Annotated in this window: 40 protein-coding genes, 2 tRNA genes and 1 pseudogene; 21 read left to right on the top strand and 22 right to left on the bottom strand. The window is 67.8% G+C overall.

Features of this window, described 5'->3' with window-relative positions:
* Positions 1-84: 84 nt before the first annotated feature.
* The 8 genes and pseudogenes from R8Z57_RS01345 to R8Z57_RS01310 all read right to left on the bottom strand — a co-directional run bounded on the left by R8Z57_RS01345 (position 85) and on the right by R8Z57_RS01310 (position 8,895).
* Positions 85-354, bottom strand: a complete 270-nt coding sequence (locus R8Z57_RS01345; RefSeq protein ID WP_318351958.1) for a hypothetical protein — start codon at positions 352-354, stop codon at positions 85-87.
* A gap of 65 nt (positions 355-419) precedes the next feature.
* Positions 420-1,346: a helix-turn-helix domain-containing protein gene (locus tag R8Z57_RS01340; RefSeq protein WP_318351957.1), complete on the bottom strand. Its 927-nt coding sequence runs from the start codon at positions 1,344-1,346 to the stop codon at positions 420-422.
* Between the two features lie 102 nt (positions 1,347-1,448).
* On the bottom strand, positions 1,449-1,793 hold the full coding sequence (locus R8Z57_RS01335; RefSeq protein ID WP_318352704.1) for an ATP-dependent DNA ligase: 345 nt from the start codon (positions 1,791-1,793) through the stop codon (positions 1,449-1,451).
* Between the two features lie 234 nt (positions 1,794-2,027).
* Positions 2,028-3,614 carry an alkyl/aryl-sulfatase gene (locus R8Z57_RS01330; RefSeq protein WP_318351956.1) on the bottom strand — a complete coding sequence of 529 codons (1,587 nt, stop codon included), beginning with the start codon at positions 3,612-3,614 and terminating at the stop codon, positions 2,028-2,030.
* The gene (locus R8Z57_RS01325) at positions 3,611-3,859 is read right to left on the bottom strand and encodes a hypothetical protein (protein ID WP_318351955.1); all 249 of its coding nucleotides are present in this window, start codon (positions 3,857-3,859) and stop codon (positions 3,611-3,613) included. Before R8Z57_RS01325 ends, R8Z57_RS01330 begins: the two co-directional genes overlap by 4 nt.
* A gap of 225 nt (positions 3,860-4,084) precedes the next feature.
* Complete coding sequence (locus R8Z57_RS01320) at positions 4,085-6,199, bottom strand: hypothetical protein (protein ID WP_318351954.1); 2,115 nt, start codon at positions 6,197-6,199, stop codon at positions 4,085-4,087.
* On the bottom strand, positions 6,196-7,212 hold the full coding sequence (locus tag R8Z57_RS01315) for a hypothetical protein (RefSeq protein ID WP_318351953.1): 1,017 nt from the start codon (positions 7,210-7,212) through the stop codon (positions 6,196-6,198). Before R8Z57_RS01315 ends, R8Z57_RS01320 begins: the two co-directional genes overlap by 4 nt.
* 513 nt (positions 7,213-7,725) lie before the next feature.
* Positions 7,726-8,895, bottom strand: a pseudogene (locus tag R8Z57_RS01310) (IS3 family transposase).
* A 488-nt stretch (positions 8,896-9,383) separates the two neighbouring features.
* On the opposite strand from R8Z57_RS01310, the gene R8Z57_RS01305 reads away from it, so the two are divergent.
* From R8Z57_RS01305 to R8Z57_RS01260, 10 genes are all read left to right on the top strand, one after another.
* A complete protein-coding gene (locus R8Z57_RS01305) occupies positions 9,384-10,208 on the top strand; it encodes a Dam family site-specific DNA-(adenine-N6)-methyltransferase (protein ID WP_318351952.1) in 825 nt (274 codons plus the stop codon).
* 2 nt (positions 10,209-10,210) lie between these two features.
* Entirely contained in the window at positions 10,211-11,158 is a 948-nt protein-coding gene (locus tag R8Z57_RS01300) for a ParB/RepB/Spo0J family partition protein (RefSeq protein WP_318351951.1), read from the top strand.
* 2 nt (positions 11,159-11,160) lie between these two features.
* On the top strand, positions 11,161-11,982 hold the full coding sequence (locus tag R8Z57_RS01295; RefSeq protein ID WP_318351950.1) for a hypothetical protein: 822 nt from the start codon (positions 11,161-11,163) through the stop codon (positions 11,980-11,982).
* Between the two features lie 339 nt (positions 11,983-12,321).
* On the top strand, positions 12,322-14,271 hold the full coding sequence (locus R8Z57_RS01290; protein ID WP_318351949.1) for a class I SAM-dependent DNA methyltransferase: 1,950 nt from the start codon (positions 12,322-12,324) through the stop codon (positions 14,269-14,271).
* Complete coding sequence (locus R8Z57_RS01285) at positions 14,268-15,476, top strand: hypothetical protein (protein ID WP_318351948.1); 1,209 nt, start codon at positions 14,268-14,270, stop codon at positions 15,474-15,476. The genes R8Z57_RS01290 and R8Z57_RS01285 overlap by 4 nt, the downstream gene beginning before the upstream one ends.
* A gap of 29 nt (positions 15,477-15,505) precedes the next feature.
* Positions 15,506-18,598, top strand: coding sequence for a type I restriction endonuclease subunit R (locus tag R8Z57_RS01280; protein WP_318351947.1), 3,093 nt, complete (start codon positions 15,506-15,508; stop codon positions 18,596-18,598).
* The gene (locus R8Z57_RS01275; protein ID WP_318351946.1) at positions 18,595-19,620 is read left to right on the top strand and encodes a restriction endonuclease; all 1,026 of its coding nucleotides are present in this window, start codon (positions 18,595-18,597) and stop codon (positions 19,618-19,620) included. Before R8Z57_RS01280 ends, R8Z57_RS01275 begins: the two co-directional genes overlap by 4 nt.
* Before the next feature lie 2 nt (positions 19,621-19,622).
* Positions 19,623-20,519 (top strand): HNH endonuclease, encoded by an 897-nt coding sequence (locus R8Z57_RS01270; RefSeq protein WP_318351945.1) that lies wholly within the window; start codon positions 19,623-19,625, stop codon positions 20,517-20,519.
* 324 nt (positions 20,520-20,843) lie between these two features.
* Positions 20,844-21,806 carry a phage integrase central domain-containing protein gene (locus tag R8Z57_RS01265; protein WP_318351944.1) on the top strand — a complete coding sequence of 321 codons (963 nt, stop codon included), beginning with the start codon at positions 20,844-20,846 and terminating at the stop codon, positions 21,804-21,806.
* Complete coding sequence (locus tag R8Z57_RS01260) at positions 21,689-21,973, top strand: tyrosine-type recombinase/integrase (protein ID WP_318352703.1); 285 nt, start codon at positions 21,689-21,691, stop codon at positions 21,971-21,973. Before R8Z57_RS01265 ends, R8Z57_RS01260 begins: the two co-directional genes overlap by 118 nt.
* Before the next feature lie 208 nt (positions 21,974-22,181).
* On the opposite strand, the gene R8Z57_RS01255 is transcribed toward R8Z57_RS01260, so the two are convergent.
* The 8 genes from R8Z57_RS01255 to R8Z57_RS01220 form a co-directional block, all read right to left on the bottom strand.
* Positions 22,182-22,253 (bottom strand) — tRNA-Arg (locus R8Z57_RS01255).
* 55 nt (positions 22,254-22,308) lie between these two features.
* Positions 22,309-23,268, bottom strand: a complete 960-nt coding sequence (locus R8Z57_RS01250; protein ID WP_318351943.1) for an NAD(P)-dependent alcohol dehydrogenase — start codon at positions 23,266-23,268, stop codon at positions 22,309-22,311.
* A gap of 118 nt (positions 23,269-23,386) precedes the next feature.
* Positions 23,387-23,668, bottom strand: coding sequence for a Fe-S cluster assembly protein HesB (locus R8Z57_RS01245; RefSeq protein WP_318351942.1), 282 nt, complete (start codon positions 23,666-23,668; stop codon positions 23,387-23,389).
* A gap of 151 nt (positions 23,669-23,819) precedes the next feature.
* Positions 23,820-25,568, bottom strand: a complete 1,749-nt coding sequence (locus tag R8Z57_RS01240; RefSeq protein ID WP_318351941.1) for a carbohydrate-binding domain-containing protein — start codon at positions 25,566-25,568, stop codon at positions 23,820-23,822.
* Positions 25,550-26,395: a polyphosphate polymerase domain-containing protein gene (locus R8Z57_RS01235; RefSeq protein WP_318351940.1), complete on the bottom strand. Its 846-nt coding sequence runs from the start codon at positions 26,393-26,395 to the stop codon at positions 25,550-25,552. Before R8Z57_RS01235 ends, R8Z57_RS01240 begins: the two co-directional genes overlap by 19 nt.
* Positions 26,392-27,015, bottom strand: a complete 624-nt coding sequence (locus R8Z57_RS01230; protein WP_318351939.1) for a DUF4956 domain-containing protein — start codon at positions 27,013-27,015, stop codon at positions 26,392-26,394. Before R8Z57_RS01230 ends, R8Z57_RS01235 begins: the two co-directional genes overlap by 4 nt.
* Complete coding sequence (locus tag R8Z57_RS01225) at positions 27,012-28,163, bottom strand: glycosyltransferase family 2 protein (protein ID WP_318351938.1); 1,152 nt, start codon at positions 28,161-28,163, stop codon at positions 27,012-27,014. Before R8Z57_RS01225 ends, R8Z57_RS01230 begins: the two co-directional genes overlap by 4 nt.
* A 4-nt stretch (positions 28,164-28,167) precedes the next feature.
* Positions 28,168-29,145 carry a phosphodiester glycosidase family protein gene (locus R8Z57_RS01220; RefSeq protein ID WP_318351937.1) on the bottom strand — a complete coding sequence of 326 codons (978 nt, stop codon included), beginning with the start codon at positions 29,143-29,145 and terminating at the stop codon, positions 28,168-28,170.
* Between the two features lie 279 nt (positions 29,146-29,424).
* Here R8Z57_RS01220 and R8Z57_RS01215 point away from each other — a divergent pair, with 279 nt between their 5' ends.
* Both R8Z57_RS01215 and pntB read left to right on the top strand, forming a co-directional pair.
* On the top strand, positions 29,425-30,972 hold the full coding sequence (locus R8Z57_RS01215; RefSeq protein WP_318351936.1) for a Re/Si-specific NAD(P)(+) transhydrogenase subunit alpha: 1,548 nt from the start codon (positions 29,425-29,427) through the stop codon (positions 30,970-30,972).
* The gene (gene pntB / locus R8Z57_RS01210) at positions 30,969-32,384 is read left to right on the top strand and encodes a Re/Si-specific NAD(P)(+) transhydrogenase subunit beta (RefSeq protein WP_318351935.1); all 1,416 of its coding nucleotides are present in this window, start codon (positions 30,969-30,971) and stop codon (positions 32,382-32,384) included. The genes R8Z57_RS01215 and pntB overlap by 4 nt, the downstream gene beginning before the upstream one ends.
* Before the next feature lie 40 nt (positions 32,385-32,424).
* Here pntB and R8Z57_RS01205 read toward each other — a convergent pair whose 3' ends face one another.
* Positions 32,425-32,778: an Lsr2 family protein gene (locus R8Z57_RS01205; RefSeq protein WP_318351934.1), complete on the bottom strand. Its 354-nt coding sequence runs from the start codon at positions 32,776-32,778 to the stop codon at positions 32,425-32,427.
* Between the two features lie 225 nt (positions 32,779-33,003).
* Complete coding sequence (locus tag R8Z57_RS01200; RefSeq protein ID WP_318351933.1) at positions 33,004-33,918, bottom strand: LuxR C-terminal-related transcriptional regulator; 915 nt, start codon at positions 33,916-33,918, stop codon at positions 33,004-33,006.
* Between the two features lie 140 nt (positions 33,919-34,058).
* Here R8Z57_RS01200 and R8Z57_RS01195 point away from each other — a divergent pair, with 140 nt between their 5' ends.
* Both R8Z57_RS01195 and R8Z57_RS01190 read left to right on the top strand, forming a co-directional pair.
* Positions 34,059-34,409 carry a DUF485 domain-containing protein gene (locus tag R8Z57_RS01195; RefSeq protein ID WP_318351932.1) on the top strand — a complete coding sequence of 117 codons (351 nt, stop codon included), beginning with the start codon at positions 34,059-34,061 and terminating at the stop codon, positions 34,407-34,409.
* Positions 34,406-36,025 (top strand): sodium:solute symporter family transporter, encoded by a 1,620-nt coding sequence (locus R8Z57_RS01190; protein WP_318351931.1) that lies wholly within the window; start codon positions 34,406-34,408, stop codon positions 36,023-36,025. The genes R8Z57_RS01195 and R8Z57_RS01190 overlap by 4 nt, the downstream gene beginning before the upstream one ends.
* Before the next feature lie 62 nt (positions 36,026-36,087).
* On the opposite strand, the gene R8Z57_RS01185 is transcribed toward R8Z57_RS01190, so the two are convergent.
* The gene (locus tag R8Z57_RS01185; protein ID WP_318351930.1) at positions 36,088-36,759 is read right to left on the bottom strand and encodes a methylated-DNA--[protein]-cysteine S-methyltransferase; all 672 of its coding nucleotides are present in this window, start codon (positions 36,757-36,759) and stop codon (positions 36,088-36,090) included.
* Between the two features lie 197 nt (positions 36,760-36,956).
* Between R8Z57_RS01185 and R8Z57_RS01180 the strand changes: the two genes are divergently transcribed.
* Together R8Z57_RS01180 and R8Z57_RS01175 are read left to right on the top strand one after the other, a co-directional pair.
* Complete coding sequence (locus R8Z57_RS01180; RefSeq protein ID WP_318352702.1) at positions 36,957-40,748, top strand: AAA family ATPase; 3,792 nt, start codon at positions 36,957-36,959, stop codon at positions 40,746-40,748.
* Positions 40,735-40,935, top strand: coding sequence for a hypothetical protein (locus tag R8Z57_RS01175; RefSeq protein WP_318351929.1), 201 nt, complete (start codon positions 40,735-40,737; stop codon positions 40,933-40,935). The genes R8Z57_RS01180 and R8Z57_RS01175 overlap by 14 nt, the downstream gene beginning before the upstream one ends.
* Before the next feature lie 133 nt (positions 40,936-41,068).
* Here R8Z57_RS01175 and mscL read toward each other — a convergent pair whose 3' ends face one another.
* From mscL to R8Z57_RS01160, 3 genes are read right to left on the bottom strand one after another with little or no spacing between them, the layout of a single operon-like run.
* Positions 41,069-41,494 carry a large conductance mechanosensitive channel protein MscL gene (mscL, locus tag R8Z57_RS01170; protein ID WP_318351928.1) on the bottom strand — a complete coding sequence of 142 codons (426 nt, stop codon included), beginning with the start codon at positions 41,492-41,494 and terminating at the stop codon, positions 41,069-41,071.
* A gap of 43 nt (positions 41,495-41,537) precedes the next feature.
* Positions 41,538-41,825: an FmdB family zinc ribbon protein gene (locus R8Z57_RS01165; RefSeq protein ID WP_318351927.1), complete on the bottom strand. Its 288-nt coding sequence runs from the start codon at positions 41,823-41,825 to the stop codon at positions 41,538-41,540.
* Between the two features lie 20 nt (positions 41,826-41,845).
* Positions 41,846-42,442, bottom strand: coding sequence for a 5-formyltetrahydrofolate cyclo-ligase (locus R8Z57_RS01160; protein WP_318351926.1), 597 nt, complete (start codon positions 42,440-42,442; stop codon positions 41,846-41,848).
* Positions 42,443-42,522: 80 nt separating this feature from the next.
* Here R8Z57_RS01160 and galU point away from each other — a divergent pair, with 80 nt between their 5' ends.
* The 5 genes from galU (at position 42,523) to R8Z57_RS01135 (ending at position 50,716) form a co-directional block, all read left to right on the top strand.
* The gene (gene galU, locus R8Z57_RS01155; RefSeq protein ID WP_318351925.1) at positions 42,523-43,410 is read left to right on the top strand and encodes a UTP--glucose-1-phosphate uridylyltransferase GalU; all 888 of its coding nucleotides are present in this window, start codon (positions 42,523-42,525) and stop codon (positions 43,408-43,410) included.
* A 23-nt stretch (positions 43,411-43,433) separates the two neighbouring features.
* The gene (locus R8Z57_RS01150; RefSeq protein ID WP_318351924.1) at positions 43,434-44,063 is read left to right on the top strand and encodes a GNAT family protein; all 630 of its coding nucleotides are present in this window, start codon (positions 43,434-43,436) and stop codon (positions 44,061-44,063) included.
* 106 nt (positions 44,064-44,169) lie between these two features.
* On the top strand, positions 44,170-45,150 hold the full coding sequence (locus tag R8Z57_RS01145) for a large exoprotein (RefSeq protein WP_318351923.1): 981 nt from the start codon (positions 44,170-44,172) through the stop codon (positions 45,148-45,150).
* A 65-nt stretch (positions 45,151-45,215) separates the two neighbouring features.
* Positions 45,216-45,288: transfer RNA gene (locus R8Z57_RS01140), tRNA-Ala, on the top strand.
* Between the two features lie 415 nt (positions 45,289-45,703).
* A complete protein-coding gene (locus tag R8Z57_RS01135) occupies positions 45,704-50,716 on the top strand; it encodes an alpha-amylase family glycosyl hydrolase (RefSeq protein ID WP_318351922.1) in 5,013 nt (1,670 codons plus the stop codon).
* Positions 50,717-50,751 lie beyond the last annotated feature (35 nt).

Here is a 50,751-nt window from a genome sequence, read left to right as displayed (position 1 = left end):
GGCTCGGACCCAGGGGGTCCGAGCCGCCGATGACGTCACGGTGCGGTCACCCTTCAGCGATCGCCGAAGACCACCGGCGCGGGATCACCAGACGGTGCCGCCGCCGATCGAGATGCCGCCCCATGTCAGCGCGATGAAGATGGCGGCGAACACGACGGGGGCGATGCCCTTGCCGTTGCGCGCGAGGCCCTTGAACAGGCCGATCACGGCGAAGATCGCGGCGACGATCGACAGACCGCCGCCCACGATGAGCCCGATGAACAGGGGGATGGGCATGAGCACGAGGCCCGCCAGCCCGAACCAGAACGCGGCCCAGGCCGCCGGGTTGGAGCGACGTTCGACAGAGGAAGACATGGGTCCATTATGTCCGCGCGGTCGGTCCGCGCCCCGTGAGGCGCGGCGTGGCGGGTGGCGGCCGCTCAGCCCTCGAGGGTCTGGCGGGGCAGCTGGTGGTAGGTGTCGCGGTAGATCGCGGCGAAGCGGCCCAGGTGAGCGAAGCCCCACCGTCGGGCGATCGCGGCCACGCTGTCGGTACGGGGGTCGGCGGCGAGCAGGTCGCTGTGGGCGTGCGCCAGGCGCACCGTGCGCAGACGAGCGGCGGGAGTGGTGTCGAGCTCCCGGCGGAACGCGGCCTGCAGCCCGCGCACGCTCAGTCGCGCAGCCGCAGCGATGTCGGCGACGTCGATCGGTGATGCCGCGTTGTCGTCGATGAACTGCAGAGCGCGCCGCACCGAGCCCCGGTAAGCCGGCGTGGGACTCGTAGACGTCGAGCGGTCGGTGAGGAAGGTCGCGAGGGCTGCCGAGTACAGCAGATCCACGGCGCCGGTGCGGATGAGCTCGTTGCGGAAGAGGTCGGCGTCGGCGAACAGGGTGGTGACATGCGCGAGCACGCGGTTCCAGGTGCTCGCTGCTTCGGGGGAGGGGGTGGCCAGATCGAACCGCAGCCGGCCGTCGGACGCCAGACCATGCGTCGTTGCGAAGCGCGAGAGGGCGCCGAGGTCGAAGTTCACCATCACGATGTCGAGGTCGTTCGACCAGGAGGATGCCTGCCCGGGACGCAGCAGGAACGGACCGCTGGCGTCCACGCGCACTCCGTTGGACTGAACCTCGTACTGCCCGGAACGCAGGTTCCCGACGCCGACCACCGTCTCGAGTTCCACTGCTGTCACGGCGGGCGAGCTGATCTGGAACCGCGTGATGTTGACCCGCTGGTCGCCCCTCGTGCGCTGACGGAACACGAACGGGTCGGATGTGTCTTTGATCGAGGGCCGCTGGTACACGCGGCCGATCAGCTCCTCGGCTTCCGATGTCGAGGTGGTGCGGAAGCTCTCATCGATGAGCCCCACGACGCCTGCTCGACCAGGACTGCCCAGGTCGGGCCGTGGCGCGGTCGCGTCGCGGAGGGCGCTGCTTCCGCGCTCGCCGTTCGCACCTCGCGCCGCGACCATCTACAACTCGAGCGCAACTCTGTGGTCGACGCCGTTGCTCGGGCTCGGCGCCGGCGGCTCGGGCACGAGATAGAGGCCGCCCGGTTGGTTCGCGGTGTACGAGAGGGCGTCGACCCACGCCGGATTCAGCGCGGGCCTGCGGGAGCCGTAGTACTTGAAGACGAGATTCGCGGCCGGATGAACCCATACCGAGGTGCGGCCGTCGCCGATGCTCGCATCGTCTTTCCAGGTGAAGTTGAACGGTTCTCCGCGCCGCAGCTTCGCGATCATCGCGATCTGCAGATGCGCGAGCGCGCGGTCCTCGAAGTCCGCCTTGACGACGGATTCATAGCTGAACTTGCCCATCGTCCTCTCCCTCGATCGGATGCCGGCAACCTTACGCCGATATCCCGGGTGCGCAAGAGTATCCGTTTCCCGCACCTCGGTCGTCGGATGCGCGGGAGCACGGTCGAGCTGGAGCACCGGGGAGGTGAGGGCAAGGTGACGGGCGCCGGGGCGCGCCCGCGCGCGAGGCTCAGGCCGGCGGGGTGGCTTTCTGCATCAGGGACCGGCCGCCGGTGCCGGCCGGGTTGCGGGTGCTCAGGGCTGGACGATGGGGAACCAGAACGGGAAGTCCTCGAGGAGTGCGAAGAGCTCGTCGAGGGCCTCGGCGGATCCGTCTACGGCGATGGCGCCGCTCGCGGCCGCCTCGGCCACGGGGGTGCTGCCGAACACGGCGCCGGCCAGGGCCGCCTTCGATGAGTGCACCGTGGCGTCGGGCGAGTCGAGAGTCTTGCCCGCGGTGTAGATGAGGGCGCTGTTGCGCAGCTCGAGGGCGTAGCTGGTCCCGCTGTCGTGGATGGTCCACTGGATCCGGGAGGATGCGGTCGCGGCGCGCGAGCCGTCGAGTTTGACGCCCATGTAGTCGAAGATCATCTCGGGCGGCATCGCACCGAGCACGTCCAACGTGGCCAGCTCGATCTTCCCGAGGTCCCGCACGCCGCCGCGGAGTTCCTGGGCGCCCATCAGGTACTCATTGCGCCACGTCGGGTTCTCGCTCTGGTAGCCGAGCTGTTCGAGAATGTCGGCCTGCAGCAGCGCGGCATCCCGGTTGTCGGGCTCGGCGAACACGAGATGAGATCCCAGCTCGGCTGCCCACCGGTAGTCACCGTCGTCGTACGCCGCGCGCACCGTGGCCAGCAGTGCGTCGGCCCCGCCGGCGAGCTCGACGTACCGAGTGGCGGCCTGGACGGGTGGGAGGGGGTGAAGGTGGGCGGGGTTGGAGTCGTACCAGCCGAGGTACCGCTGGTAGACGCCTTTGGCGTTGTGGTTGACCGATCCGTAGTAGTCGCGGTTCTGCCACTGCTCTGCCAGCGCCGGCGGAAGCGTGAGCTGCTCGGCGATCTCGAGCATCGTCTCGCCCTTGTTCGCCAGGTGCAGCACCTGGTCGTGGAGGAACTTGTACAGATCCCGCTGGCTCTCCAGGAACGCGACGATGTCGGCCGTACCCCAGCGCGGCCAGTGGTGCTGAGCGAAGATCACGTCGGTGTCGGCGCCGAACAGCTCGATCGTGTTGTTGAGCGTCTTCCACCAGGTCGCGGCATCCCTCACCTGCGCTCCACGCAGCGTGTAGAGGTTGTGCAGCGTATGCGTGGCGTCTTCGGCAGCGCACAGCGCCCGCCGCTGAGGGAAGTGGACGAGGAACTCCGCCGGCGCCTCCGTGCCCGGCGCCATCTGGAACACCATGTCCACGCCGTCCACCGTGCGCTTCTCGCCGGTGGTGCGAATGAGGTCGGTCGGCGCGATGAGCGTGGACGCTCCCATGTTCGACAGTGCGTTCGCGAGACCGGCGTTGACGTGACCTCGCGGTCCCGGCGGGATGAGGGGCCCGTACATATAGATGGCACGGCGGGCCATGGCGTTGCCGGCGTAGACGTTCTCCGCCACCGCTTCGTACAGGAAGCCCTCCGGGGCGATGACTACGGCATCCCCGGCATCCACTTGCTCCTGGCTGAGCACCGCCTTCGCCCCGCCGTAGTGGTCGCCGTGGCTGTGGGTGTAAATGAGCGCCTTGACGGGTCGGTCGCCGCGGTGCGCCCGGTACAGATCGAGGGCCGCCGCGGCGGTCTCGGCATATACAAGCGGGTCGATGACGATGATGCCCTCGTCGCCCTCGACGATCGTCATGTTCGACAGATCCAGCCCGCGCACCTGTGATAGATCCCGGCGGTCACCTCGAACAGCCCGTGGGGCTGGTTCACCTGCGCGTGCCGCCACAGGCTGGGATGCACGGTGTCGGGCGCGTCATCGGTGTCGAGCACGAAGTTGTGGCCTGCCACGTCGATCACCGGCACGCCGTCCGCGCGCCGGATGATCGGGTCGACGGCATCGCCGCAGACAAAGAAGTAGGACCCCTGGAGGGTCTCGAGCACGTTTTGAGCCTTTGCATAGCGACGTCGGACGACAACTGCCGCGGAATTACGCGGGCTTCCGGAAGCACTGCGACATCCGACGACGTCCGAGAACAGCCAGCGATGCCGTCGCCTGCCTTGAGGATCTCATCATCGAACTGGGTTACCCTGCCCATGAAGGATGGCGGGAAGCTCGTCGGCGTCGACTACCGCACGATCAAGCGTCGTTACGGCAACTCCGCTACCCTACAACGAGATGCCCTTCTGCTCTGCCCAGTCAGCGAAGTCTGCCAAGAAGACGCGGTAGCCCGCATTGTCAAGGTTGAAGTCCACGATGTCCCGGATGGAAAAGTCCGCAAGGCGTAGGAAGTAGACCCCGTCCTCCCTCGAGATGACATGGCGCTCGACCCCGAAGTCATGCGCGGCACGGCTCGCCCGACCCTTCGCCAGAATCGTGTCCATCACATGAGCGGGGTAGTTAGGATCGCCCTTCACCATTGATTGCTTGATGAACCAGCGCGCGTTGGTCTGAAGAGCTGCAGCGGCTGCCCAGATCTGCGGTGTTACCGTTCCATCTGAAGGTCTCGAGGCGCGGAAGGTAGTCCACGGGTAAGACGTCTCTGACGTGATGAGCTTTAGGAGGGAAGCGCTCGACGGTACGACGCGTCGCGTAACACCACTGATTCGGTGAGTCTCGATGAACGACGGCTGGTCGTCGAGGTTGGGTCGCAGCCGCAACTCAGGCGCCTCCGAGGCGAATTCCTCGCAAGTGATGTCCGCGAGGGGCCCTACGGAGAACTCCTGCGCTCCTTCTCCGGCAACTACCCGAAGCGACGGAACATTGAGTTCCGTTCGAGCGATCGCCTGAGCGAGGTACAATGCCTCGCCCGGGGCAAACTGCGAAGTGACGACGTGAACGTCGATTCCGGCCTCCACGAGTCGCGCCTCGACGAGAGCGCCACCATCCTGCTGGCCCGAGGTCCGTTCTTCCACACATAGTTGGACATCATCCCGAAATTCGGCAGCATGTGACGCCACGAGGAGTGTTACCGCCGTCGAATTGACAGAGTCCAGACCCATCTCCTTCGACAGCGCGAGACGCATGAGGATTGGGGAAGGGGCGACGGCCGGATCGCACCAGCTATCACGAATCACCCTCGCGCGGATGGGATCTGTGGTCCCCAGCGTTGACGCCACCACATAATCTCGAAAGGCCGCATTTGTGAATCGCAGGAGCGGGTTGTCCAGGGTCTCGAGTCCTCCTGCAACGAACGGATGAACGCGGAACTGCTCGCGGATCTGAGACTCAATCTCGACCCACCACATCTCATCGGCAGGTTCCACCTCCGGTGTGATTGGAACCTCGAGGGGGCGGTCGGCCATCAATAGTGAGAGCTGAAGGTCTCGAGTGTAGCTGAGGCGTCCGTAGTCGGTCTTTCCCGCGTCTCCAGCCCCAAAGCTCTTCGCGAACTTGTCCGTCTCGCGATCGAGCACCTTCTGGATGATCTGTATCAAAAGGCCCCAGACGTGCTCGGTCGTACCAGCTCGCTTGATCTCATTCAGGACGCGCATCATGTTTACTTCGGGGTCGTAGAACGTTGCAAGCGCGTCCAGCACAGGGGCATAGCCAACAAACGAGTTGGCCTGTAGCCACTCACTTGCCCCAAGCGCATCCATAACGAGATCGAAGAACGCGCCAAGGAAATCTTGGAGTTCCTGGGCGGGGCCAGAACCTTTTGGTCCGAGAGCCTTGAGCCGAACGAAGGCCCTCGCCTGATCCTCTGTAAAGAACGCCACGTCGATCCGAGACACTGGAGTTATCGTCTGTTCAAGGACTCGCGCCGTTTCATCGATCGTATCCGGACGGCCAAGAATGACCGCTGCAGGCCGCCCGAGAGCACCCGCTCCGATTAGGTCGGCCAGGTCCTGGATCGCGACTCCATAATCTTGAGGGCCGTTCCCGACCAGGGCCTCATCTGCAGAATCGATGATGAGCGTCGCTCGACCGGCATGAAGTTCCGCGACGAGCTCCAATGCCTGTTGACCGCCCAATTGACGTGCGAGGGCTCCGGTGAAGAACGCTTCACCGATCCGTCGTCCGGCTAGATCCACCAGAGGATTCCCCGTGCGCAGCCCCAACTCGCGGGCCAGCACAGACTTTCCGACGGCGGCAGGTGCCGCAACGAGGAGGACTCGTCCTTTGGATAACTCGTCGATTGACTCGCCTGTCACAAAGCTCGGCTCGATGAAGCCCTCAAGCCCGCTGCGGATGACCAATGGATCCGCGAGGACCGCCGTCCGTGTACTGGCCGAGCCGACCATTTCGACCAACTGGTCGAACGTCATCGGGGATTCGATCACGTCTTCTCCTCTTTCGTTCTGACTCGTTTCGTAAGCCACTCCGCCGCCCGCCAACCTACCCATGCCAGCACTAGACCCAGAAGGGCCACCACGATAGCGACCCACCATTTCTGAAGGGGGATGCCCCAGACAGCGGTTGGCAACAGGTTCATGCCCAGGTAGGAGAACCATATGGACGGAAGAAGCAACGCCGCTCCGACTCTGGCGAGGAGGCGGTCGCGCTCCTGGGCACGTTCGTCTTCGATGAGCCGGCTGCGATTTGCCTGTTGGATCTGTTCGCTCAAGCGAATGTTGGTGACGCTCGCTAGGGCGGCGACTGCGGCATCGGTGCTTGCGATAGCTGCCTCCAACTGAGCAGTCGCCGTGTCCCGTACGCCCTCGTGCCGAAGCAGAAAGAGTGCTCGTTGAAGCCGTACTCTACTCGCGATCGCATGATGAAAGCCCGCCCCGTGATCGCCTGGCTGGTACTCCCCAGGCCCGGAACCAGCGTCAGCCAGCGCTTGCACTACTGCATCCGATGTGGCGTCGACGACGTGGACGCTGGACTCCTCAAGTGCGGACGCCAAGGCATCGGGAACACGTTCCCAATCCAAAGGGTCACGCATGGCTCGGGCGAGCCGAAGGACGGTCGATCGAATGGAAGAATCACCCAGGGAAGGGGTGGAGCTGTCCCACGGGCTGGGCAACGTACCGATTAGCGCGACGCCGACGAACAGGAGCTCCGGACGGCTCACAACATGCGCCACGTGAAGGGCGTCGCGCGAGCGGCCCATGAAGCCAATGGTCGATACCTGGGCGTGCTTCCTGGTGGCGCTTCCCAATTGGAGTTGTAGTTCGAGGGCTAGAACATGCGCGTCTATGTCCTCCCGGCTCGGCGCATCGGGGAAGTAACGAAGGACGATCGCACGACTGTCGGGCTGAAGGAGGTCGGAGCCGAGCGCGCCCGGCGCCACCTCTCGCAAACCTGCCCCGGACACTACGTAGGCGTTGTTAAGGCCAGCGGCGGGATTCATGCTTTGACCATGGCGGCGCCGGCTCCCTTATCGACGACGTCAAGCGAGACCCAATGAGTGGAGCGCTCGACGGGAAGAACCTCAGATACGCGGTGGATCCACGTTCTCAGGCGTCGCGCAGCGGCGGAACTGAGCCTCTCGAACACACAATCTCCACGGATGTTAGGTGCGCGCCTATCATGCCATCTTCCCGCCTCGCCGGAGGCGGGCTCTCCTGCGCCAAGCTCAGCATCACATCGAGCTGTGCACGGCGGTCCGTAGTCCGGAGCACTCCTCGCACGTTTTCGGCGGCGCTGTGGACCCGGTCATTCGCGGTGCCGAGCGATCGAGCACCCCCATCGCAGGTGGGATCTACATCCCCAGCCTCGTGAGTGGGACCTTGTCGACCCTGTGGCGCTGGCCACGACTGAGAACGTGAGCGCCCACAAGCTGAAACAGGTACCTTTTGCGGAGCACACGTACGCGGCCTCGCAGTGCAGATGGGTCTGCTGCACGGATAGGTGACAGTTTGGGTTAGGCCGCGAGGGCCAGGGTCTGGTTCATGATGGTCTCGAACTCGACCGGCGTCAAACGGCCGAGTCTGGCTCGGCGGCGGCGGCGGCGGTGGTAGGTCCGTTCGATCCAAATGACGATCGCGATGCGTAGTTTCTCCCGAGTGGCCCAGGATCGCCGATTGAGGACGTTCTTCTGCAGCAGACTGAAGAAGCTCTCCATCGCGGCGTTGTCGCCGGCCGCGCCGACTCTGCCCATCGATCCGACCATGCGGTGACGAGCCAGCGCCCTGATCGCTTTCCGGCTGCGGAACTGGCTGCCTCGGTCGCTGTGGACCACGCACCCGGCGACGTCGCCGCGCAGCGCGGAGGCGTTGTTGATCGCGTTGACGACCAGGCGGGACTTCATCCTGGAGTCGATCGAGTAGCCGACGATCTTGTTGCTGAACACGTCCTTGATCGCGCAGAGGTAGAGCTTGCCCTCGCCGGTGCGGTGCTCGGTGATGTCGGTCAGCCAGAGCCGGTTCGGCGCGTCCGCGACGAACTCGCGCTGCACGAGATCATCGTGGACGGGCGGGCCGGCCTTCTTGCCCTTGCCGCGGGCCTTGCGCTTGCCGAACACTGACCACCAGCCGTTGACCGACGCGATCTTCCACGCGGTCCGATCCGCCATCAACTCACCGGCTTCACGGGCCTCGTCGGCAGCAGCCGATGCCCGAACTCGGGATCGTCGCGATGGGCGTAGAACAGGGCGTTCGCGCGATACGCCTCCACGAGCTCGGACTCGGTGATCGGCTGATTCAGCCAGCGGTAGTAGGGCTGGCGGGCGAGCTTGAGCACCCGGCACGTCACCGAGACGGGGACCCCGTCAGCGGCGAGCTCTCTCACGAGCGGGTAGGTCATTTCCCGGCAGATGCGCCTGCGCGAAGTATGCCGCCGCACGGCGCAGCACCTCGTCCTCCTGCTCCAGCAGCCGGACCCGCTTACGCAGCTCACGGGCCTCGTCGGCCTCGGCCCGGCTCACGCCCGGCTTCGCGCCGGACTCGACGGCGGCCTGGCGGACCCAGTTCTGCAGGCAGGTCTCGCTGATCCCGAAGCCCGCCGCGATCTGACGCAACGGAACACCAGGCTCGCGGTTCACAGCAACGCGCACGACGTCGTCCCGGAACTCGCGCGGATAGGGCTTGGGCATAGTGACATCCTCCCAGCGGCACCTCATGGCACCACAGATCAGGTGTCACCTACTCGTGCAGCAGACCCGACCGGCTTCCGGTCCGGCAGGCCGCGAGTCGAGTCACGAAATCTCGACCTCAGGGCCAGTCGCTGCGGCGGCGTGCGGGTCCCGACTACGCCACTGACACGGTACTGACGCAGGCCCGCAGGCAGGGATCATGACCGCGTCACCCACCATCCCGAAACGCGCTGGCATGTAATCACCACCCTTCCAAAACAAGTGCGTCTGTCTCGGGCAGGACGCTCGATCTGCGGTCGCCTGCGCTCCCGAGACGAGCGACGCTCGGAAGGGGACAGATTGGGTGATTCGCAGGGTTTCCAAGCGGCTCACCACGGCGACATCATCGCGGCTGGACCGGCGCGTCTGAGGCTCAGGATACTGTGATCTAGTGCGGCATTCACAGACGGCAGGGCACCAGCGTGTCAGTGGTTTCTAGCGTTGTCCCGTTGAGTGAGGCACCGACCCGGAGAACCGCGCAACCTTTCATCAGTTGGGCAGGGTCGAAACGTAAGCTTCTGGAGCAGATCAAACCACACCTACCATCGTCGTTCGATCGCTACTTCGAGCCCTTCCTCGGAGGTGGCTCTCTGTTTCTGCATCTTCGCCCCTCCTCCGCGTATCTGAATGATGCGTGCCTGCCGCTCGTTGATACCTGGCGCGCCGTCAAGCGCAATCCGATGGGAGTGCATCGCGAAGCGACCAGAAGGCCGCTGGACAAGGTCTCATATTACGAGGCACGCGCCGAGCGAGGCGGAGGCTACTTGCAGCGCTCCGGTCGGTTCATCTATCTAAATAAGGGCGCGTTCAACGGGTTGTATCGGGTCAACCTCCGCGGCGAGTTCAACGTCCCCTGGGGCGCGCCGAAGAGCGGCTTCATCTGTGATCTTGAGAACCTCGAAGAAGTCAGCAGAACGCTGAACGACGCAGACGCGACGATCACTCACGGCGACTTTGCAGATGTGCTTGCCCGTTCGAGCCGAGGCGACTTGGCGTTTATCGATCCGCCGTACGTGACGTCCCACAACAACAACGGATTCATCGCGTACAACGAGAAGATCTTCTCGTGGTCCGACCAGGAGCGTCTAGCGGCCGCAGCTCGAGCCGCAGTATCTCGCGGTTCCTATGTGCTGGTAACTAACGCGCATCATGATTCTGTCACGGCCCTCTATCCTGACTTTGAAACAATCGTCCTGGAGAGATCGTCGACACTCGCGGCTTCAAAAGAGAAGAGGGGCCGTACGTCGGAGGTTCTAATGATCGGAAGACCATAACCGTGGAGAACACAGCCAACGTTCAAGTAGCCTCCCCGAACGATATTCGGCCAAATCCTGAGAACCCGCGCCTGGTGTTTCGGGAGAAGGAGTTGCTAGAGCTCGAAAGCAGCATCGCTGCCAACGGCATCCTGGTCCCACTCACGGTATATAAGGCCTCGGACGGCGGGCTCGTCATCCTAGACGGCGAGCGGCGTTGGCGGTGCTCGAAGAAGCTCGGCCTGCACCGAGTTCCCATAATCGTGCAGCCAGAGCCCAGCCGCATGCAGAACCTCATGATGATGTTCGCGATTCACAATGCGCGCACGGATTGGGACCCGTTCCCGACCGCGCTTAAGCTCCGTGACCTTGAGGCCCTCTATGAGAAGACCGAGGGGCGCTCGCCGACGGAGGCACAGCTAGCGCAGCTCGCAAGCCTCAGCAGAGGAGAGGTGCGCCGACTCAAGAACATCCTCAATCTGCCAGACCGCTACCTCGACATCATCACGGCTGAGCAGGAGCGGCCGAGGTCGGAGCAAACTCTGACCGTGGATCACCTTCTCGAGGTGACGCGCGGTGCAAAGGCACTCACCAAACAGCATGTGATCAGTGAATCGCGAAAGACCGACCTCGAAGTCGCGCTTATCGAGAAGTTTCGCGCCGGCGCACTCACCAGCACGGTCGAGCCGCGCCTGCTCTCGCGAATGGCGCGCGGGGTTGAGCGAGGTGACGTACCCGCGTCAACCGTTGAGCGCAGCGTCGACAGGCTGATCGCCGACCCGACCTTCACTGTGCGAGACGCATTTGCCGCAACGGTGGAGCGGGCGGAGCAAGAGCACAACCTGGATCTCGCTGCCCAGCGGTTGCAGGAAAACGTGTCGAGCCTGCTTGGGGCAGAGACCATGTCCGAAGGTGTCATTAGGTCGCTGCGGAGCCTGCGGGATCTCCTCGACGCCGTGCTGGGCGACTAATCATGCCGTTGACCGTCAGCGACTTTGTCGCCGTGCCCGAAGATGTGTTGGGTGCTGTGCTCGCCTACTCAGCGTGGCTCGAATCCCAGGGTTACAAAGTGAAAGCCGAGCCCTATGAACTGGAGTACCCGAACACGCCGGTCTTGAAAGCCACCCGCGGGACCGGAGAGGAGTGCTTCTACGAGATCGCTTCGAAGGTCAATCGAGGCCGAGCTGAGGACTGGGTACGCTACGGCAAAGCCTCGTCAACCGACACTCGGTTCGTTGTCGTAGTTGCCAACGGAAGAACTGTCGCGACATCCGATCTGGCACATTTGAAAACCCTCGGGGTGGGTGTTCACCTGATCTCTGGCAGCGAGGTAACTGAACTCTGTCCAGCCAAGGATCTGTCATTGCCCATTGAGTTCCCGGCGGTCTCTGGGCCGCTAGCGAAGAAGCTCGCAACAGCGAAAGGTCTGTTTGCGGATGGCCATTGGCGGGAGGCGTATAAGGAGGCTTGTCTTGAGTTGGAGGAGGCTGCCCGTCGGCACTTGATCAAGCGGGTCCGGGCAGGTGCAACGTTTGCGAGCGACAAGGGCAAGCAGGTCTTTTACACGGAGGACAAGGTCTCAAAGCTCACTCTCGGAGGAGTTGAACTCGCCTTTCAACAGCTAGCTGGCCCCACGCAGGTCGAGAGCCGGGTTACACAGGCTATCGCGCGTGTCCGGCCCAATCGCAACGCAGTGACCCACAAGCCTAAGTCGGCGAAGCAAGCGCAACAGCTGCGCGAGCAAGTAGGCAAGGACCTGATCGTGATCGTCAACGCAATGAGAATGCTGCGATAGCACACGCACAATAGTTCCAGAAGCGAGGTAGCAGGTTTCTCTTCGCTCATCGTCCGATCGCGCCCACGTAGCCCCGCTCGCGACGGACCGCATGGGGCGATGCCCGGATGTGGATCGGCGATCGGGCAGCCGACCACCTCCTGAAATCAAATGGATGACCTCGCGCCGACCTTGCTAGTAACTTGGCGGAGTGCTCAGCGAGGAAGCATCGCTAAGACAACTCAAGAACTTGCTGCCGCAATGACGTCGTCCCGGACGTGCGGTCCTCATAGGCCAGGATGGGAGAGTTCGCGGCGTCGATGCCGCGTGTGTTCGTTACTGCAGCAGGAGTGCCCACCCGTGGTCAACCACGTCAACTTCATCTGGAACATCGCCGAGTCTCTGCGTGGCCCGTTCAAGCCCTCCGAGTACGGGTCGGTCGTTCTCCCGTTCACGGTGCTCCGACGCCTCGATGCCGTCCTCGCCGACACGAAGGCGGAGGTGCTGAGGGTCGCCCCGACCGCCGCGACGGCACCGGAGATGCTGCAGCAGATGAAGTTGACGGATGCCGCCGGGCACCAGTTCTACAACACGTCTCCGTTCGACTTCGGCAAGCTCGTCGCCGACCCGGCCGACCTTCGCGCGAACCTGTCGTCCTATCTGGCCGGCTTCTCTCCGAACGTGCGGGACATTTTCGAGCGGTTCGAGTTCGAGAAGACACTGAACAAGCTCGCGGAGAAGAACAAGCTGTTCGCGGTGACGGAGAAGTTCGCGCAGGCCGACTTCCACCCTCGCACGGTCAGCAACATCCAGATGGGTCTGGTGTTCGAGGAGCTGATCCGGTTCGCGAACGAGAAGTCGAACGAAACCGCCGGCGACCACTACACCCCGCGCGAGGTCATCAAGCTCATGGTCGAACTGCTGTTCGCGCTCGACGACGACGCCCTGTCGAAGTCGGGCGTAGTGCGGTCCATCTACGACCCGACCGCCGGCACCGGCGGCATGCTCTCCGTCGCGGACGAGTACCTCCGCACCCTGAACCCGGGCATCCAGCTGAGTCTGTACGGGCAGGACTACAATGACGCCTCGTACGCCATCTGCAAGGCCGACATGGTCATCAAGGGCCAGGACGTCGACAACATCGCTCTCGGCGACACCCTCACCGAAGACCATTTCGACGATAAGAAGTTCGACTACGGCCTCTCCAACCCGCCCTTTGGAGTCGACTGGAAAGACCAGCGCACCTACGTCGACGACGAACACACCAAGCTCGGCTTCAAGGGCCGCTTCGGCCCCGGCACCCCCGCCGTCAGCGACGGGGCCATGCTGTTCCTGCTGCACCTGGTGTCAAAGATGCGCAAACCCGAAGACGGCGGCTCCCGCATGGCGATCGTCCTCAACGGGTCCCCGCTGTTCTCAGGCGGAGCCGGCGGCGGCGAGTCGAACATCCGCAAGTGGCTGCTCGACAACGATCTCGTCGAAGCGATCATCGGACTGCCGAAAGACATGTTCTACAACACCGGCATCTCCACCTACATCTGGGTCCTCACCAACCGCAAAGACGAGAACCGCAAAGGCCGAGTACAGCTCATCGACGGCCGCGAGATGTTCACCAAGCTCCGCAAGAGCCTCGGCTCCAAACGCAACGAGCTCTCCCCGAAGAACATCGAGACCATCGTCGGCCTGTACGCCGGATTCGAGGACAGCGAGCACTCGAAGATCTTCCGCAACGAAGACTTCCTCTATCGCACCATCACCGTCGAACGCCCGCTCAGACTCAACTGGCAAGCCACCCCCGAACGCATCGACACCGTCTTCGAAGCTAAGGCCATCCAGAAACTGAACGAGACGGAAGCCGCAGCCCTCCGCGCCGCCCTCGACCGGCTCGGCACCCACTCAGTGTGGAAGAACCGCACCGAGTTCCAGAAGGTGCTGAAGGACGCGGCGAAAGCTGAGGGCCTCACCCTCCCTGCCCCACTCCTCAAGACCATGACGACCGAGCTGGGTGGGCAGGATGACACCGCCGACACCTGCACCGACGCGAAGGGGAACCCGGAGCCGGATGCGTCGCTTCGCGACACCGAGAACGTGCCGTGGGACGAGGAGGTCGACGCCTACGTTGCCCGGGAAGTCCTCCCGTACGCGCCCGATGCCTGGGTCGACCACGCCAGGACCAAGGAAGGCGCGGAGATCCCCTTCACCCGCCACTTCTACCAGTACGTCCCGCCCCGCCCTCTTGAGGAGATCGACCGAGACCTCGACGCCGTCATGGACCAACTCCGCGCAATGCTCGTCGAGGTCGAGCGGTGACGACCGCAGGGTGGTTCGGAGCGATTCCTGAACGATGGGATGCCGTTCCGCTCTACGGGATCGCCTCCGAACGGAAGATCCCGAACAAGGGCCTGTCGGAGACCAACCTTCTTTCGCTGAGCTACGGACGCATCGTCCGCAAAGACATCGAGACGAATGAGGGCTTGTTGCCTGCGTCGTTCGAGACCTACCAGATCGTGAGGCCGGACGACATCGTGCTGCGGATGACCGACCTCCAGAACGATCAGCGCAGCCTGCGCAGTGCGCTCGTCCGTGAGACCGGCATCATCACGTCTGCGTACCTGGCTCTTGCCCTGCGGAACGTCGATCCGCGATTCATGGCCTACCAGTTCCGCGCGATCGACCTGATGAAGGTGTTCTACTCGATGGGTGGGGGTCTTAGGCAGTCGATTGGATTCAGCGACCTGAAGCGACTCCCAGTGTTGACACCACCGGTCGAGGAGCAGCGGGCGATTGCGGACTATCTGGATCGGGAGACGGCACAGATCGACGCGTTCATCGCGAAGAACGAGGAACTCATCACCCTCCTTAACGAACGCCGTGCTGCTGCTGTGAACGCACCCTTCGCCAGGGAAGAGCCCAACGCGCGGCTATCGCATGCATGCGAGGCAGTCGTCGACTGTCCTCACACCACTCCTGAGGTCGACGACGATGGCGACTTCGAAGCTGTGCGAACCGCATCGGTCCGGGCCGGCGTCTACGTGCCCGGGCAGGGACTGACCGTCAGTGAAGCGACTTGGCGAAGCCGGAACGGCTCGCTGGGACCGCGTCGGGGGGACGTGTTGTTCACGCGGGAAGCGCCAGCTGGCGAAGCGTGCATGGTCCCCTCCGCCGAGATCTGCTTGGGCCAGAGGATGGTGCTGTTGCGGATCGATTCGGCGAAGGCCGATGGACAGTTCCTGCTCTGGCAGTTGTACTCGCGCGAAGTGCAGAGCTACTTCGAGTTAGCCGCAAACGGTTCCACGGTGACCAACATTCGCCTGCCCTTGCTTCGGTCGGCGCCCATCTGGTTACCGAGCCTCGAGGAACAGCGCCGTGTGAGCGACGCAGTCGGCGAGCAAGTCGCCGCGATCGATAATGCGATCGGGATCGCTCGCCGTGGCATCGCGTTGGCGCGCGACCGTCGAGCCGCACTGATTTCGGCTGCCGTGACGGGGAAGATCGATGTGGGGGTGGCGGTGTGAGTGGTGTCGCTGGGGCGCATCTCGAGTCGGTGCTGGAGAACGAGATCGCCGAGCACCTCGCCACCAACGGGTGGCTATACTCGCCGTCCGACGCCGGATACGACCGCGACCTCGCCCTGTTCCCCGAGGACGTGCTCGGGTGGCTCGAGGATTCGCAGCCGACCGAGTTCGCGAAGGTGGTCCGCCCCGCTTACACCGAGGCCCAGCGCAAGGCCGCGGGCGACAGCATCCTGAATCGTCTGGCGAAGTCGCTGGATCTGGATCCGTTGAAGAACGGGGGGACGATCCGGATCCTGCATGAGGGTTTCTCGATGGTGCCGATGCATGGGGGTGCGGTGAAGTTCCGGTTGGCGCAGTTCCGACCGGCGACCACGCAGAACCCCGACACGCTGGAGGCGTACGGGAAGATGCGGGTGCGGGTGATGCGTCAGGTGCACTACTCGGTGAAGCATCCGAACAATGCGTTGGATCTGGTTCTGTTCGTGAACGGCATCCCGGTCGCGACGGTGGAGCTGAAGACGGACTTCACGCAGTCGATCGGGAATGCGGTGAATCAGTATCGGTTCGACCGGTCGCCGGCGGGTCAGCCGTTGTTCGGGTTCGCGAAGCGGTCGCTGGTCCATTTCGTGGTGTCGAATTCCGAGGTGCGGATGACCACGAAGCTCGCCGGCGCCGCTACCCGATTCCTGCCGTTCAACAAGGGCGCCGATGAGGGTGCGGGGAACCCGCCGAACCCGGATGGGTCGGCATCCGCGTACTTCTGGGAGGAGATCCTGCAGCGCGACACCTGGCTGCAGCTGCTGGGGTCGTTCGTGCACCTGCAGGTCGAGGTCGATGTCGACCCCGACACCGGCAAGAAGACTCGGTCGGAGAAGGTGCTGTTCCCGCGGTATCACCAGTGGCGGGCCGTGACCCGTCTGGTCGAGGCTGCGCGGGCGGAGGGGCCGGGCAATCGGTACCTGGTGCAGCACTCGGCAGGGTCGGGGAAGACGAACTCGATCTCCTGGCTGGCACACCGCCTCTCCCAGCTCCACGACGACCAGAACGTGCGGGTGTTCGACACGGTCGTGGTGGTCACCGACCGGACCGTGCTGGACAAGCAGCTGCAGGATGCGATCTCGCAGTTCGAGAAGCAGGCCGGGGTGGTGCAGTCGATCACAAAGGATGCGGGCGAGTCGAAGTCGAAGCAGCTCGCCGCGGCGCTGACCGGTGGCAAGAACATCGTGATCGTGACGATCCAATCGTTCGAGGCACTGATCACCGCGATCCAGACCCTCCCCGCGTTGCAGGGGCGCCGATTCGCGGTCATCGCCGATGAGGCGCACTCGTCGCAGACCGGGTCGACCGCGGGCGCGTTGACGAAGGTGCTGTCCCCGGACGAGCAGGCCGCGGTCGCCGAAGGTGCCCCGATCGATTCGGACGCGTACCTGCAGTGGGCGATGGAGGTCACCGCATCCGCCCCGAACATTTCGTACTTCGCGTTCACCGCGACCCCGAAGGCTAAGACCCTGGAGTTGTTCGGCCGGGTGCCGGAGGGTGGCGATCTGCCGGAGCCGTTCGATCTGTATTCGATGCAGCAGGCGATCGAGGAGGGGTTCATCCTCGATGTGTTGCAGAACTACACGCCGTACAAGGTGGCGTGGAAGCTGCAGCATCCCGATTCGGAGTACGACGGGGCCGGGGAGGTCGATGAGTCGACCGCGGTGAAGGCGCTGGTGCAGTACGTGCGGTTGCATCCGACGAACATCAGCCAGAAGGCGAAGATCGTCGTCGACCACTTCCGCGCGTTCGTCCAGCCGCTGCTGGACGGCAAGGCGAAGGCGATGGTCGTCACCGGTTCGCGTATCGAAGCGGTGCGATGGAAGAAGTACCTCGATAAGTACGTCGTCGATTCGGGCGTGCTTGGGGTGCGGTCGCTGGTCGCGTTCTCGGGGACGGTCGAAGACCCGGACGATGTCGGAGAGGGGCTGACCGAGCGGACCCAGAACCCCGGTGTGCCGTCGGATCTTGCGGAGGCGTTCAAGCCGGCAACGTACAACGTGATGATCGTGGCGGAGAAGTTCCAGACCGGGTTCGACCAGCCCCGTCTGGTCGCGATGTATGTCGACAAGAAGCTCGGCGGTGTGCAGGCCGTGCAGACACTGTCCCGACTGAACCGCACCTACCCGGGCAAAGACAAGACGTTCGTCCTCGACTTCGTCAACGACCCGGTCGACGTGCTGGATGCGTTCCTGCCGTACTACCGGAAGGCGACGCTCACTGCGACGACCGACCCGAACCTCATCTACGACCTGGTGGTAAAGCTCGACTCTGCCGGGATCTACAACATGGCAGAGGTCGAGCAGGCCTTCAATGCGGCGTTGGCTGGTGGCGTGAGCGCGAACTCGAAGGTGTCGGCGGCGACCGCGCCGGCGGTGGATCGGTTCCAGAAGCGCTGGATCGCCGCGGTGCTGGATAACGACAAGTCTGAGCAGGACGAACTGAGGCTCTTCAAATCCGATGTGGGGAACTTCGTGAAGTTCTACGACTTCATCTCCCAAGCCCGCAACCTCGAAGACACCGATCTGCCTCGCCGGCACTACTTCTTCCGCCGAATTCTCCCGCAACTGTCTACCGCGACGATCCTCGAACCGGTCGATATCTCGGATGTGACGTTGGTCGGCTACAAGATCAGCGCGGGCGAAGCGGTAAAGCTCAATCTTGAGCAGGGGCCGGGGCTAGATCCGATTACAGCCATCGGGTCGGGCGCGATCCACGAGAAACACCGGTCCGCGCTCGAAGAGATCATCAACAAGCTCAACGAACGCCTCGGCGACAAGTACGGCGTCGGCGTCATCGACATCACCATGAACCACATCGTGGGCAAGCTCGCGCTCGATTACCACCTCGCTCGGCAGGCGGAAGTCAACACGCCGCAGCAATTTGCTGAGTCGCCGGCTTTGCCCAAGGCATTCACCAAGGCAGTGGTGGAGGTGCGTGAGGAGACTCCGGCGTTCATCGACGACATGCTTAGCGACAGCGGCCTGTTCGCTGAACTGGGGAAGGCGCTGCCGGCGATGCTATACGAGTACCTGAAGTCCAAGTCGGTCGAAAGGACCACGGGAGGGGGATCCGCCACGTGAATGTGTGGGGCGTACATAACAACACATTGACCACCGAGCTTGTCGACGAGGGCTTCATCAGCCTTGGCTGGGATGACCTGACCGACCTGACGCAGATCGCGGCGGGGCGTGATGGGATCAAAGCTGCGCTCACTGCAGTCGAACCTGATGCCAAGGTGCGGTCAATTGCTGGCCAAGCCGGGGTACTCACTCGCTTTCGCGACGAGATGCGGATCGGCGATGTGGTTGTCGCGCCATACAAGCCGGACTCGACGATCAACTTAGGAGTGATTGCCAGCGACTACTACTTCGAGCCTTTGGCGTCAGCTCACCGTCACAGGCGACATGTCGAGTGGAAGCGCGTTGGCCTCCCTCGAACGTTGTTCTCACAAGCAGCGTTGTATGAGATTGGCTCGGTTCTCGCCGTCTTCCGCGTCCGACGGCATATCGACGAATTCCTCGCAGCACTCGAGAGCCCAGAGCAATCTCTCGACGCTCTCGCCAAGACCATCGATCTGGTCGCCGACCAGACGGCGAGCGAGGACGAAATCGACGAGCCTCGCGCATCACGGATTGAACGACACACGCGTGACTTCGTGCTCGAGACGCTTCACAAACGACTGAGCCACCAGGACTTCGAAGAGTTCGCGGCTGCATTGCTTCGCGCTCTCGGATACCAGGCTCGGGTCACACAGTACTCCCAGGATGGCGGCGTCGACGTCATCGCACATCGCGATCCACTTGGTGTTGAACCGCCTCTGATCAAGGTCCAGTGCAAGCACCACACGGGCACTGTCGGCGCGCCGGACGTGCAACAACTGATTGGCACGCAAGGGCAGGGTGAGCTGCTGCTCTTCGTGACTCTTGGCGGGTACTCACGTGATGCTCTCGCGATCGAGCGCCAACGTCCCGGCCTCCGCCTGCTCTCTGGCGAAGATGTCGTAACGATGGTGCTGGAGAATTACACGGAGCTGCCAGAGTCGTGGCGGTCGGTTATCCCGCTGACGCGAGTGCTCGTCGTAGCCGACATCGCGGAGGGATAGGAATGCGCTCCAGAATTGAGGAGCTCGCGATTCGCGCCGACGTCTTTCGTTGGCTCGACGAGCGCTTCAACGAGAACGGCGGCTACGAACTCTCTAGAGAACTACTCGAGTCCTACAGTTTTGACGGCGAGCCGATCAAGCTTCTGGACCCGGGCGGGAGAGGCATTCGGAATCCAGCCTCGTTCTCTTCCACTCTGACGATCATGACATCGGCCGGCAGCCGCAATCCCTACGCGGATACCGAGAGCATCGATGGATGGGTGACGTATCACTACCGGGTGGGGGACGGCGGCGACAACACGAAGCTCGCGCGTGCTGTCGCGAATCGAGACCCGATCGTCTACTTCAAGGGAGTCCGCGCCGGATTCTACGTCCCGTTCTATCCCATCATCATCGCCGACAACGACCCGGTTGAACGGGTCGTGCGATTTCCGCTGGAGCAAGGCCTAGCGTTTCTTGGGGATCCGCTGAAGTACACGGACGACCAGCGTCGCTATGCAGAGACAATCGTGCGCACGCGACTTCATCAGCCGATCTTCCGCGCGCAGGTCCTTCACGCGTATGCGGCGTCGTGTACGGTGTGCGACCTCAAGCACTCGGAGTTGCTCGACGCAGCCCACATCGCGCCCGATGCAGACGCCGCAGGTGTCGCGCACGTGAGCAACGGCTTGGCCATGTGCAAGATCCATCACGCTGCGTACGATCGATCACTCATGGGCATCACCCCCGACTTTGAGGTACGCATCGACCAACAGCTACTCGATGAGGTCGACGGGCCGATGCTTCGCCACGGCCTACAGGACATGCATGGCAGGCACATTCGGCTGCCATCAAGTCGAGCGGCGCGCCCTGACCGAGATCGACTCGCGTCGAGGTACGAACTCTTCGCGCGTCGTTAGTGAAACTGCATCGGCGGGATGCAGTCCGCGGCTTACTCCGACAATCAGCCGCCCCAGCGATCGGGCGCGGCGCAGTGCTCGTCGTCGAACGGCTGCTAAGGGACGCGCGCCAGCGCGGAGTCTGCAAGAAGTGAGCGGCGAGAACGGAGACTCGAACGATCGTTACACTCTCGGCGTCGGAGGGAGGCGCCCCTCCCACCAACGCCAGTTGACGACGTCCTCCGACATCTGTCCACATCCGTAATCGGCCGCGTTGACGAGGCGCGACCAGTGTCCGACACTGGCCGGATACTGACCGTCGAGTCAGCACGAGCGGAGGTCGAGATGGGCAGCATCACCCCGTACGAATCGGCGAAGGGCCGCCGCTACCGCGTGCGGTATCGCAAGCCCGACCGCACCGAGGCAGAGAAGCGCGGCTTCACGACGATGCGCGAGGCGAAGCTGTACCTCTCGATGGTCACGGTGTCGAAGTCAAAGGGGGAGTACATCGACCCGTCGTCGTCGCGGGTACCGGTCCGGATGTTCGCCGACAGCTGGCTGCGATCCAAGCAACCGCCGATGTCGAAGCCCTCGTACTACATGACACTCGAGCGCTCATGGAAGAACCACGTCGCGCCGGTCTGGGCCGACAGAGAGATCTCGTCGATCCGCCGCTCCGAAGTCCAGGATTGGGTGTCCGACCTTGCGACGCAGAAGTCGCGCACGGTCGTTCTTCGCGCGCTGGGAGTCCTCGCCGGCATCCTCGACGTCGCCATCGACGATCGACGACTCGCGAGCAATCCGGCCCGCCACGTGCGCAGCCTTCCTCGCCGCGGGCCGGGCAAGCGTCGGGTCTACCTCACGCATGACCAGGTCGCGACGCTGGCGGCGTGCTCCGCGTATCCGACGCTCATCCTGACGTTGGCGTACACCGGCCTTCGCTGGGGCGAAGCTACGGGGCTCCGGGTGCGCAGCGTGAACAAGCTGCGCCGGCGCTTCGTCATCGAGGAGAACGCGGTGATGATCGCGTACGAGATCCACGTCGGAACGCCCAAGACGCACGAGAAGCGCTCGGTGCCCTACCCCGAGCGGCTCGCGCCGATGATCGAGCAGGCGTGCGCTGGGAAGGGGCCTGAGGGGCTGCTGTTCGGCGACGGCGTCAATCACATGCGGAACTCGAGCAGCAAGGGCTGGTTCGCGAAGCGGTCCGGCGTGCGCAGGAGTTCGTTCCATCGATCCCGCGGCTCACTCCGCACGACCTCCGCCATACCGCCGCGTCGCTCGCGATCAGCTCGGGCGCGAACGTGAAGGCGGTGCAGCGGATGCTCGGGCACGCGTCCGCGGCGATGACGCTGGACACGTACGCGGACCTCTTCGACGACGATCTGGATGCCGTCGCGACGCGACTGAACGACCAGATGCCGCTCGTGGCGCTGCCCGCGGGCCCGCAGACCCGCTACGCCCGACCTCAGTGATCCAGAGAGCAGATTGCTCAGTTTCTCGACGAGGCAGATTTCGCTCGAAACGCCCGATTTTGGCGCCTTCAGACGTCGCGCGCAGGCCGTTGAGACCGGACATTGTCGACTCACCGAATTTTCAGAATGCGGGCAAAAAGCGGGCAAAAGCGCATTCCGAGTGGTCTGACCACAGAAGAAATACCTGGTCAGAGGCAAAAATAGACTGTGCCCCTGGAGGGACTCGAACCCCCAACCGTTTCCTTAGGACGGAACTGCTCTTCCATTGAGCTACAGAGGCTGGCCTCCACAGTCTACGGTCCGCGCCGGACGAACCCGTCGCCTGAGGCGCCGAGTCATTCCTCCCGCACGGCGACGACGACCTTTCCGCGAGCGCGCCCCGTGCCATGGAGCGCCAATGCCTCAGGTGCCTGCTCGAGCGGGAACACCGTGTCGATGTGGACGGCGACGTCGCCCGCCAGAACCCGTTGAGCGAGGGGCGTGAACTGAGCCGGACCCTCGTGCACGAAGAGCACGCCGAGCCGCGTTCCCGACAGTCTGCCGACGAGCGGCCCCAGCGTGAGGAGGCGGAGGAGCGTTCGGGTCGTCCCGCCGACCATGAAGTATCTGCCCCCGCGAGCGAGCGCGCGACGGAACGCGACGACCGACCTGCTCGCGACGAGGTCGATGATGACGTCATAGGGTCCGGTGCGCGTGAAGTCCTGAGCGCGATAGTCGATGACCTCGTCCGCGCCCAGCGCACGCATGAAGTCGAGCTTCTCAGCGGTGTCGACGCCCGTCACCTGGAGGCCGGCCGCTTTCGCCAGCTGGATCGCGAAGGCTCCGGTGCCTCCGCCGGCACCGTTGATCAGCATCCGCTCGCCCGCGCCCGCTCGTGCGACGGCCTGCACAGCGATGGCTCCCGACTGCGGGATGGTCGACGCCTGCGCGAACGAGAGACCGGCGGGCTTGAGCGCGACAGCCGACGCCGGTGCGATCGCGTACTCGGCCAGGCCGCCTTTCAGGGCCAGGTTGTCGGCGTAGACCTCGTCGCTGACGCGGAATCCTTCGACTCCGTCGCCGACCGCGTGAATGACGCCCGCGATGTCGGAGCCCAGCACACGGCGACGGGGCGCACGGAGGCCACCGATGCGTGCGTACGCCGGCTTGCCGGTGAGCGACTCCCAGTCGCTGAGGTTGATCGAGGTCGCCATCACCTCGATCAGCACCTCGCCGGCGCCCGGCACCGGCAGCGGCATGTCTTCCAGACGCAGCTGGTCGGGCTGACCGTACCGGTCGTAGACGAGGGCTCTCACGCTCTCAGTCTGGGTGATCGCACGGCCATGCGCACCTGAACCTCGGTGGCGAGCGCACCGGGCGCCGTACGACGAAGGCCCCGGCATCGCGAACGGATGCCGGGGCCTGCGGCAGAGGTCAGCCCTGGGAGGCGATGGCGAAGCGCACGGCTCCGTCGTCGGCCAGTTCGGCGTCGAGCACGCGGTCGTCGAGTGCGGCGGCAGCCGTCTCGTCGAGGAAGACGCGGGCGCCGTCCGTCACCACGATCGTGTCGTGCGGCTGAGGGTCGGGGGCGACGCTCAGTTCGAAGCCCGACGACCCTCCGGTGTCGCGGATCCGCACCCCACCGTCCTCGGCGAGAGGGACGCGGGCGACGATCTCCTTGACGGCCTCGGCGGCGGTCTGGGTCAGCGTGAGCATGCTTTTCCTTTCCGTTGGCGGTTCCGGACGGGCCACGATTCCGAGATCGATCGCCGGATGCAACCCGTACGCGCCGCCAGGCGTGCATTCGGAGGTTCTTCCCACGTTTTCGGTCGCCGCGCGGAAAACCCGCGCGGCGACCGGGAACGCGTCAGGGTCGGCGTCCGCCCCCGCCTCCGCCGGGGCCCGCACCCATGCCGCCCGAGACGTTGACGCCCTCGGTCACGGTCGCTGCCGCGGCGCCGTTCACGGTCACGGTGTACGTCGCGCCGTCGGTCACCGCGGGACCGCTGTAGAAGACGGCGCCGAAGCTCTGGTCGGCCTCGAACGCGGCAACGACGGCGCCCGAGGCATCCGTCACCTCGACCGTGTCGCCGCTCGATCCGCTGACCGTCGCCGCGACCCACTGCTGCGAACCCGTCGGCGCGACCAGCACCGATCCGGCCACGAAGAGCTCGCCGCCGTCGAGTGCGATCTCGCCGTTGGCGTCGAGCGCGCCCTGGCCGCCGGCCGAACTCGGCCCGTTCACGACCGTGGTGCCGCCGGTGACCGAGATCGAGCCGTTCGAGTCCAGGCCGTCACCGCCCGCGACCACCCGCACGGTGCCGCCCGAGATCGACAGCGTCTCTCCGCTGTCTGCCTCACCGCCGCCGCCCATGCCGCCCCCGGCGCCGCCGCTGTCGGCGGTGGTGCCGCTCGCGGCATTGACGCCGTCATCGCTCGAGGAGATGTCGACGGTGCCGCCCGAGATCGCCACGTCGGTGGCCTCGAGGCCTTCGACGGACTCGACCACCGTCACCTCGCCGTCGCGGATCTCGAGCCGCTGCTCGGCGTGGATGCCGTCGTCGCCCGACGACAGGGTGACCGTGCCGCCGCCGATCCCGACCGACCCGTCGGAGTGCACGGCGTCGTCGGCCGCCTCGACGGCGACCTCGCCGCCGTCGATCGCAACCACGACGCCGGCCGAGATCCCCTGGGGAGACGCCTCCGACGTTCCGGTGCCCGAACCGGCGACAATGTCGAGCGTGCCGCCGGTGACGACGGCGTCGGTCGCCGCCGCGATCCCGTCGTCGCCGCTCTCGGCGGTGATCGAGCCACCGGCGACGGCGACGAACCCCTGGGTGGCGTCGTCGGTCTGGTCGCTCTTGAGCGCATCGCCGTCCGCCGACAGCGCGAGGGTGCCGCCGGCGACCGTGAGCGAGTCCTTGCCGCGCAGCGCGTCGTCGACCGCGTCGACGGTGATGTCGCCCGACAGGATCACGAGGTCGTCGGTGCTCGCGATGCCGTCGTCGCCGTTGCCCGAGACGGTGAGCGCGCCGCTCCCCGAGATCGTGAGGTCGGCGTCGGCCCAGACGGCGGCGTGCGCCTCGGCGTCGTCGGCGTACGACGACGCGTCCGCCAGGCTGTTGTCGCTGCCGTCGGCGAGGAAGAGGGCGACGTCGTCCGCGCCGGTGACGGTGACGGCGGGGGAGTCGGATGCCGTGATCTCGGCGTCGTCGAGCATGAGCACGACCTGCGCATCGTCGGGAGCGGCGACGACCACCTGGCCGTCCAGCGATCCGGAGAGCCGGAACACCCCGCCGTCGGTGATCGTGACGGTGGACCCGTCGACGGTCACGGCGTCGGAGTCGCTCGACGCGGTGTCGCCGTCGAGCGCGACGTCGACGGCATCCGTCTCACTCCACTCGTCGTCGTCGACCACGGTGACGTCGGCGTCGGCGGCGAGGACCGCCGACGCGCTGAGGTCGGAGTCGACGACGGCGGTGGTCTCCGCCGTCGACGTGTCGTCGGAGGAGGTGTGGGGATCCGCGGCGATGGCGGTCTGGGTGGCGCAGCCGGCGAGCACGAGTCCGGCGAGGGTCAGGGGAGCGGCGGCCAGGATCAGGCGGCGACGGAGCATGAGGGGTCCTCCTCGGGAATGGCGATGGGGGTGGTCGGTGGTGTGGTGGCCGGCTGCGCGGGCGCGGCGCGCCGGGCCTGCTCGAACGGGCCGCGCAGCAGGCGCGCCCAGCGGTTGCGCGGCAGCTCGGGGTGCAGGGCGGCGAGCCCGGTGGCGTACTTGCTGACTGTGGCGGGCCGATGCCCCGCGCGCCAGAGCACCCGGTCGACGTCCGACGGACGCGCGCCCGACTTCGTCTCGACGATGGCGGTGCCGGGCAGGGCGAAACCGTGGCCGTCGGGCTCGACCCATTCCAGTGCGGTGTCGACCGTGGCGCGCCCGGCGCCGTCGGGGGCGAGCAGCGTCGCGCGGCGATACCGGGTCAGCAGCGTCGCGTCGAGATCGGCGGCGCGCTCGCCGGCGACGCCGATGGTGGCGAACGCGTCGGCCACGTCGTTGCGGGCCTCGTCGGTGAGCCGATGACGCGCGCGGGTGTCGTACTCGCCGCGGTCCTTCACGGTGGTGCCTCGTGCGCCGCGCGTCTTGATCTCGAGGTACGACGTGCCGGTGTCGAGGTAGCTGCGGGTGCGCAGCTTGAACCGGCGCCGCCGCGGCTGGGCCGCCATCCGGAAGCTCAGCAGGTCGGGGGTGTCGAAGTACACCGACTCGTAGGAGAACTCGTGCCGGCCGTCGATCTCGAGTGCCCGCGTTCCCGGGTCGAGCGCGGCGATCAGCCGGTCGAGGTCGGCCCGCGGCACGATGTACTTGCGATCGACGCGGGTGAGGAAGGATGCCTCGGCGACGAGCGCGTCGAGGGTCACGGGCGCGAAGCGGTCGAACGTCGTCATCGTGCGGCTCCTTCCAGGGCGGGGCTGGTGAGGGCCGTCGCGGTGCGCCCCGCGGTGCGTGCGCCACCGGCGCGGGCCACCCGGTAGCGGACGTCGACGAGCGTCGTGTCGTTCACGAGGTCGACCTCCTGCACGATGAGCGACGCGACGGTGCCCCCGAGCCGCTGTGCGAGCTCGGCGCGCAGCTCGGTCTCGTCGGCGATCGCCCGGTCGAGCCGCACCAGCTGATGGCGCGTGCGCGCGAGGAACGCGGGGTGATCGGCTGCCCACAGCACGACGAGCACGAGTGCGATCAGCGCGGCGACCGGCCAGGGGTTGGTCTGCGGCAGGCCGCTGACGAGTCCGATGGCGAGCGCCGCGAAGTAGTAGGCGACCTCGCGCTGCGAGATCTCCGACGAGCGCAGCCGGATGATCGACAGCACGCCGAAGAGGCCGAGGCCGAGGCCCAGCGCGACCTCGGCCGTGCCGAGCACGGCCGCGACCGTCATCACGCCGACGTTGACGCCGAGGAAGGCGACGACGAGGTCGCGGCGGTGGTGGCGCCGGTAGTAGAGCCCGAGGCTCAGCACGAGGGCGGCTGCCAGGTCGATGCCGATGAGGATCAGCGCGCTGGTGGTCATGGGTTCCTCCCGATGGGGTGATCGTTCGCTTCCATCCGAGCCGCCGCCGCTATGCGTCTGCTATGCCCCGCTCCAGCGCCGCTGACGAGTTCTTCCAGTGCCGGCCGTGCGAAGACGAAGCGGCGCTGAAGGCCGTAGCTCGTCACGAAGAGCACGGCCTCGGTGATCGCCTTGGCCACCACCAGCGGCATCCCGAAGCGGGTCAGTGCGTCGAGCCACACGATGTTCGACGCCAGGAGCGCGACGGCCAGCAGGGCGTAGCGCACGGCCTGTCGCGGCATCCGTCCCCGTCCGGCAGGGGAGCCCGGCGGCCCCGCGCGGAAGACCACGCGGCGGTTCACCACGAAGTTCACCGAGGCGCTCACCACCCGCGCCGCGATGATCGAGGGCACCAGCATCCCCGTGAGCGCCGTCAGCGCCAGCAGCATGACGGTGTCGATGCCGAAGGCGAGGAGCGACGACCCGGCGAACAGCAGCAGCGGCAGCATGATGCGCAGCGAGTCGACGACGGGGCGGAAGTGGCTCGACGCGTTCCCCTCGAGGTACACCGTCTCGATGGGGATCTCGCGGGCCGCCACCCCGTCGCGGCGGCTGCGCAGCAGCACGTTCTGCTCGTACTCGAAGCGCTCGCCCGGCTGGTCGCGCACCCAGGTGAGAAGATCCGACGGGATGCCGCGCAGCCCGGTCTGCGTATCGCTCAGGCGCCATCCGGCCGCGAGCCGGAACAGCCCGCGCGCGACCGCGTTGCCGACGCGCGAGCGCACCGGCACGCGACCGGCGAAGGCGCGGCAGCCCAGCACGAGCGCGGGCGCGCCGGTCGCGGCATCCTCCCGGAGGGCGTCGGCCACCCGCAGGATGTCGCGGACCGTGTGCTGCCCGTCGGCATCGGCCGTCACGACGTCGTCGCCGGGATGGGCGGCGAGCGCGTGGTCGAAGCCGGTGCGCAGCGCCGCGCCCTTGCCGCGGTTGGCGTCGTGGCTCAGCACGGCCGCGCCCAGCCCTGCGACGCGGGCGAACACGGGGGCGTAGGCCGGGCCGCTGCCGTCGTCGACGACCACCACCTCCACGTCGGGGTCGGTGGCCTGCAGCCCCGCGACCAGGCGCTCGAGGTGCGGGCCGGGCTCGTAGGCGGGGATCAGCACGATCACGGCGTCACCCGGCGTCGGCCGACGCGTCGCCGATGTAGAGGATGTCGCTCGTCGCGCGCTCGCCGCCGTTGGACGGCTGGTTGACCACGTCGCCGTTGAAGTACATCGTCGACGAACCGCCGCCGTCGAGGTTATACGCGGTCGTCGCACCGAGGTCGACCATGATGTCGGCGAGCTCGGTGAGGGTCACGCCGGCGCTGTACCCGGACTGCCGACCGTCGACCACGACGAACACGAGGTGGTTCTCGTCGATGACCCCGACCGCGGTGCGGGGCTGGTCGCCCTGGATGGAGTGGTTGCCGAAGTTCGTGTCGACCTCGGTGTCTTCGATGCCCTCGACCACCGTGCCGTCCTCGACGATGGCGGGGCCGAAGCTGAGGGTGTTCCAGGCGCCGGCGGCGAGCAGCTCGTCGGCGGTGGTCGTCGTCTCGTCGTACACCTCCACCCGGCCGTCGGTGTAGAACACGAGCCCCTGGCGGGCCGGTTCGTCGCGGTAGACGACCCCGTTGCGGATCACGATGCCGGTGTCGCGGAAGCCGTAGTAGTCGCCGTTGACGGCGAAGATCGCGCTGTTGTCTGCGGCGATCCCGCTGGTGAGCTGCGTGATGTTCTCGCCGAACTGATCTTTCGCGAACGCGCTGCGCAAGGTCGTCGCATCCGAGAGCGTCACATCGGCGACGTAGTACGTCACGGTGTCGCTGCCCGACCCCTCGGTGACGGTGGAGATGGTCACCGAGGTGGCGCCGTCGGAGTAGGAGGTGGCGGTGACGGTCGCGTCTGCGGCATCCGTCGTCCCGGCCGAAGGAGCGACCGACGAGTTGTCGTCCTCGTACGCCGACACGTCGGCGATCTCGACGTGCTCGATGAGGAACCGGTCTGCCGCCCACGCCGCCGCCCCGCCACCCGACAGGGCGATCACGAGGCCGGACGCGATGACGAGGTTGCGGGTTCGCCGGTTCTTGTCGCTGCGCTTGTTGTCCATGCTCCATGGCTACGCGGCCCACCTACGACGAGGTTCGCCAACGGCTATGAGCCGGCAATGCGATGCTCCGGATGCCGCAGCCCGCCCGCCGTGTGCCGCGCCGGCGGAGTCGGGAGGCCGTTGCGGGGATGCGTGGTGGGAAACTTCTGCGCTTCTTATCACCGTGTCGGGTGCAATACGGGGCTCATGCCGTTCGCGGTCTGACAGGGTGGAGGCGTCATCGCGAGCGCCGAGGGAGCCGCTCGCCGCATCGATCTCGCACCAGATCCAGAGGAACGCATGACCCGCATTGGCATCGTCGCCGAAGCGCCCGGAGAGACCCGGGTGGCCGCGACTCCGACCACCGTCCCGAAACTCATCGCGCTGGGCTACGACGTCGTCGTCGAAGCCGGCGCGGGGGTCGCTTCGTCCTTCCCGGATGCCGCCTACACCGCCGCGGGCGCCACCGTCGTCAGCGGATCCGAGGCCTGGTTATCGCCGATCGTGCTCAAGGTGAACGCGCCGACCCCGGCCGAGATCGACCGGCTCGCCGACGGCGCGACGATCGTGGCGACACTCAGCCCCGCGCTGCGGCCCGACCTCGTCGAGGCGCTCGCGACCCGCGGCATCACCGCGCTCGCGCTCGACGCGGTGCCGCGCATCTCGCGCGCGCAGTCGATGGACGTGCTGAGCTCGATGGCGAACATCGCCGGCTACCGTGCGGTGGTCGAGGCCGCGCACGAGTTCGGCCGCTTCTTCACCGGCCAGGTGACGGCGGCGGGCAAGGTGCCGCCGGCCAAGGTTCTCGTCGCCGGCGCCGGGGTGGCCGGCCTCGCCGCGATCGGCGCCGCATCGAGCCTCGGCGCGATCGTCCGCGCCACCGACCCGCGGCCCGAGGTCGCCGACCAGGTCGCGTCGATCGGCGGCGAGTACCTCGAGGTGATCGTGCCCGAGGAGCAGAAGCAGGTGTCGGCCGACGGCTACGCGAAGGCGACGAGCGAGGCCTACGACCGGCGCGCGGCCGAGATCTACTCCGAGCAGGCCGCCGACGTCGACATCATCATCACGACGGCGCTCATCCCGGGGCGGCCGGCGCCGCGCCTGATCACGGCCGCCGACGTCGCCTCGATGCGGCCGGGCAGCGTCATCGTCGACATGGCGGCCGCGCAGGGCGGCAACGTCGAGGGGTCGGTCGCGGGGGAGCGGGTCGTCACCGACAACGGCGTCGTGATCCTCGGGTACACCGACCTCCCCGGACGGCTGCCGCAGCAGGCGTCGCAGCTGTTCGCAACGAACCTCGTCAACCTGCTCAAGCTGCTCACGCCCGGCAAGGACGGCGAGCTGACGCTCGACTTCGACGACGTCGTGCAGCGCACGGTCACCGTCGTGCAGGACGGCGCCGTCACGTGGCCGCCGCCGCCCGTTCAGGTCTCGGCGGCCCCGGCCGCCAAGCCCGCGTCGGCCGCCCCGCCCGCGCCCGCCAAGAAGCCCCTGTCGCGCGGAGCGAAGACCGGGCTGATCGTCGCGGGCATCGCCGCGCTCTTCGCGATCTGCGCCTTCGCGCCACCGCCGCTGCCACAGCACTTCCTCGTGCTGACACTCGCCGTCGTGGTCGGCTTCTACGTGATCGGCCACGTGGCCCACGCGCTCCACACCCCGCTGATGAGCGTCACGAACGCCATCTCGGGCATCATCGTCGTCGGCGCCATGGTGCAGATCACGGCTCCCGACCTGACCGTCCAGATCCTCGCCGCCGTGGCCGTGCTGCTGGCCAGCATCAACATCTTCGGCGGCTTCGCCGTCACCCGTCGCATGCTCGCGATGTTCCAGAAGGGTGAGACCCGATGACCGTCGACGCCGGCCAGATCGCCGGCGCGGCCTACATCGTCGCCGCGCTGCTGTTCATCCTCAGCCTCGCCGGGCTGAGCAAGCACGAGGCCAGCCGCCGCGGGGTGTCGTACGGCATCGCGGGCATGGTCATCGCCCTCGTCGCCACCGTGTGGCTCGTGGCCGCGGACGCCTGGAGCGACCCGGTGGCGACCACCGGGCTCATCATGCTGGTGGCCGCGGTGCTGATCGGCGGCGCGATCGGCCTGTGGCGTGCGCGCGTGGTCGAGATGACCGGCATGCCCGAGCTCATCGCGCTGCTGCACTCGTTCGTCGGGCTCGCCGCGGTGCTCGTCGGCTGGAACGGCGCGCTGTACGACACCGGACTCACCGGAGCGCTCGCCGACATCCACCACGCCGAGGTGTTCATCGGGGTCTTCATCGGCGGCGTGACCTTCACCGGCTCGATCGTGGCGTTCCTGAAGCTCTCGGCGCGCATCTCGTCGAAGCCGCTGATGCTGCCGGGCAAGAACGCGCTCAACGTCGGCGCGCTCGTCGCCTTCCTGGCGCTCACCGTCTGGTACGTCATCACTCCGGAGCTGTGGCTGCTCGTGCTCGTCACGCTCCTCGCGCTCGCCCTCGGCTGGCACCTGGTCGCCTCGATCGGCGGCGGCGACATGCCCGTCGTCGTCTCGATGCTCAACAGCTACTCCGGCTGGGCGGCTGCGGCAGCCGGCTTCCTGCTGAACAACGACCTGCTCATCGTCACCGGCGCGCTCGTCGGGTCGTCGGGTGCGTACCTCAGCTACATCATGTGCAAGGCGATGAACCGCTCGTTCCTGTCGGTGATCGCCGGCGGCTTCGGCATCGAAGCGCCGCGCGGCGGCGACGAAGACCACGGCGAGCACCGCGAGATCGACGCGGAGAGCGCCGCCGACCTCCTCGCGGGCGCCTCGAGCGTCGTCATCACGCCGGGCTACGGCATGGCGGTGGCGCAGGCGCAGCACGGCGTCGCCGACCTGGTGCAGAAGCTGCGCGAGCGCGGCGTCGACGTGCGGTTCGGCATCCATCCCGTCGCCGGGCGACTGCCGGGTCACATGAACGTGCTGCTCGCGGAGGCCAAGGTGCCGTACGACATCGTGCTCGAGATGGACGAGATCAACGACGACCTCTCGCAGACCGACGTGGTGCTCGTCATCGGCGCCAACGACACCGTCAATCCCGCCGCCGCAGAAGACCCGGGCAGCCCGATCGCCGGAATGCCCGTGCTGCGGGTCTGGGAAGCCGCGAACGTCATCGTGTTCAAGCGCTCGATGGCATCCGGCTACGCCGGCGTGCAGAATCCGCTCTTCTATCGCGACAATGCACAGATGCTGTTCGGTGACGCGAAAGACAAAGTCGACGAGATCCTCGTGCAGCTCTCACGCACGTGAAAGCGCCGGGGAATCGGTGAATGCCGCGGGGCGGCGTGCGTCAGTGCGCCGCCTCGTAGGCTTCGAGAACGGATGCCGGAACCCGCCCGCGATCCGAGACCTGATACCCGTTCTTCTTGGCCCAGTCCCGCACATCGCTGTAGTCCTGCTGCCCGCTGCGGCGGCGCTTGCGTCCGTTCGACGCCGCGGCCGAGGTCGCGCGCGTGGACGAGACCGTGCGTGCGGCATTCGTGTAGCGCTCGAGTGCGCCGCGCAATGCGGCGGCATTCTCATCGGTGAGGTCGATCTCGTACGCGACGCCGTCGAGCGAGAACAGAACCGTCTCGCCTTCGCCGACTTCGAGCAGCGTCCCGTCGATGTCGTCGACGAGCTGGTGCACAATTCTCCGGGCCATGCAGGGAACAATACGCCGCATGCGCCGCTTTCCGCGATCTCGGAATGCGCACCGGGGAAAAGAATGCGCGGTGGAATTCGGAGATCCCGTGGAATTCGGCTGCTTCGACGTCGAATTGGCCGATTCCCGGCGGATCTCCGATTCTCGCCGGGCGTGCGCAGTGCGTGGCCCGGTGCACGGAGGGGGACGGATGCCGCGGCCCCGCGCCCGCGGCGTGCGCAGGTGTCAGGGGAGCAGGCCGGCCCGACGGGCCGTCACGACCGCCGCGTGGCGGGTCGAGGCATCCAGCTTCGCCATCGCGGACTGCAGGTACGACTTGACGGTGCCTTCTTTGAGGTCGAGGGTCGCCGCGATCTCGGCGTTCGTCGAGCCGAGGGCGGCACACGCCAGCACGTCGACCTCGCGGGGCGACAGCCGCACGTCGAGTTCGAGCGGCGGATCCGCGGCGTCGTGCGACAGGGTCGCGAGCCGCTGCTCGAGCCGGCCGAGGCGCGCGCGCAACGCGGGGTCGTCGACGACCGCCGCGATGCTGCGCAGCTCGGCGTAGGTCTCGCGGAGCTCCTCGCGGGTTGCGGCGGGCATCGGGTCGGCGGCGGCGCGGACCGGTGACAGCGCCAGCCGCCGCTGCACCTCGTCGCGGATGCGCAGCTCGCTCGACAGCTCTTCGGCGACGGTGAAGGCCGGTCGGGCGACCACATCGCCGACGGGCGACTCAGCCCACGACCCGCAGTAGATGACGCCGCGCGCGCGGCCGCTCACCAGCACGGGGACGGCGAACAGCGTGGCGATGCCCTCACCGAGGACCGCGCGGTCGTAGTCGTGCGTGATGCTGCGCGATGACCGGTAGTCGAGGGCCAGACGCGGGCGCTTCTCGACGAGCGCGCGTCCGCCGAGGCCGCGGGATGCCTTCACCACGAGACCCTGGAGGTTGTGGGTGCGGGCGCCGTGGATGGACGTGACCCGGATCTCGTCGTCGACGGCCAGGCCGCCGAACGCGACGGGGAAGCGGGTGCGGCGCACCAGGTCGGCCACCGCATGATCCAGTGCCACGGCGTCGCCGACGGTGCCGTCGAGTTCGCCGCGAGACCCCGCGCGGGTGCGATCGGGGGACGGCACGCGATGTGGGAGGGACGCGCCCACGACTACCTACTTCCGGGGGTGACGGCGTCCTCGCCGCCTTTCGTAGCGTCGACCCTACCACCCGGAGCGCGGCCCCCACCGTGGTCCGGTTCTCCCTGATGGGCGCGCGGATGCGCCCGCGCATGAGGCAAGGAGGCCACATGTCAGAACCGAGCACCGAGACCGCCCCGCCGGGCGGCATCGACTACATCGCGGTGGAGCAGTCGCCGCGATTCGTCGAGCTCAAGAAGCGGCATCGCGGGTTCGTCTTCCCGCTCGCGATCGCGTTCCTCGTCTGGTACTTCGCGTACGTGCTGCTGTCGTCGTTCGCGCCCGAGTTCATGGCCCAGCGGGTCTGGGGCGACATCACGGTCGGGCTGATCTTCGGGCTCGGCCAGTTCGTCACCACCTTCGCGATCACCATGACCTACGTCTGGTACGCCAACCGCAAGCTCGACCCGATCTCGGAGGAGATCCGGGCTGAGCTCGAGGCCAAGGAGGCGCAGGCATGAACGAGGTCTTCGGCGCCGTCCATGCCGCGGTGCAGACGGTCGAGAACAACCCGGTGCTGAACATCTCGATCTTCGCGGCGTTCGTCGCGGTGACGTTGTTCATCGTCATCCGGGCCAGCCGCAACAACAAGACCGCGGCCGACTACTACGCCGCCGGCCGCTCGTTCACCGGCCCGCAGAACGGCTTCGCGATCTCGGGCGACTACCTCTCGGCCGCGTCGTTCCTCGGCATCTGCGGCGCGATCGCGGTCAACGGCTACGACGGATTCCTCTACTCGATCGGGTTCCTGGTCGCGTGGCTCGTGGCGCTGCTGCTGGTGGCCGAGCTCATGCGCAACACGGGCAAGTTCACGATGGCCGACGTGCTGTCGTTCCGCCTCAAGCAGGGGCCGGTGCGCATGGCGGCGGCGATCACGACCCTGGCGGTGTGCTTCTTCTACCTGCTCGCGCAGATGGCCGGCGCCGGCGGCCTCGTCTCGCTGCTGCTGGGCATCAAGGAGACGCTCGGCCAGTCCATCGTCGTCGCGGTGGTCGGCGTCCTGATGATCGTCTACGTGCTGATCGGCGGCATGAAGGGCACCACGTGGGTGCAGATCGTCAAGGCCTTCCTCCTCATCGGCGGCGCCCTCGTCATGACGGTCTGGGTGCTCGCGCTCAACGGATTCAGCCTCAACACCCTGCTCGAGAACGCCGTGGCGGCCTCGACCAGTGACCCGAAGGACGCAATCCTCGGCCCTGGCCTGCAGTACGGCGCGAACCCGTGGGACTTCATCTCGCTCGCGATCGCGCTGGTGCTCGGCACAGCGGGCCTTCCTCACGTGCTGATGCGCTTCTACACGGTGCCCACGGCCAAGGAGGCGCGGCGCTCGGTGGTGTGGGCGATCTGGCTGATCGGCTTGTTCTACCTGCTGACGCTCGTGCTCGGGTACGGTGCCGCGGCGCTCGTCGGCCCGGAAGAGATCAAGGCCGCGCCCGGCGGCGTGAACTCCGCGGCGCCGCTGCTCGCGCTGCACCTCGGCGGGCCGTTCCTGCTCGGGTTCATCTCGGCGGTGGCGTTCGCGACCATCCTCGCGGTGGTGGCGGGCCTCACGATCACCGCGGCGGCGTCGTTCGCGCACGACATCTACGCCAACGTCGTGAAGAAGGGGAACGTCCCGCCCGACGGCGAGGTGAAGGTCGCGCGCCGGACGGTCATCGTGATCGGCATCCTGGCGATCCTCGGCGGCATCGGCGTGCAGGGCCAGAACGTCGCGTTCCTCGTCGCGCTGGCCTTCGCGGTCGCCGCGTCGGCGAACCTGCCCACCATCCTCTACTCGCTGTTCTGGCGCGGCTTCACCACGCGCGGCGCGGTGTGGAGCATGTACGGCGGACTCGCGGCAGCGGTCATCCTCATCTTCCTGTCGCCGGTGTTCTGGGGCGGGGAGACGAGCGTGTTCAAGACCGGCACCCCCATCTGGCCGCTGAACAACCCCGGGATCGTGTCGATCCCGCTCGGGTTCTTCCTCGGCTGGCTCGGCTCGGTGGTCTCGAAGAAGGCCGAGAGCCGTTCCAAGGCGGCGGAGATGGACGTCCGCTCGCTCACCGGATTCGGTGCGGAGAAGGCCACCCACCACTGATCCGCAGACGGGGGACTGCGAGGCCCGGGCGATCCGCCCGGGCCTCGCGGCGTGCGGACGGCCTACACGCCCGCCGCCTGCCGTGCGCCCGCGCCCGGAGATGCCGTCGACGGGGCGGGCGCGGATCCGGAGGCCCGATCCGCACCGGCGTCCGGTGCGGCCGCGCCGTCCGGCGCCGCCGGCACGGCGAGGCCCTGCTCGAGATCGACGAGGAAGCGCTTGACCTCGGGTCGCCCGCCGTACTCGCCGAGCGAGCCGTCGGCGCGGACGACGCGGTGCACGGGCACGATGACGGAGAAGGGCGTGGTCGCGCAGGCGGTGCCGACGGCGCGCGCCGCGCGCGGGCTGCCGGCGGCGATGGCGATCTCGCCATACCCCGCCGTCTCGCCGTACGGGATCTCGACGACCGCTTCGAGGGCGGCGCGGGTGAATCCCCGGACCAGCCGCCAGTCGAGGGGGAGCTGGAACTCGCGGCGCTCGCCGTCGAAGTACTCGTCGAGCTGCCGGGCGGCTTCGTCGATCGGGCTCGGTGATGCGGGGGAGCCGGGGGCTGCGGCATCCGCTTCGTCCGGCACCGGAAGGGCGCGCAGCCGGAGCGCGACGCTCTCGAGCTCGCTGTCGAGCGGGCCGTCGAACGGATGCAGCGTGACGAGGGCATCGTCGACGGCGACGATGAGGATGTCGCCGACCGGCGACGGGTGGACGCGGTAGCGAGGCGGATCCGTGGGGGTCATGCGACCATCCTGGCCCGCTGTCCCGACGCCTCGCGGAGGCGGGATGTCATCTGTGGGAACCGCGCCGACGAGCCGCCCTGGGGAGGAGGCGCTGACGGGGCCGCGCCCAATACCGCGAAACTCAGGTCCATTGCAAGTGCCCGGCGCGGGCCGCACGTAGGGTGTCACGTGTGTGGCGAGGAGAACGGAGCGCCGTGCTGGGCGCCGAAGACGCCGAGCGCGGGTATGACGTGACCCCGGGCGATCTCGGCCTCGCCGAACCCGACGTGACGGTGGTGCACGTCGCCGAGCCCGAGCGCGATCGCCTCCGTCTGCAGTCGGCGGCGCTGGGCGGCCGCTCGACCCTCCTGCACTTCGCGGACGGCCAGGACGCCGCCATCGAGATCACCAAGGCACACCCCGGCAGCCTGCCGCAGTTCATCACGGGCCGCTCGACGCTGCTGTCGAACCTGTTCCGCGACGAGGTCGCCCTGCGCAACGCCCGGCTGGCCGCCGCGCGCATCACGTCGAAGGATCAAGAGCTCCGCACGACGCGCGGGCTCGACGCCGTGCGGCTGACCGTCGGGCTCGCCACCTGGCGCATCGGCGGGCTCGCGTGCAGTGCCCCGGTGCTGCTGCGGCCGCTCGCGATCCGGCGCCACCACGGCGACTTCGAGCTCAAGCTGCACGGCGCCTTCTCGGTCAACCCCGAACTGGTCCGCGCGATGCGCACCCACTTCGGCATCGCCATCGACGCCGGGGGTCTCGCCGCCCTCGCGTACGACGGCGGCGTCTTCAAGCCGCAGCCCGTCATCGACCACCTGCGGGCGCTGACGGCGGGGATCGACAGCTACGCGGTCAAGCCGCGCCTCCTGGTGTCGACGTTCGCCGACGTCGGCGCCGGCATGGCCGCCGACGCCGCCGATCTCGACCACCGCGTGCTCAACGCGCTCGCCGGGCACGTCGCCGACCGCGAGTCGCTGACGATCCGGCGCGACCGCCCGGTGCTGACGAACCCCGACGAGCGCCCGCCCGCGGCCGACACGCTGCTCCTCGACGCCGACTCCGAGCAGGAGCGCGTCCTCGCGCGGATCGCCGACGGCCAGTCGCTCGTGGTGCACACGCTGCCGGGCACGGGCGGCACGCAGACGGTCATCAACGCCGTCGGCGCGCTGGTGCGCGACGGCAAGCGCGTGCTCGTCGTGAGTGCGCGGCGGTCCACGCTCGACGGCGTGCGGCATCGGCTCGCCGGCATCGGACTGCCCGGCCTCGCCGTCTCGCCCGACCGGCTGCAGCGCGACCTCATCCGCGCGATCGGGCGCAACGAGAAGGCCGAGGCGCCCAAGGTCGCCGACATCGACGACGCGCTCGTGCGCCTGCGCGGAGTGCTGCGGGACTACCGCAGTGCCGTGACGGCGCGGCATCCGTCATTCGGGGTGTCGGTGCTCGACATCCTCCGCGAGCTCGCGACGCTCGCCGCGCGCGGCGTCGCGCCGGTGACCGAGGCCCGCTTCGACGCGGAGGCGCTCGAGCGCCTCGCCGCCACCCGGCACGAGGCCGCGGCAAAGCTCGCGTCGGCCGCGCGGCTCGGCGAGTTCCGCTTCGGTCCCGACGACTCGCCGTGGTACGGCGTGTCGTTCGCGACGGTCGAGCAGGCCCGTGGGGCCCACGCGCTCGCCGGCAAGCTGCACCGCAGCGATGTGCCGACGCTGCTCGAGCGCGGCTATGAGCTGATCGCGCAGACGCGCATGCGTCCGTTCCGGACGGTCGCCGAGCTCGGGGTGTACCTCCGCCTGCTGCGCGGCATCCGCGACTCGCTCGACAAGTTCAGCCTGACCGTCTTCGAGCGGCCCCTCGGCGAGCTCATCCAGGCGCACGCGCCCCGGCGCGACGCGCCCGAGATGAACGGCGCGAACCGTCGTCGCCTGCGGCGTCTTTCGCGCGAGTACCTGCGCCCCGGCGTGCACGTGCCCGACATGTACGAGGCGCTCGTGCGGGTGCAGCAGCAGCGCACCGAGTGGCAGCGCTACGTCGACCCCGGGGTGACGCCCGAGATCCCGCTCGGCCTCAGCGACGTTCAGGTCGCCTGGCAGCGGGTGGATGCCGAGCTCGGCGAGCTCGACGCCGTGCTCGGCCGGTCGGGCGCCGACCTGCTGGCGACCGTTCCGGTGAAGCAGCTGGTGCGCATCCTCGCGGGCCTCGCCGCCGACTCCGACGTGTTCGACAACCTCAAGGAGCGCGCCACGCTGCGCGCCGAGCTCGCCGCGATGGGCCTGGAGCCGCTGCTGCTCGAGCTCTCGGTGCGGCATGTTCCCGAAGACCAGGTGGCCGCCGAGCTCGAGTACGCGTGGTGGCAGTCCGCCCTCGAGCTGCTGCTGCGCACCGACCGCGCCGTGCTGGGCGCCAACACCGCCGTCGTCGACCGGCTCGAACGCGACTTCCGGCTCGTCGACGAGGCGCATGCCGCGGCATCCGGTCCTCTCCTGGCGGCCCATCTCGCGACGCAGTGGCGGATCGGGATCGTCGACCACGCCGCCGAGGCCGACGGCCTGAAGCGTGCGCTCAAGCGCGGTGCCATCACGCCGGGCGAGCTGGCCCGCGTCGCGCCCGTGCTCTCGCGCACGCTGGCGCCGGTCTGGCTCGCGTCGCCCTACGAGGTGCCGCGCATCCCCGACGCCGTCGGGTTCGACGTCGTCGTGCTGGCGGATGCCGGGGCCCTCTGCCTCGCCGAGGCCGCCCCCGCACTGCGGCGAGCCGGCCAGGTGGTGGCGTTCGGCGACCCGGTGACGCAGAAGCCGACGCCGTTCCGCGTGGCGGCCGGTCCGGCCACGTCCCCGGCAGGCGCACCGGCTTCCGGCGGATCGACCGGCGGATCGACCGGGAGCGCCCCGTCGACGGCCGCGGCCAACGCGACGGCCGCCGAGATCGACGCCGACGACGAGCTCCCGTTCGACGTCACGAGCGTGTTCGAGCGGCTGGCCGAGCTGCTGCCGGTCGAGACGCTCACCCGCAGCTACCGCGCCGGCGGCGAAGACCTCGCGGCGCTCGTCAACGACGCCTTCTACGGCGGCGAGCTGGTGTCGCTGCCGTGGGCCGGGTCGTACCTCGGCCGCGGCAGCCTGGCCGTCGACTACGTCGAGGGCGGGCACGGCACGCCCGATCCGATCACCGGCGCGGTCGAGAGCCCCGACTCCGAAGTTGCGCGCGTCGTGACGCTCGTGGTCGAGCACGCCGTCAACCGCGGCAGCGAGTCGCTCATGGTGGTGACCGCCAGCGCCCGGCACGCCGAGCGCATCCGCGGCGCCGTCGAAGCGGCGTTCGCGGGCCGCTCGGACGTCGCCGACTTCGTCTCGCGCGACACGGCCGAGCCCTTCTCGGTGCTGACCCTCGAGGAGTCCGTCGCCGAGAGCCGCGACCGCGTGATCTTCTCGCTCGGCTTCGGCCTCACCAAGCACGGCCGGGTGCTGAGCGACTTCGGCGACCTGTCGTCGCCCGACGGCGAGCGGCTGCTCACGGTCGGCATGACGCGTGCGCGCCGCTCGATGGTGATCGTCTCGTCGATCCGGCCCTCGGCGTTCGACGACGGCCGCCTGGAGTACGGCGCCGCGACCCTCATGTCGATCCTCGGCGGCATCGCTGCCCGTTCGCGCGAAGCGCGGCTGGAAGACCTCGCCGACCCCCTGACCCGCGCGCTCGCGCGCGAGCTCCGGCGCGTGGGGCTCTCGGTCGACGTGCACTACCGCGGGCTGCTGCCGCTCGTCGCGCAGTACGACGGCAAGGCGGTGGTGGTCGAGAGCGACCCCGAGACGATCGGCGAGTCGCTGCGCGAGTCGCTGCGCCTGCGACCGCAGATCCTGCGGCGCCTGGGCTGGCACTACGTGCGCGTGCACTCGTTCGACCTCTACCGCGACCCCGCCGACGTCGCCCAGCGCATCGCCGCGATGCTCGGCGTGCCGCCCGACGCGCCCCGGGTCGACAGCGAGACCCAGCCCATCGATGTCGTCGAGTGACCGGCAGCGCATCGAACGGGTGAAGGGCTCACGCCGTGCGAAGCTGACGCCCGCGCCCGGAACCGGCGCCGAGCCCATCCCCGGGGACGAGACGACGAATGCCGCGCCCCGAGCCGGGGACGCGGCATCCGCTCCATCGGGGCCGAACGACGAGCGCCTCAAGCGCGACGTCCCGCCCCACTACTGACCCGGCGGGGCGTTTCGTCTCGCTCCGCTCGCTCAACGACCGGGGGTCCCGGTCGTTGAGCGAGGGAGCGCAGCGACCGAGACGAAACGCGTCGGGGGTTCCGGTGAGCGCAGCGACCGGGACGAGAGGGGGCTCAGGGCCGGGAGACGGGGCCCTGCTTCTCGAGCAGGTCGCGGATCTGCACCAGCAGCTCCTGCTCCGTCGGGAGCTTGGGCTCCTCGTCGGCGGGGGTGACACCAGCCCTCGCGGCCGCGCGCTCCTTGATGCGGTTCATCGGGTAGACGAACACGAAGTACACCACGATCGCAACGGCGACGAAGTTGATGATCGCGCCGAGGATCAGCCCGATCGCGAAGTCGGTGGTGCCGCCGCGGACGTTCGGTACGGCGATGACGATCTCGTTCAGGCTGTCGGCCTGGAAGATGAGCGCGATCAGCGGGTTGATGAGCCCGGTGACGATCGCATTGACGATGCCGGTGAACGCCGCCCCGATGACGACCGCGACCGCCAGGTCGATGACGTTGCCGCGGAGGATGAACTCCTTGAAGCCCTTGATCACGTGAACCCCCTGGGTGTCGTCCCGCGTGTGGGGCGCCGGAGACTCAGGCTCCGGACGACGCGGGCGAGGCCTTCGCCTCGTTCTTCGATGATGTCGAAGTCGACGAGGAGGCGCCAGTCGAGGCATCCGATCCGCCCGTCTTCGCGCCGCCGCCCGCGCGCGAGTCGGTGCGGTAGAAGCCCGAGCCGTTGAAGGTGACGCCGATCGAGCCGTACTCCTTGCGCAGCGGTCCGCCGCACTCGGGGCACTCGGTCAGGGTCGGGTCGGCGAAGGACTGCACCGCGTCGAAGCGGTGACCGCACTGCTTGCAGGCGTAGGCGTAAGTGGGCATTGCTCTCTCGGGGATCGGTCTCAGCGCCGGGTGGGGGCGAGGGTGATGGTGCGCGTGGGGGTGACGATGCCGGTCACGGGCTGGTCGTGGACGTCGCTCGGCAGGTCGTCGAGCACTTCGGAGTCGTAGACGACGGCGTAGACGGGAGGGCAGCGCTCCATCGACCCGAGCGTCTTGTCGAAGAACCCGCGGCCCCAGCCGAGCCGCATGCCGTTCCGGTCCACGGCGGCTGCCGGGATCACGAGCAGGTCGACGTCGTTGACCGCGATCGGCCCGAGCAGCTCGCCGACGGGCTCCGGCAGCCCGTACATCCCCTCGGCGATGTCACCCTCGGGGGTCGCGACCGCCCAGTCGAGCAGGCCGTCGACGCGCGTCACGGGAAGGAGGACGCGGACGCCTCGGCCCACGGCATCCGTCACGAAGGAACGTGTGCCGGGCTCGGCCATGGTCGACAGGAAGCACGAGATCGAGCGGGCGCCGTGCTCGTCGACGAGTGCGTCGAGCTGCGCGTGGATGCCCGCTTCGGCCGCCTCGCGCGCAGGCTCCGACAGGAGCTGGCGCCGCTCGCGCAGTTCGGCGCGCAGCGCGCGCTTCGCATCGGCGATCGCGTCGGACATGCTCCCGATTCTACGTGGCGGGGCTCGCCGGCCGGTCACGGGCGAAATCGGCGCCTCGCCGCGCCCTCTAGACTCGGGGAATGCCTCACACTCCGATCAAGGCCGTCATCCCGGCCGCAGGTCTCGGCACCCGCTTCCTCCCGGCAACGAAGGCGATGCCGAAGGAGATGCTCCCCGTCGTCGACAAGCCCGCGATCCAGTACGTCGTCGAAGAGGCGGCGCAGGCGGGGATCGACGACATCCTGGTGATCATCGGGCGCAACAAGAACGCGATCTCGAACCACTTCGACTCGGTGCCCGAGCTCGAGGACAAGCTGAAGGACAAGGGCGACACCGATCGCCTGCGCCGCGTGCTCGAGTCCAGCGACCTCGCCGACATCCACTTCGTGCGCCAGGGCGAGCCCAAGGGTCTCGGCCACGCGGTGCTGCGGGCGAAGGCGCACGTGGGCGACTCCTCGTTCGCGGTCATGCTCGGCGACGACCTGATCGACGAGCGCGATGAGCTGCTCACCACGATGATCGCCGAGCACGAGCGCACCGGCGCGGCGATCGTCGCCCTCATGGAGGTCGACCCCGAGCACATCCACCTGTACGGCGTCGCGTCGGTGGAGTCGACCGACGGCGACGGCGTCGTGAAGGTCAGCGGCCTCGTCGAGAAGCCGAAGGCCGAGGACGCGCCTTCGAACCTCGCCATCATCGGCCGCTACGTGCTGTCGCCGAGCGTCTTCGAGATCCTCGAGCGCACCGAGCCCGGCAAGGGCGGCGAGATCCAGCTCACCGACGCCCTGCAGGAGCTGGCCGCCGATCCCGACGGCCCTGGCGTGTACGGCGTCGTCTTCCGTGGCCGTCGCTACGACACCGGCGATAGGGTGGACTACATCAAGGCCATCGTGCAGCTCGCGGCCGATCGAGACGACCTCGGTCCCGCACTGCGTCCCTGGTTCAAGGAGTTCGCGGCGAACCTCTGACGCCGCCCGTTCGAGGGGGTCATGTGGATCTGACGGCTCCCCGCAGCCACGGATCGGTGGCGATCCGGCTCGTGCGCCAGCGCGACGCGCGGGTGCTGCAGAACGAGCTGCTGTCGAACCGCTCATGGCTGCGGCCGTGGGAGGCGACGAGTCCCGACGGTCCGGTGTCGTTCGACATGCGCGTGGGCATCCGGCGGCTGCTGCAGCAGTACCGTGACGGCGCCGGCGTGCCGTTCGTCATGGAGTCGGGGGGCCAGGTCGCCGGGCAGCTCAACGTGTGGGGGATCGCCCGCGGCTCGCTGGCCTCGGCGACCATCGGGTACTGGGTGAGCGAGCGCTTCGCGGGCCGCGGCATCACGCCCACGGCGGTGGCGCTCGCGACCGACATCTGCTTCTCGGAGCTGCGGCTGCACCGCATGGAGATCTGCATCCGCCCCGAGAACCGGGCGAGCCTGCGGGTGGTCGAGAAGCTGGGCTTCCGCTACGAAGGCCTGCGGCGGCGGTTCATCCACATCGACGGCGACTGGCGCGACCACTACGCATTCGCGCTGGTGCGCGAAGAGGTGCCCGAGGGCGTCCTGCAGCGGTGGGTGTCGGGCCGGGCGCCCCAGGACGCCGCCACGGTGCCGCCGGCCGACCGCCTGCACGCGTAGCCCGCCCGCTCCTGCCGACGGGAAGCCCAGGTCGGAGCCGGGTCGAAGCGCGCAACACGCGGACGGATGCCGGGGCCACCGGCATCCGTCCCTTACCGTGGTCTGCATGGGCGGGCAGGTGTGGGGCGGGGGGATCATCGTCCTCGTCGCGGTCGTACTCTGGCTCGTCTACCTGCTGCCGTCCTGGCACAGCCGCCGGCAGTACGACGCCGCCGAGCGCAACGCCGTCCGTCTGAACCAGGCCCTCCGCGTCCTCGCCGAGACGAGTGAGACGCCCGAGGAGGTGCGGCTCGAGCTCAGCGCTCGCACCGCCGCCGCCCAGCAGCGCCTCGCCAAGCGCGCGCTCGCCGAGCGCGAGCACGCCGCCCTGGAAGAGGCCCGCGTGGACCTGGAGCGTGCCCGCACCGAGCGTGAGGCGGTCGAGGCGGCCGCTCGCGTCGACGTCGCGCGGGCCCGTGCCGAGCGCGCGGAGGCGGAAGCCGCCGCACGTGCCGAGCTCGCCGCCGCTCGCGCGCTGCCCGCGCTGCGCCGGGCGCGAGCGCGTCGCCGCTTCCGGCTCGTCGCGACGCTCGTCGGCATCGCGGGCGTCGGGGTCGCGGCGTGGGGCGTGTTCCAGACCGTCACGGCCGGGGCGCAGACGCTGCTGTGGACCGGTGTGGGGCTGGTCGCGGCATCCCTCCTCGTCCTTCACCGGATGTCGCGCGTGGCCTCGCGCGCCGCAGCACGCGGCGTGGACGTCGTCCCGTACCGGGCCGGTGCGGCGGAGCTGCAGGACGTCGCTCTCGAGCAGGAGCCGCGCACGTGGGCGCCCAGGGAGCTGCCGCGCCCGCTCACAGCGTCGGCCGGGTCGCGGGCAGCGGCCGTGCTCGACGCCGAGGCGGCGCGTCAGGCGCTGCGGCAGGCGGCGCTGGAGGAGGCCATGCTCGCGCGCACGACGGCCACGCAGACGCCGTCCCTGGACGCCGCACGGGCGGCGCGTCCGGCCGCCGCCGAGAACAGCGAGTTCAGCCGCATGGGCTACGTCGACGACGAGGAGATCGAGGCCCACGTACGCGCGCTCCTGACGCGTCGCGCATCCGGCCAGTAGCCCGTCCCGAGAGCCGCCGCGGTTCGGGACGGGGTGCGAACCGTGATAGTGTTTTCGAGGTTCACGGGCCTGTAGCGCAGTTGGTAGCGCGCCTCGTTCGCATCGAGGAGGTCAGGGGTTCGATTCCCCTCAGGTCCACCCGAGAAGGCCCCCGCAGCGCGGGGGCCTTCGGCGTTTCCCGGGCTCGTGATGTCGTGTCGCAGCCGGTTCCGCGGGGAGGCCCCCGAGTAGCCGGGGGCGAGGCGATCGATCGCTGAGCGACAGAGCGGACAGACCCGCGCTCACCGCTGGTTGCGGCACGCGGAGGGCGGCTCGGTTGGTCGCGACCCGTTGATTGGAAACGCTTGCACCGGTTGTGATCTGTTCTGGTCGAACCGATTCGGCGCAAGGCTCCCGTCATCTCCTGATCAACCGGACAAAGCACCGTTCGCATGCCTGACCGCGCCGACATGTTTCCACGTGCGGACTGTAAGCGCTTGCACGCCTGACGGATTTCTGCTTTGTTGTACGCGCGGCGGTGTCGCCGCGCCGTTGGATGCAAAGGAGCATGGCAATGCTGGAAGTTCCCCCGGTACCGCACCGCCCGCTCGCGAGGAGATGGCTGGCGGCGACCGTCGCCGTGATCGTCGTCCTCGCCGGCCTCATGGCCGTGAGCCCCGCGCAGCGCGCCGACGCCGCCGCACCCGGCCCCAAGGATGCGATCGCGGTGCTGTTCTCGTACACGTGGAACCGCATCGCCCAGGAGTGCGAGACCACGCTCGGCCCTGCCGGCTACGGCTATGTGCAGACGTCGCCCCCGCAGGAGCACGCGATGGTGGCGAACGAGGGCAACCCGTGGTGGATCTACTACCAGCCCGTCTCGTACCGGCTCGAGTCCCGCATGGGCACCGAGGCCGAGTTCCGCTCGATGGTGCAGCGGTGCAACGCCGCGGGTGTCGGCGTCATCGTCGACGCGGTCATCAACCACATGTCGGGCCAGTCGAACGGCGGCACCGGCTGGGCCGGCACGCAGTTCCAGCACTACAGCTACCCGGGGCTGTACGAGAGCAGCGACTTCCACAGCTGCCGGCGTGACATCGACACGTACGCCGTGCGCGAGACGGTGCAGAACTGCAACCTCGTGAACCTGTCCGACCTCGACACCGGCAAGGCGTCGGTGCAGCAGAAGATCGCCGACTACCTCAACCGTCTCGCCGACATGGGCGTCAAGGGCTTCCGCTTCGACGCGGTCAAGCACATCTCCAAGGACGACATGTGGGGCATCTGGAACCGGGTGACCAAGAAGGACCAGCTGTACGTCGTGCAGGAGGTCATCCGCGCGGCGGGCGAGCCCATCCAGCCCGAGGAATACATCGGGATCGGCGACATCCACGAGTTCGCCTACGCGCGCAAGATGAAGGAGGCGTTCGGCGGCTCGCGGATCGACTGGCTGATCTCGGGCGCCGGCATCGGCGGCACGTGGGGCGGATTCCTGCAGCAGAAGGATGCCGCGACCTTCGTCGACAATCACGACACCGAGCGCAACGGCGAGACGCTGTCGTACAAGAACGGCAAGGCCTACGACCTCGCCCAGACGTTCACCCTCGCGTGGCCCTACGGCTCGCCGTCGATCCACTCCGGGTATCAATTCACCGATGTGAAGCGGGCGCCGGCGGTCGACGCCCAAGGCCGCGTGGTCGACCCCGCGCCGGGCCAGAACGGCTGGACGTTCAAGCACGCCCAGAACGACATCAAGAACATGGTCGGCTTCCGGGTCGCGACGTACGGCACCGATGTCGTCGACAAGTGGTCGAGCTCCGACGGCTCGGCGATCGCCTTCGGTCGCGGCAGCAAGGGCTTCGTCGCCATCAACAACGGCTCGGGCCAGGTGCAGCGGCAGTTCACCACCTCGCTCCCGGACGGCACGTACTACAACGTGATCACGGCGCAGAAGTCGGGGAGCACCTGGTCGGGCGAGACCGTCACCGTTCGCGGCGGCACCTTCACCGCGACCGTCGCCGGAACGTCGGCGCTCGCGCTGCACGTAGACGCCCGCGTCGCCGCGTGCACCGACACCGCGGCGCCCAGCACGCCCGCCAACGTGAAGGCCGTCGCGTCGGGCACCGAGATCACCGTCACCTGGGATGCCTCCACCGACGACTGCGGTGTCAGCGGCTACGAGGTCGTGCGCACCGGCGGTGCCGGCGGCGCAGTGACGAAGCAGGTCGCGTCGGGCACCCGGCTGGTCGACAGCGGGCTCGCGGCGTCGACGAGCTACTCGTACACGGTCAAGGCGAAGGATGCCGCCGGCAAGAGCTCGGCGGCGTCCCCGGCCGCCGCTGCGCAGACCGGCGACGTGCCCGCGCCCGTCGTGACGACGGTGTACTTCAAGGCGCCGTCCAGCTGGTCGGCGGCGAACATCCACTATCAGCTGGGCACGGGCGCGTGGACGACGGTGCCGGGAAAGCCGATGGCGGCGGTGCCCTCGTGCGCGGCGGGTGCCGGCTGGTACCGGGCCGAGATCGAGACGGGCGCCGCGACGAGCGTGACCGCCGCCTTCAACAACAACTCCGGCGTCTGGGACAACAACGGCGGGAAGAACTACACCTTCGCGCCGAAGACGGCCGCGATCTCGGCGGGCGCGGTGAGCACCGCCGACCCTTGCGGCACCACGCCCGAGGAGCCGGTGACCGCGACGACCGTCTACTATCAGGCGCCGTCGGGGTGGTCGGCCGCCAACATCCACTTCAAGGTCGGATCGGGCGCATGGACGACGGCGCCCGGCCGGCCCATGGCCGCCGTCGTCGGGCTGGCCGGCTGGTTCCAGGCCGCCGTCGAGGCGCCCGCGGGGCAGTCGATCACCGCCGCGTTCAACAACGGGGTCGGCTCGTGGGACAGCAACGGAGGTGCGAACTACACGATCCCCTCCGGCGGTGAGCGCTCGGTCTCCGGCGGCGCGGTGACGGCGGGCAAGCCCGTCGCGGCGGAGCCGCTCGCGGGCGAGCTGACGCTGTACTACAAGCCGTCCGCCGCCTGGAACACGGTGAATGCGCACTACCAGTTGGGGGCGGGCTCCTGGACGGCCGTGCCGGGCAAGCCGATGGCGGCGGTCGCCTCGTGCGACGCGGGCGCCGGGTGGTATCGCCTCGCCATCGCCACGGGATCGGCCGCGTCCGTGACCGCGGCGTTCAACAACGGCTCGGGCACCTGGGACAACAACGGCGGCAAGAACTACACCTTCACCTCGAAGACGGCTGCCGTGTCGTCCGGCGTGGTGAGCACGGCCGACCCGTGCGGCGCGGCTCCGGAGGAGCCTGAGGAGCCCGAAGAGCCTGAGCAGCCGGTGGTGCCCGGGGTCCCGGCATCCGTCACCGCGGTCGCCTCCGGGACGTCCGTGACGGTGTCGTGGACCGCGGTCAGCGGCGCTGAGGCGTACACGATCGAGTACGCCCCGACGACCGGGGGTGCCGCTGTCGCCGTCAAGGTCACGGGCGCGGCATCCCGCACCATCACGGGGCTGGCGGCCGAGACGGCCTACTCGTTCGCGGTGCGCGCCGAGAACGCGGCCGGCGCGTCCGCCTACTCGGCGCGCGTTCCGGCGACGACGGGCAGCGCGACGGTCGCGCAGCCCGGCGGATCGATGGCCGGGGCCACCACGGGCAGCCCTCTCGGGGGAGACCCGCGCGAGGACTCGATCTACTTCATGATGACCGCGCGCTGGAGCGACGGCGACGAGTCGAACAACATGGGCGGCAGCCAGCACGTGAAGTCGGGGAACGCCGCGAACGACGACCCCATGTTCCGCGGGGACTTCCAGGGCGTCATCGACAAGCTCGACTACATCAAGGGGCTGGGCTTCTCGGCCATCTGGATCACGCCGGTCGTCACGAACCGCAGCGACTACGACTTCCACGGGTACCACGGCTGGGACTTCCAGCGCATCGACCCGCGGCTCGAGTCGGACGGCGCCACCTATCAGGAGCTCATCGACGCGGCCCACGCGAAGGGGATCAAGATCTATCAGGACGTGGTCTACAACCACACGTCTCGATGGGGTGAGAAGAACCTCTTCGTGCCGACCGTGTACGGCACGCGCGACACCCAGTGGAGCTGGTACTACGACGAGAAGGTGCCGGGGAAGGCGTACAACCCCGCCCAGCCCGACGCCGACGGCAGCACGTACAACGGCGACCTGTGGAGTCAGACGCAGCCGGCCGGCCAGAACTGCAAGAACTGGGGCGTGCAGAGCGGCTTCTCGGCCGAGGGCTACAAGGTGTACCAGTGCCAGTGGCCCAACGCGACGTCGGGCATGTTCCCGTCCGACGTCTATCACCAGTGCTGGATCGGCAACTGGGAGGGGAAGGACGCGCAGGACTGCTGGATCCACGAGGACCTGGCCGACCTCAACACCGAGAGCGAGGTCGCGCAGGACTACCTCATCGACACGTACAACAAGTACATCGACATGGGCGTCGACGGCTTCCGCATCGACACGGCGGTGCACATCCCGCGCGTCATGTGGAACCGGCACTTCCTGCCGGCGATCCAGGAGCATGCCACGGCCGTGCACGGGGAGAAGGGGAAGGACTTCTACGTCTTCGGTGAAGTCGCGCAGTTCGTGCACGACAAGTGGAACCGCGGATCGGTGAACCACTCCGCGCCGTTCTACACGTGGGACGAGCGGCGCGAGTACAGCCTCGACGACGTCGTGGCGGCGGCCGAGCAGTTCCAGTACGAGAACCTCATGGGCACCGGCAACCAGCCCACGAGCGACAACCACCGGCTGAACGGCAACTCGTACCACGCCCCGGACCACTCGAAGGCCTCGGGCATGAGCATCATCGACATGCGCATGCACATGAACTTCGACAGCGCCTCGAACGCCTTCCACTCGGGCATGGACTCCGATGACGCGACGAACGACGCCACGTACAACGCCGTCTACGTCGACAGCCACGACTACGGTCCCGGCAAGTCGCAGGTGCGCTTCGACGGCGGCACCGACGCGTGGGCCGAGAACATGAGCCTGATGTGGACGTTCCGGGGCATCCCGGTGCTGTACTACGGCTCCGAGATCGAGTTCCAGAAGGGCAAGCGGATCGACTGCGGGCCGACGTGCCCGCTGGCCACCACCGGTCGCGCCTACTTCGGCGACCACCTCGAGGGGTCCGTGACGGCGAGCGACTTCGGTGTCGTGGCGTCGGCGAGCGGTGCCGTCGCCGAGACGCTGAACTCGCCCCTCGCGAAGCACCTGCAGACGCTCAACCAGATCCGCCGTGCCGTCCCCGCGCTGCAGAAGGGGCAGTACTCGCGCGAAGGGGTGAGCGGAGACATGGCGTTCAAGCGCCGCTACACCGAGGGCGCGGTCGACAGCTTCGTGCTCGTCTCGGTCTCGGGCGGCGCGACGTTCTCGGGCATTCCGAACGGCACCTACGTGGACGCGGTCACCGGCGACACGAAGACCGTCACCGGGGGATCGCTCACGGTGTCGGCGTCGGGCAAGGGCAACCTGCGCGCGTACGTGCTGTCGCTGCCCGGCAACCCCGCGCCCGGCAAGGTCGGTGCGGGCAGTCCGTTCCTGAAGTGAGCAGGCGTCCGGCGGTGCCCGCGTGAGCGGGCACC

Source organism: Microbacterium sp. M3 (assembly GCF_033548675.1).
In the GTDB taxonomy this organism is placed as follows: domain Bacteria; phylum Actinomycetota; class Actinomycetes; order Actinomycetales; family Microbacteriaceae; genus Microbacterium; species Microbacterium arthrosphaerae.
The sequence above is the reverse complement of the archived record's forward strand: the minus strand, read 5'-3'. Positions and strand labels throughout refer to the sequence as shown.

Bases quoted from the DNA above. Each gene is read 5' to 3' on its own strand.
- R8Z57_RS01345 (WP_318351958.1), bottom strand. From the start codon at position 354: ATGTCTTCCTCTGTCGAACGTCGCTCCAACCCGGCGGCCTGGGCCGCG.
- R8Z57_RS01335 (WP_318352704.1), bottom strand. From the start codon at position 1,793: ATGGGCAAGTTCAGCTATGAATCCGTCGTCAAGGCGGACTTCGAGGAC.
- R8Z57_RS01330 (WP_318351956.1), bottom strand. From the start codon at position 3,614: ATGACGATCGTCGAGGGCGACGAGGGCATCATCGTCATCGACCCGCTT.
- R8Z57_RS01315 (WP_318351953.1), bottom strand. From the start codon at position 7,212: ATGAATCCCGCCGCTGGCCTTAACAACGCCTACGTAGTGTCCGGGGCA.
- R8Z57_RS01295 (WP_318351950.1), top strand. From the start codon at position 11,161: ATGCCGTTGACCGTCAGCGACTTTGTCGCCGTGCCCGAAGATGTGTTG.
- R8Z57_RS01270 (WP_318351945.1), top strand. From the start codon at position 19,623: ATGCGCTCCAGAATTGAGGAGCTCGCGATTCGCGCCGACGTCTTTCGT.
- R8Z57_RS01265 (WP_318351944.1), top strand. From the start codon at position 20,844: ATGGGCAGCATCACCCCGTACGAATCGGCGAAGGGCCGCCGCTACCGC.
- R8Z57_RS01245 (WP_318351942.1), bottom strand. From the start codon at position 23,668: ATGCTCACGCTGACCCAGACCGCCGCCGAGGCCGTCAAGGAGATCGTC.
- R8Z57_RS01240 (WP_318351941.1), bottom strand. From the start codon at position 25,568: ATGCTCCGTCGCCGCCTGATCCTGGCCGCCGCTCCCCTGACCCTCGCC.
- R8Z57_RS01235 (WP_318351940.1), bottom strand. From the start codon at position 26,395: ATGACGACGTTCGACCGCTTCGCGCCCGTGACCCTCGACGCGCTCGTC.
- R8Z57_RS01230 (WP_318351939.1), bottom strand. From the start codon at position 27,015: ATGACCACCAGCGCGCTGATCCTCATCGGCATCGACCTGGCAGCCGCC.
- R8Z57_RS01220 (WP_318351937.1), bottom strand. From the start codon at position 29,145: ATGGACAACAAGCGCAGCGACAAGAACCGGCGAACCCGCAACCTCGTC.
- R8Z57_RS01215 (WP_318351936.1), top strand. From the start codon at position 29,425: ATGACCCGCATTGGCATCGTCGCCGAAGCGCCCGGAGAGACCCGGGTG.
- pntB (WP_318351935.1), top strand. From the start codon at position 30,969: ATGACCGTCGACGCCGGCCAGATCGCCGGCGCGGCCTACATCGTCGCC.
- R8Z57_RS01205 (WP_318351934.1), bottom strand. From the start codon at position 32,778: ATGGCCCGGAGAATTGTGCACCAGCTCGTCGACGACATCGACGGGACG.
- R8Z57_RS01195 (WP_318351932.1), top strand. From the start codon at position 34,059: ATGTCAGAACCGAGCACCGAGACCGCCCCGCCGGGCGGCATCGACTAC.
- R8Z57_RS01190 (WP_318351931.1), top strand. From the start codon at position 34,406: ATGAACGAGGTCTTCGGCGCCGTCCATGCCGCGGTGCAGACGGTCGAG.
- R8Z57_RS01185 (WP_318351930.1), bottom strand. From the start codon at position 36,759: ATGACCCCCACGGATCCGCCTCGCTACCGCGTCCACCCGTCGCCGGTC.
- R8Z57_RS01175 (WP_318351929.1), top strand. From the start codon at position 40,735: ATGTCGTCGAGTGACCGGCAGCGCATCGAACGGGTGAAGGGCTCACGC.
- R8Z57_RS01165 (WP_318351927.1), bottom strand. From the start codon at position 41,825: ATGCCCACTTACGCCTACGCCTGCAAGCAGTGCGGTCACCGCTTCGAC.
- R8Z57_RS01160 (WP_318351926.1), bottom strand. From the start codon at position 42,442: ATGTCCGACGCGATCGCCGATGCGAAGCGCGCGCTGCGCGCCGAACTG.
- galU (WP_318351925.1), top strand. From the start codon at position 42,523: ATGCCTCACACTCCGATCAAGGCCGTCATCCCGGCCGCAGGTCTCGGC.
- R8Z57_RS01145 (WP_318351923.1), top strand. From the start codon at position 44,170: ATGGGCGGGCAGGTGTGGGGCGGGGGGATCATCGTCCTCGTCGCGGTC.
- R8Z57_RS01135 (WP_318351922.1), top strand. From the start codon at position 45,704: ATGCTGGAAGTTCCCCCGGTACCGCACCGCCCGCTCGCGAGGAGATGG.